The sequence below is a fragment of the Burkholderia sp. 9775_39 genome, assembly GCF_015712225.1.
In the GTDB taxonomy this organism is placed as follows: domain Bacteria; phylum Pseudomonadota; class Gammaproteobacteria; order Burkholderiales; family Burkholderiaceae; genus Burkholderia; species Burkholderia cenocepacia.
The window spans coordinates 1-51,621 of record NZ_JACCQC010000016.1; the positions used below are offsets into that span (position 1 = coordinate 1).

At 63.7% G+C, this 51,621-nt stretch carries 76 protein-coding genes and 2 tRNA genes (1 of these 78 only partly in view); 47 read left to right on the forward strand and 31 right to left on the reverse strand.

Annotation, left to right across the window (positions count from 1 at the left end):
- A partial coding sequence (locus tag H0X90_RS21385) for an NAD(P)/FAD-dependent oxidoreductase (RefSeq protein ID WP_196438163.1) occupies positions 1–242 on the reverse strand: 242 nt, incomplete at its 3' end.
- A gap of 179 nt (positions 243–421) precedes the next feature.
- Here H0X90_RS21385 and H0X90_RS21390 point away from each other — a divergent pair.
- Positions 422–1,204 (forward strand): SDR family oxidoreductase, encoded by a 783-nt coding sequence (locus H0X90_RS21390; RefSeq protein ID WP_011545236.1) that lies wholly within the window; start codon positions 422–424, stop codon positions 1,202–1,204.
- 32 nt (positions 1,205–1,236) lie between these two features.
- Positions 1,237–1,686, forward strand: coding sequence for a thioesterase family protein (locus H0X90_RS21395; RefSeq protein ID WP_006488508.1), 450 nt, complete (start codon positions 1,237–1,239; stop codon positions 1,684–1,686).
- A gap of 128 nt (positions 1,687–1,814) precedes the next feature.
- Here H0X90_RS21395 and H0X90_RS21400 read toward each other — a convergent pair whose 3' ends face one another.
- Complete coding sequence (locus tag H0X90_RS21400) at positions 1,815–2,360, reverse strand: LuxR C-terminal-related transcriptional regulator (protein ID WP_006488515.1); 546 nt, start codon at positions 2,358–2,360, stop codon at positions 1,815–1,817.
- 220 nt (positions 2,361–2,580) lie between these two features.
- Between H0X90_RS21400 and H0X90_RS21405 the strand changes: the two genes are divergently transcribed.
- Together H0X90_RS21405 and H0X90_RS21410 are read left to right on the forward strand one after the other, a co-directional pair.
- Positions 2,581–3,285, forward strand: a complete 705-nt coding sequence (locus H0X90_RS21405) for a CoA transferase subunit A (protein ID WP_006488507.1) — start codon at positions 2,581–2,583, stop codon at positions 3,283–3,285.
- Between the two features lies 1 nt (position 3,286).
- A complete protein-coding gene (locus tag H0X90_RS21410; RefSeq protein WP_006495368.1) occupies positions 3,287–3,928 on the forward strand; it encodes a CoA transferase subunit B in 642 nt (213 codons plus the stop codon).
- A gap of 75 nt (positions 3,929–4,003) precedes the next feature.
- On the opposite strand, the gene H0X90_RS21415 is transcribed toward H0X90_RS21410, so the two are convergent.
- The 3 genes from H0X90_RS21415 to H0X90_RS21425 are packed head-to-tail and all read right to left on the reverse strand — an operon-like array spanning position 4,004 to position 6,334.
- Complete coding sequence (locus tag H0X90_RS21415) at positions 4,004–4,717, reverse strand: SDR family oxidoreductase (RefSeq protein WP_006488511.1); 714 nt, start codon at positions 4,715–4,717, stop codon at positions 4,004–4,006.
- Between the two features lie 37 nt (positions 4,718–4,754).
- Complete coding sequence (locus tag H0X90_RS21420; RefSeq protein WP_006495365.1) at positions 4,755–5,765, reverse strand: polysaccharide deacetylase family protein; 1,011 nt, start codon at positions 5,763–5,765, stop codon at positions 4,755–4,757.
- Positions 5,766–5,776: 11 nt separating this feature from the next.
- Positions 5,777–6,334, reverse strand: coding sequence for an ester cyclase (locus tag H0X90_RS21425; RefSeq protein ID WP_006486092.1), 558 nt, complete (start codon positions 6,332–6,334; stop codon positions 5,777–5,779).
- A 134-nt stretch (positions 6,335–6,468) separates the two neighbouring features.
- Between H0X90_RS21425 and H0X90_RS21430 the strand changes: the two genes are divergently transcribed.
- The 13 genes from H0X90_RS21430 (at position 6,469) to H0X90_RS21490 (ending at position 19,419) form a co-directional block, all read left to right on the forward strand.
- Entirely contained in the window at positions 6,469–7,377 is a 909-nt protein-coding gene (locus H0X90_RS21430) for a LysR family transcriptional regulator (RefSeq protein ID WP_006495363.1), read from the forward strand.
- A gap of 123 nt (positions 7,378–7,500) precedes the next feature.
- Positions 7,501–8,397 carry an alpha/beta fold hydrolase gene (locus H0X90_RS21435; RefSeq protein ID WP_077190144.1) on the forward strand — a complete coding sequence of 299 codons (897 nt, stop codon included), beginning with the start codon at positions 7,501–7,503 and terminating at the stop codon, positions 8,395–8,397.
- Positions 8,398–8,477: 80 nt separating this feature from the next.
- Positions 8,478–8,831, forward strand: coding sequence for a RidA family protein (locus H0X90_RS21440; protein WP_006486103.1), 354 nt, complete (start codon positions 8,478–8,480; stop codon positions 8,829–8,831).
- 39 nt (positions 8,832–8,870) lie between these two features.
- Positions 8,871–11,105 (forward strand): bifunctional (p)ppGpp synthetase/guanosine-3',5'-bis(diphosphate) 3'-pyrophosphohydrolase, encoded by a 2,235-nt coding sequence (locus tag H0X90_RS21445; RefSeq protein ID WP_077190116.1) that lies wholly within the window; start codon positions 8,871–8,873, stop codon positions 11,103–11,105.
- Positions 11,106–11,190: 85 nt separating this feature from the next.
- Positions 11,191–11,267, forward strand: a tRNA-Val gene (locus H0X90_RS21450).
- A 271-nt stretch (positions 11,268–11,538) separates the two neighbouring features.
- Positions 11,539–13,446 carry a threonine--tRNA ligase gene (gene thrS, locus H0X90_RS21455; RefSeq protein ID WP_077190113.1) on the forward strand — a complete coding sequence of 636 codons (1,908 nt, stop codon included), beginning with the start codon at positions 11,539–11,541 and terminating at the stop codon, positions 13,444–13,446.
- Between the two features lie 49 nt (positions 13,447–13,495).
- Positions 13,496–14,020 carry a translation initiation factor IF-3 gene (gene infC / locus H0X90_RS21460; RefSeq protein WP_071734130.1) on the forward strand — a complete coding sequence of 175 codons (525 nt, stop codon included), beginning with the start codon at positions 13,496–13,498 and terminating at the stop codon, positions 14,018–14,020.
- A 190-nt stretch (positions 14,021–14,210) separates the two neighbouring features.
- Positions 14,211–14,408, forward strand: a complete 198-nt coding sequence (gene rpmI, locus H0X90_RS21465) for a 50S ribosomal protein L35 (protein WP_004191477.1) — start codon at positions 14,211–14,213, stop codon at positions 14,406–14,408.
- Between the two features lie 30 nt (positions 14,409–14,438).
- A complete protein-coding gene (gene rplT / locus H0X90_RS21470) occupies positions 14,439–14,798 on the forward strand; it encodes a 50S ribosomal protein L20 (protein WP_004192938.1) in 360 nt (119 codons plus the stop codon).
- A 148-nt stretch (positions 14,799–14,946) separates the two neighbouring features.
- Positions 14,947–15,960 (forward strand): phenylalanine--tRNA ligase subunit alpha, encoded by a 1,014-nt coding sequence (pheS, locus tag H0X90_RS21475; RefSeq protein ID WP_006486107.1) that lies wholly within the window; start codon positions 14,947–14,949, stop codon positions 15,958–15,960.
- Between the two features lie 98 nt (positions 15,961–16,058).
- The gene (gene pheT, locus H0X90_RS21480) at positions 16,059–18,488 is read left to right on the forward strand and encodes a phenylalanine--tRNA ligase subunit beta (protein WP_077190110.1); all 2,430 of its coding nucleotides are present in this window, start codon (positions 16,059–16,061) and stop codon (positions 18,486–18,488) included.
- Between the two features lie 72 nt (positions 18,489–18,560).
- A complete protein-coding gene (locus H0X90_RS21485; RefSeq protein WP_006486093.1) occupies positions 18,561–18,947 on the forward strand; it encodes an integration host factor subunit alpha in 387 nt (128 codons plus the stop codon).
- A gap of 58 nt (positions 18,948–19,005) precedes the next feature.
- On the forward strand, positions 19,006–19,419 hold the full coding sequence (locus H0X90_RS21490) for a MerR family transcriptional regulator (protein WP_006486110.1): 414 nt from the start codon (positions 19,006–19,008) through the stop codon (positions 19,417–19,419).
- Between the two features lie 81 nt (positions 19,420–19,500).
- On the opposite strand, the gene H0X90_RS21495 is transcribed toward H0X90_RS21490, so the two are convergent.
- Complete coding sequence (locus tag H0X90_RS21495) at positions 19,501–21,711, reverse strand: hypothetical protein (RefSeq protein WP_020979829.1); 2,211 nt, start codon at positions 21,709–21,711, stop codon at positions 19,501–19,503.
- A 294-nt stretch (positions 21,712–22,005) separates the two neighbouring features.
- A complete protein-coding gene (locus H0X90_RS21500; RefSeq protein ID WP_006486109.1) occupies positions 22,006–22,884 on the reverse strand; it encodes a tyrosine-protein phosphatase in 879 nt (292 codons plus the stop codon).
- 319 nt (positions 22,885–23,203) lie between these two features.
- Between H0X90_RS21500 and H0X90_RS21505 the strand changes: the two genes are divergently transcribed.
- Positions 23,204–23,917: a bifunctional 2-polyprenyl-6-hydroxyphenol methylase/3-demethylubiquinol 3-O-methyltransferase UbiG gene (locus H0X90_RS21505; RefSeq protein ID WP_006495357.1), complete on the forward strand. Its 714-nt coding sequence runs from the start codon at positions 23,204–23,206 to the stop codon at positions 23,915–23,917.
- 131 nt (positions 23,918–24,048) lie between these two features.
- A tRNA-Pro gene (locus H0X90_RS21510) sits at positions 24,049–24,125 on the forward strand.
- Between the two features lie 105 nt (positions 24,126–24,230).
- Here the strand turns inward: H0X90_RS21510 and H0X90_RS21515 are convergent.
- The 23 genes from H0X90_RS21515 to H0X90_RS21615 all read right to left on the reverse strand — a co-directional run bounded on the left by H0X90_RS21515 (position 24,231) and on the right by H0X90_RS21615 (position 36,734).
- A complete protein-coding gene (locus tag H0X90_RS21515) occupies positions 24,231–25,364 on the reverse strand; it encodes a tyrosine-type recombinase/integrase (RefSeq protein WP_196438164.1) in 1,134 nt (377 codons plus the stop codon).
- An 11-nt stretch (positions 25,365–25,375) separates the two neighbouring features.
- Entirely contained in the window at positions 25,376–25,609 is a 234-nt protein-coding gene (locus H0X90_RS21520) for a DUF4224 domain-containing protein (protein WP_196438165.1), read from the reverse strand.
- Positions 25,606–26,184, reverse strand: coding sequence for a hypothetical protein (locus tag H0X90_RS21525; protein WP_230877560.1), 579 nt, complete (start codon positions 26,182–26,184; stop codon positions 25,606–25,608). The genes H0X90_RS21520 and H0X90_RS21525 overlap by 4 nt, the downstream gene beginning before the upstream one ends.
- Before the next feature lie 112 nt (positions 26,185–26,296).
- Positions 26,297–26,506: a hypothetical protein gene (locus H0X90_RS21530; RefSeq protein ID WP_196438166.1), complete on the reverse strand. Its 210-nt coding sequence runs from the start codon at positions 26,504–26,506 to the stop codon at positions 26,297–26,299.
- Positions 26,503–26,742, reverse strand: a complete 240-nt coding sequence (locus tag H0X90_RS21535; RefSeq protein WP_196438167.1) for a hypothetical protein — start codon at positions 26,740–26,742, stop codon at positions 26,503–26,505. Before H0X90_RS21535 ends, H0X90_RS21530 begins: the two co-directional genes overlap by 4 nt.
- Complete coding sequence (locus H0X90_RS21540) at positions 26,739–27,176, reverse strand: hypothetical protein (RefSeq protein WP_196438168.1); 438 nt, start codon at positions 27,174–27,176, stop codon at positions 26,739–26,741. Before H0X90_RS21540 ends, H0X90_RS21535 begins: the two co-directional genes overlap by 4 nt.
- Complete coding sequence (locus H0X90_RS21545; protein WP_196438169.1) at positions 27,173–27,571, reverse strand: DUF4031 domain-containing protein; 399 nt, start codon at positions 27,569–27,571, stop codon at positions 27,173–27,175. The genes H0X90_RS21540 and H0X90_RS21545 overlap by 4 nt, the downstream gene beginning before the upstream one ends.
- The gene (locus H0X90_RS21550) at positions 27,568–28,356 is read right to left on the reverse strand and encodes a hypothetical protein (protein ID WP_196438170.1); all 789 of its coding nucleotides are present in this window, start codon (positions 28,354–28,356) and stop codon (positions 27,568–27,570) included. The genes H0X90_RS21545 and H0X90_RS21550 overlap by 4 nt, the downstream gene beginning before the upstream one ends.
- The gene (locus tag H0X90_RS35785) at positions 28,343–28,891 is read right to left on the reverse strand and encodes a hypothetical protein (protein WP_230877561.1); all 549 of its coding nucleotides are present in this window, start codon (positions 28,889–28,891) and stop codon (positions 28,343–28,345) included. The genes H0X90_RS21550 and H0X90_RS35785 overlap by 14 nt, the downstream gene beginning before the upstream one ends.
- The gene (locus tag H0X90_RS21560; RefSeq protein WP_196438231.1) at positions 28,888–29,475 is read right to left on the reverse strand and encodes a hypothetical protein; all 588 of its coding nucleotides are present in this window, start codon (positions 29,473–29,475) and stop codon (positions 28,888–28,890) included. Before H0X90_RS21560 ends, H0X90_RS35785 begins: the two co-directional genes overlap by 4 nt.
- Positions 29,465–30,349: a hypothetical protein gene (locus H0X90_RS21565; RefSeq protein WP_196438232.1), complete on the reverse strand. Its 885-nt coding sequence runs from the start codon at positions 30,347–30,349 to the stop codon at positions 29,465–29,467. The genes H0X90_RS21560 and H0X90_RS21565 overlap by 11 nt, the downstream gene beginning before the upstream one ends.
- A 10-nt stretch (positions 30,350–30,359) precedes the next feature.
- Positions 30,360–31,337, reverse strand: coding sequence for an RNA-directed DNA polymerase (locus H0X90_RS21570; RefSeq protein ID WP_230877564.1), 978 nt, complete (start codon positions 31,335–31,337; stop codon positions 30,360–30,362).
- 343 nt (positions 31,338–31,680) lie between these two features.
- On the reverse strand, positions 31,681–32,058 hold the full coding sequence (locus H0X90_RS21575) for a four helix bundle protein (RefSeq protein WP_196438171.1): 378 nt from the start codon (positions 32,056–32,058) through the stop codon (positions 31,681–31,683).
- 14 nt (positions 32,059–32,072) lie between these two features.
- Positions 32,073–32,555, reverse strand: a complete 483-nt coding sequence (locus tag H0X90_RS21580; protein ID WP_196438172.1) for a DUF1566 domain-containing protein — start codon at positions 32,553–32,555, stop codon at positions 32,073–32,075.
- A gap of 30 nt (positions 32,556–32,585) precedes the next feature.
- Entirely contained in the window at positions 32,586–32,948 is a 363-nt protein-coding gene (locus tag H0X90_RS21585; RefSeq protein ID WP_196438173.1) for a DUF1566 domain-containing protein, read from the reverse strand.
- A 95-nt stretch (positions 32,949–33,043) separates the two neighbouring features.
- Positions 33,044–33,802, reverse strand: coding sequence for a 1-pyrroline-5-carboxylate dehydrogenase (locus H0X90_RS21590; protein ID WP_196438174.1), 759 nt, complete (start codon positions 33,800–33,802; stop codon positions 33,044–33,046).
- A gap of 7 nt (positions 33,803–33,809) precedes the next feature.
- Positions 33,810–34,127, reverse strand: coding sequence for a hypothetical protein (locus H0X90_RS21595; RefSeq protein WP_196438233.1), 318 nt, complete (start codon positions 34,125–34,127; stop codon positions 33,810–33,812).
- 13 nt (positions 34,128–34,140) lie between these two features.
- A complete protein-coding gene (locus H0X90_RS21600) occupies positions 34,141–34,593 on the reverse strand; it encodes a hypothetical protein (protein ID WP_196438175.1) in 453 nt (150 codons plus the stop codon).
- Between the two features lie 173 nt (positions 34,594–34,766).
- Positions 34,767–35,030, reverse strand: coding sequence for a hypothetical protein (locus H0X90_RS21605; protein ID WP_196438176.1), 264 nt, complete (start codon positions 35,028–35,030; stop codon positions 34,767–34,769).
- Positions 35,031–35,037: 7 nt separating this feature from the next.
- Positions 35,038–35,262 carry a hypothetical protein gene (locus H0X90_RS21610; RefSeq protein ID WP_196438177.1) on the reverse strand — a complete coding sequence of 75 codons (225 nt, stop codon included), beginning with the start codon at positions 35,260–35,262 and terminating at the stop codon, positions 35,038–35,040.
- 48 nt (positions 35,263–35,310) lie between these two features.
- A complete protein-coding gene (locus tag H0X90_RS36050; RefSeq protein WP_269061658.1) occupies positions 35,311–35,445 on the reverse strand; it encodes a hypothetical protein in 135 nt (44 codons plus the stop codon).
- A 26-nt stretch (positions 35,446–35,471) separates the two neighbouring features.
- Positions 35,472–35,603: a hypothetical protein gene (locus H0X90_RS36055; RefSeq protein WP_269061659.1), complete on the reverse strand. Its 132-nt coding sequence runs from the start codon at positions 35,601–35,603 to the stop codon at positions 35,472–35,474.
- 555 nt (positions 35,604–36,158) lie between these two features.
- Positions 36,159–36,734 carry a helix-turn-helix transcriptional regulator gene (locus tag H0X90_RS21615; protein ID WP_196438178.1) on the reverse strand — a complete coding sequence of 192 codons (576 nt, stop codon included), beginning with the start codon at positions 36,732–36,734 and terminating at the stop codon, positions 36,159–36,161.
- A 75-nt stretch (positions 36,735–36,809) separates the two neighbouring features.
- Between H0X90_RS21615 and H0X90_RS21620 the strand changes: the two genes are divergently transcribed.
- Positions 36,810–37,118 carry a hypothetical protein gene (locus H0X90_RS21620; protein ID WP_196438179.1) on the forward strand — a complete coding sequence of 103 codons (309 nt, stop codon included), beginning with the start codon at positions 36,810–36,812 and terminating at the stop codon, positions 37,116–37,118.
- A gap of 380 nt (positions 37,119–37,498) precedes the next feature.
- Here H0X90_RS21620 and H0X90_RS21625 read toward each other — a convergent pair whose 3' ends face one another.
- Positions 37,499–37,819 (reverse strand): hypothetical protein, encoded by a 321-nt coding sequence (locus H0X90_RS21625; RefSeq protein ID WP_196438180.1) that lies wholly within the window; start codon positions 37,817–37,819, stop codon positions 37,499–37,501.
- Positions 37,820–37,868: 49 nt separating this feature from the next.
- On the opposite strand from H0X90_RS21625, the gene H0X90_RS21630 reads away from it, so the two are divergent.
- From H0X90_RS21630 to H0X90_RS21755, 27 genes are all read left to right on the forward strand, one after another.
- Positions 37,869–38,195, forward strand: a complete 327-nt coding sequence (locus tag H0X90_RS21630) for a hypothetical protein (protein ID WP_196438181.1) — start codon at positions 37,869–37,871, stop codon at positions 38,193–38,195.
- Between the two features lie 46 nt (positions 38,196–38,241).
- Entirely contained in the window at positions 38,242–38,466 is a 225-nt protein-coding gene (locus H0X90_RS21635) for a hypothetical protein (protein ID WP_089491029.1), read from the forward strand.
- Positions 38,467–38,477: 11 nt separating this feature from the next.
- Complete coding sequence (locus tag H0X90_RS21640) at positions 38,478–38,678, forward strand: hypothetical protein (protein ID WP_226147174.1); 201 nt, start codon at positions 38,478–38,480, stop codon at positions 38,676–38,678.
- 20 nt (positions 38,679–38,698) lie between these two features.
- A complete protein-coding gene (locus tag H0X90_RS36060; RefSeq protein WP_269061660.1) occupies positions 38,699–38,833 on the forward strand; it encodes a hypothetical protein in 135 nt (44 codons plus the stop codon).
- Between the two features lie 46 nt (positions 38,834–38,879).
- Positions 38,880–39,194 carry a hypothetical protein gene (locus tag H0X90_RS21645; RefSeq protein WP_330165462.1) on the forward strand — a complete coding sequence of 105 codons (315 nt, stop codon included), beginning with the start codon at positions 38,880–38,882 and terminating at the stop codon, positions 39,192–39,194.
- Between the two features lie 8 nt (positions 39,195–39,202).
- Positions 39,203–40,036, forward strand: coding sequence for a hypothetical protein (locus H0X90_RS21650; protein ID WP_196438184.1), 834 nt, complete (start codon positions 39,203–39,205; stop codon positions 40,034–40,036).
- The gene (locus H0X90_RS21655) at positions 40,036–40,296 is read left to right on the forward strand and encodes a helix-turn-helix domain-containing protein (protein ID WP_196438185.1); all 261 of its coding nucleotides are present in this window, start codon (positions 40,036–40,038) and stop codon (positions 40,294–40,296) included. The genes H0X90_RS21650 and H0X90_RS21655 overlap by 1 nt, the downstream gene beginning before the upstream one ends.
- Before the next feature lie 50 nt (positions 40,297–40,346).
- Entirely contained in the window at positions 40,347–40,730 is a 384-nt protein-coding gene (locus H0X90_RS21660) for a hypothetical protein (protein WP_196438186.1), read from the forward strand.
- Positions 40,727–41,845, forward strand: a complete 1,119-nt coding sequence (locus tag H0X90_RS21665; RefSeq protein WP_196438187.1) for a hypothetical protein — start codon at positions 40,727–40,729, stop codon at positions 41,843–41,845. The genes H0X90_RS21660 and H0X90_RS21665 overlap by 4 nt, the downstream gene beginning before the upstream one ends.
- Positions 41,842–42,096, forward strand: a complete 255-nt coding sequence (locus H0X90_RS21670; RefSeq protein WP_196438188.1) for a hypothetical protein — start codon at positions 41,842–41,844, stop codon at positions 42,094–42,096. The genes H0X90_RS21665 and H0X90_RS21670 overlap by 4 nt, the downstream gene beginning before the upstream one ends.
- On the forward strand, positions 42,093–42,296 hold the full coding sequence (locus H0X90_RS21675; protein ID WP_196438189.1) for a Lar family restriction alleviation protein: 204 nt from the start codon (positions 42,093–42,095) through the stop codon (positions 42,294–42,296). Before H0X90_RS21670 ends, H0X90_RS21675 begins: the two co-directional genes overlap by 4 nt.
- Positions 42,293–42,535, forward strand: a complete 243-nt coding sequence (locus tag H0X90_RS21680; protein WP_174429532.1) for a hypothetical protein — start codon at positions 42,293–42,295, stop codon at positions 42,533–42,535. Before H0X90_RS21675 ends, H0X90_RS21680 begins: the two co-directional genes overlap by 4 nt.
- Positions 42,532–42,753 (forward strand): hypothetical protein, encoded by a 222-nt coding sequence (locus H0X90_RS21685; RefSeq protein WP_196438190.1) that lies wholly within the window; start codon positions 42,532–42,534, stop codon positions 42,751–42,753. The genes H0X90_RS21680 and H0X90_RS21685 overlap by 4 nt, the downstream gene beginning before the upstream one ends.
- Positions 42,750–43,232: a hypothetical protein gene (locus H0X90_RS21690; protein WP_330165463.1), complete on the forward strand. Its 483-nt coding sequence runs from the start codon at positions 42,750–42,752 to the stop codon at positions 43,230–43,232. The genes H0X90_RS21685 and H0X90_RS21690 overlap by 4 nt, the downstream gene beginning before the upstream one ends.
- Positions 43,233–43,254: 22 nt before the next feature.
- Positions 43,255–43,518, forward strand: a complete 264-nt coding sequence (locus tag H0X90_RS21695) for a hypothetical protein (protein WP_196438191.1) — start codon at positions 43,255–43,257, stop codon at positions 43,516–43,518.
- A gap of 15 nt (positions 43,519–43,533) precedes the next feature.
- Positions 43,534–43,860 (forward strand): DUF4406 domain-containing protein, encoded by a 327-nt coding sequence (locus tag H0X90_RS21700; RefSeq protein WP_196438192.1) that lies wholly within the window; start codon positions 43,534–43,536, stop codon positions 43,858–43,860.
- 62 nt (positions 43,861–43,922) lie between these two features.
- On the forward strand, positions 43,923–44,192 hold the full coding sequence (locus tag H0X90_RS21705; protein ID WP_196438193.1) for a hypothetical protein: 270 nt from the start codon (positions 43,923–43,925) through the stop codon (positions 44,190–44,192).
- Positions 44,189–44,656 (forward strand): hypothetical protein, encoded by a 468-nt coding sequence (locus H0X90_RS21710; RefSeq protein WP_196438230.1) that lies wholly within the window; start codon positions 44,189–44,191, stop codon positions 44,654–44,656. Before H0X90_RS21705 ends, H0X90_RS21710 begins: the two co-directional genes overlap by 4 nt.
- 40 nt (positions 44,657–44,696) lie before the next feature.
- Entirely contained in the window at positions 44,697–45,269 is a 573-nt protein-coding gene (locus H0X90_RS21715; RefSeq protein ID WP_196438194.1) for a hypothetical protein, read from the forward strand.
- Positions 45,270–45,450: 181 nt separating this feature from the next.
- Positions 45,451–46,107 carry a DNA-binding protein gene (locus tag H0X90_RS21720; RefSeq protein ID WP_196438195.1) on the forward strand — a complete coding sequence of 219 codons (657 nt, stop codon included), beginning with the start codon at positions 45,451–45,453 and terminating at the stop codon, positions 46,105–46,107.
- 209 nt (positions 46,108–46,316) lie between these two features.
- A complete protein-coding gene (locus tag H0X90_RS21725; RefSeq protein WP_196438196.1) occupies positions 46,317–46,568 on the forward strand; it encodes a hypothetical protein in 252 nt (83 codons plus the stop codon).
- Complete coding sequence (locus tag H0X90_RS21730) at positions 46,553–47,257, forward strand: hypothetical protein (protein ID WP_196438197.1); 705 nt, start codon at positions 46,553–46,555, stop codon at positions 47,255–47,257. The genes H0X90_RS21725 and H0X90_RS21730 overlap by 16 nt, the downstream gene beginning before the upstream one ends.
- 318 nt (positions 47,258–47,575) lie before the next feature.
- Positions 47,576–48,025, forward strand: coding sequence for a hypothetical protein (locus H0X90_RS21735; protein WP_196438198.1), 450 nt, complete (start codon positions 47,576–47,578; stop codon positions 48,023–48,025).
- A 235-nt stretch (positions 48,026–48,260) separates the two neighbouring features.
- Complete coding sequence (locus tag H0X90_RS21740) at positions 48,261–48,854, forward strand: hypothetical protein (RefSeq protein ID WP_196438199.1); 594 nt, start codon at positions 48,261–48,263, stop codon at positions 48,852–48,854.
- Positions 48,847–50,931: a terminase gpA endonuclease subunit gene (locus H0X90_RS21745; protein ID WP_196438200.1), complete on the forward strand. Its 2,085-nt coding sequence runs from the start codon at positions 48,847–48,849 to the stop codon at positions 50,929–50,931. The genes H0X90_RS21740 and H0X90_RS21745 overlap by 8 nt, the downstream gene beginning before the upstream one ends.
- Positions 50,932–50,934: 3 nt before the next feature.
- Positions 50,935–51,204: a gpW family head-tail joining protein gene (gene gpW / locus H0X90_RS21750; RefSeq protein ID WP_196438201.1), complete on the forward strand. Its 270-nt coding sequence runs from the start codon at positions 50,935–50,937 to the stop codon at positions 51,202–51,204.
- Positions 51,204–51,621: the beginning of a phage portal protein gene (locus H0X90_RS21755; protein WP_196438202.1), read on the forward strand. 1,235 nt of this gene lie beyond the right edge of the window; only the first 418 of its 1,653 coding nucleotides appear in the window; its start codon is at positions 51,204–51,206; its stop codon lies off the right edge, out of view. Before gpW ends, H0X90_RS21755 begins: the two co-directional genes overlap by 1 nt.

The following is a 51,621-nucleotide window of genomic DNA, read 5'->3' on the forward strand; positions in this document are numbered from 1 at the left end:
TTCCAGTCGGGAAACAGCTCGGTGATCGCGCGCGGGTCCATCACCGCGCCCGACAGGATGTGCGCGCCGATCTCGGAACCCTTCTCGAGCACGCACACGCCGATCTCGGCGCCTTTCTCGGCGGCCAACTGCTTGAGCCGGATCGCCGCCGACAGCCCGGCGGGGCCGCCGCCGACGATCACGACGTCGTATTCCATCGATTCGCGCGGGCCGTATTGCTCGATGAGGCTTGCGGGGGTCATTGGCGTTCCTCTAACCGTTAGAATGCTTTTATTCGGGAGCGTATTGTCTGCGAAACGAAACGCTTGCCGCAACAACATGCAGGTAGATTAGCACGATCGTTCTATTTTTTGTGCTAGGGTAATGCCGCTCGGGCTGTGCCGCCCGGGCCGGCGAAACGACATCGAAAGGGGATGTGCAAATGGGTCGATCGATCAATCTGGAAGGCAAGGTTGCGCTGGTCACGGGCGCGTCGAGCGGCCTCGGGCAGCGTTTTGCGCAGGTGCTGTCGCAGGCCGGCGCGAAGGTCGTGCTCGCGAGCCGCCGCGTCGAGCGCCTGAAGGAGTTGCGCGCGGAGATCGAGGCGGCGGGCGGCGCGGCGCACGTCGTGTCGCTCGACGTGACCGACGTCCAGAGCATCAAGGCGGCCGTCGCGCATGCGGAGACGGAAGCCGGCACGATCGACATCCTCGTGAACAATTCGGGCGTGTCGACGATGCAGAAGCTCGTCGACGTGACGCCCGCGGATTTCGAGTTCGTGTTCGATACGAATACGCGCGGCGCATTTTTCGTCGCGCAGGAAGTCGCGAAGCGGATGATCATGCGCGCAAACGGCGGCGGCAACGGCAAGCCGCCGTGCCGGATCATCAACATCGCGTCGGTGGCCGGGCTGCGCGTATTCCCGCAGATCGGGCTGTACGCGATGAGCAAGGCCGCGGTCGTGCAGATGACGCGCGCGATGGCGCTGGAGTGGGGCCGCCACGGGATCAACGTGAACGCGATCTGTCCGGGCTATATCGATACCGAAATCAATCATTACCTGTGGGAAACCGAGCAGGGCCAGAAGCTGCAGTCGATGCTGCCGCGCCGGCGTGTCGGCAAGCCGCAGGATCTCGACGGGCTGTTGTTGCTGCTCGCGGCCGACGAGTCGCAGTTCATCAATGGTTCGATCATCTCCGCGGACGACGGCTTCGGCCTCGCGTGAGCGGATGACATTCAGCAACAAAGAAGACTGCAATGAGCGCAACAAACGCAACAAACGATTACTCCCCCGTTTTTGAGATGTCGATGCCGATCCGCTGGGGCGACATGGACGCGTTCGGCCATGTGAACAACACGGTTTATTTCCGCTACATGGAGCAGGCGCGGATTTCGTGGTTCGAGCAGCTCGGCATTGCCGGCGGCAACGGCGAGGGGCAGGGGCCCGTCATCGTCACCGCGTCGATGGAGTTCCTCAAGCAACTGCACTATCCGGGCGACGTGATCGCGAAGATGTCGGCCGCGAAGCCCGGCCGAAGCAGTTTCGACACCGGGTTCGAGCTCACGCGCGCGGACGATCCGCAGCATGTCTATGCCCGCGGCAACGCGCGTTGCGTGTGGGTCGATTACGCGCTCGGCAAGTCGGTGCCACTGCCGCAACTGTTGCGCGACACGATCGAGCACGCGCTCGCGACGAAAGTCGGCTGAGCGCGGCTATCGGCAGGCCGGCACCGGGTTGCCGGTGGCGCGCCGTGTTCGTTGTTGCCCCGATGTTTCCCCGGATCGGCCGCCGTGTGCGGCCGATCGTCATTCGAGCGCCGCGATGCGACGCACGTTCACTGTCCGAGCAGGCGCTGCAGCAGCTCCGGCGTATTGTTCGTTCCGTATTTGCGCATCAGCCGGGCGCGGTAGATGTCGACCGTGCGCGAGCTGATGTCGAGCACACGCCCGATCTGCTTGCTGGTCTTGCCGGTCGCGAGCTGCGCGGCGATCTCGCGCTCGCGCGGGGTCAGCTCGACCGCGACGCGGCGCGTCGCGCTCAAATCCTCGAAGGTCCAGACGCCGGCCGCAAGCGGTGCGGTGCGGTCGAGCGCGCGGCCCGTCACGTGGCACCAGAACAGCTCGCCGTCCGCGCGTTTCATGATTCTGTCATCCGAGTAGATGCCGTTCGCGACCATCACGCGTGCGATGCGCTCGCCGATCCGCTGGAATTCGTCCGTCGACGGGTAGAGCACCGCGTACGATTTTCCGATCAGGTCGGCCCGCGCACAGCGGAAGATCGACGCGAGCGCGTCGTTGCAGTCCTCGATCACGCGGTCGCGCGACAGCACGAGGCCGAGCGGCGCGAGATGGAAGGCGGTCTGGTAATCGAGATCGGGCATGGCGCAGGCAAGCGGAGGCAAATGCTTATGTATTTTTGCGTATTGTGCCGCATCGGCGTCACATCGTACCCTTTCAGGCATCTCGCGGCGGTGTGTCGCGACATAAAAACAGCGTGCCTCGACGCAGGCTTTGCCGCGCATGCATAGAATGATGCGGCGGGCTTGCGCCACGTGGCGCGTGAACCGGTTTTGCTGGTTTCCATAGAGGAAGGGACAACTGATGAACAAAGTCTATCCAAGCGCGGCTGCCGCGCTGGAGGGGATCGTCCGCGACGGACAGACCTTCGCGGTGGGCGGCTTCGGCCTGTGCGGGATTCCCGAGGCGCTGATCGCGGCGTTGCGCGATTCGGCCGTCAAGGGCATCACCTGCATCAGCAACAACGCGGGCGTCGACGGTTTCGGCCTCGGCCTGCTGCTGGAAACGCGCCAGATCAAGAAGATGATCTCGTCGTACGTCGGCGAGAACAAGGAGTTCGAGCGCCAGTACCTTGCCGGCGAACTCGAGCTTGAATTCACGCCGCAGGGCACGCTCGCCGAAAAGCTGCGCGCGGGCGGCGCGGGCATCCCCGCGTTCTTCACGAATACCGGCTACGGCACCGTGATCGCGGAAGGCAAGGAAACGCGCCAGTTCGGCGATCGCCACTATGTGCTCGAGCCGTCGCTGACGGCCGACGTCGCGCTCGTCAAGGCATGGAAGGCCGACAAGTCCGGCAACCTCATTTACCGCCGCACCGCGCGCAACTTCAACCCGATGTGCGCGATGGCCGGCAAGATCACCGTGGCGGAGGTCGAGGAGATCGTCGAGAACGGTGCGCTCGATCCGGACCAGGTCCATACGCCGGGGATCTTCGTGCAGCGCATCGTGCTGAACGCGACGCCCGAAAAACGCATCGAACAACGCGTCGTACGCGCGAAAGGAGACTGACATGGCCTGGAATCGTGACCAGATGGCCGCGCGCGCGGCGAAGGAACTGCAGGACGGCTTCTACGTGAACCTCGGCATCGGCCTGCCGACGCTCGTCGCCAACCACGTGCCGGAAGGCGTCGAGGTGTGGCTGCAGTCGGAGAACGGCCTGCTCGGCATCGGCCCGTCGCCGACCGAAGACGAAGTCGACGCCGATCTCATCAACGCCGGCAAGCAGACCGTCACGACGCTGCCGGGCTCGTCGATCTTCTCGTCGGCCGATTCGTTCGCGATGATCCGCGGCGGCCACATCAACCTCGCGATCCTCGGTGCGATGCAGGTCAGCAAGCAGGGCGACCTCGCGAACTGGATGATCCCGGGCAAGATGATCAAGGGGATGGGCGGCGCGATGGACCTCGTCGCGGGCGTGGGGCGTGTCGTCGTGCTGATGGAGCATGTCGCGAAAGGCGATCAGCACAAGATCCTCGACGAATGCAATCTGCCGCTGACGGGCGTCGGCGTGGTCGACCTGATCATCACCGATCTCGGCGTGATCGAAGTGACGCCGGCCGGCCTGAAGGTGCTCGAACTCGCCGACGGCGTGAGCGCCGAAGAGATCCAGTCGAAGACGGGCGCACCGCTCGACGTCAGCGCCGTGGCCTAGCATCACGTCGTTGCGTCATGCTCGACGCCCCGCGTTCCTCACGGAACGCGGGGCGTTTTGTCATGACCGCATGCGTCACGCAATCGCGCCGCCGCCGTCGATCAGTACCGTCGAACCGGTTGCATAAGGCGTGGCCGCCAGATACAGGACCGCATTCGCGACATCCTCCGGCTGGCCGACCCTGCGGGCCGGAAGCCGCCGGGCCGCGCCGGCGTACATCGCGTCGCGTGCATCGGGCGCGAGCTTGTCCCACAGCGGCGTCGCGATCAGGCCCGGCGACACGGTATTCACGCGAACCGGCGCGAGCTCGAGCGCCAGGCCGCGGGCGAGCGCCTCGAGCGCCGCATTGATCGCGCCTTGCAGCACCGACGACGCGCTCGGTCGCACGCTGAGGTAGCCCGACACGAACGTCAGCGAGCCGCCGGGCGCGATATCGATCGCGCGGGCGATGCGGTACGCGCCCCAGAACTTGCTGTCCATCGCAGCCTGCGCGTCGGCAAGCGGCAGCGCACGGACTGCGCCCGTGGCCGTCTTCGCGGCTGAAATCACGACGTGGTCGAACTGGCCGGCGCGCGCGCAGAACGCATCGACGTCCGCCGTATCGGTGATGTCGAGCGTTTCGGTCCGCACGTGCGCGCCCGGCATGGCATCGACGTCGAACCTGCCCGGATCGCGCGACGCGATCGTCACGCGCGCGCCGTGTCGCGCGAAAGCCGCCGCGGTGGCGGCGCCGATGCCGGAGCTGCCTCCGACGACGAGGACGTTCTTGCCGTGGAGCGGATCATTCATGAAGGTCATTCCTGGTGATGAGTTGAACGGCATCCGGTCAGATCGTTTCGGTCTCGCGCAGCGTCGACGGGCTGCGCAGCGCGAAGCGCGCAATATCGTCCTTGCGCATGAAAGCGACCCCCGGATGTGATCGCGCGTAGTGCAGGAAGTCGTCCCACGCGCGGACCATCTGCGGCGTGCCGCTGATCCGGTCGTGCGCACTGATCGACATCAGTCTGCGCCGCTGCCCGGCTTCCGCGTACAACTGGTCGAAATCGAGCTTGATCTGCTCGAGGAACATCGCCGGCGTGTAGTGGCGGCCTTCGATCAGCAGGATGTCGTTGTTGCGCAGCGTGTACGGGACCACGGCGAAATCGCGACCGCCGACGGTCTCGACGAACGGTTCGTCGCGACTGACGTCGTCGATGTGATACGTGTAGCCGAGTTCCTGCAGCAGCGACAACGTATGCGGTCCGCGCCGCAGCCAGTTGCAGTTGTAGCCGGTCGGACGCTGGCCGGTCACCGCTTCGACCATGTCGCGTGCTTCGGTCAGGAAGCGGCGCTCGTCGTCGCGGCTCATCGCGAATTGCGCGCGCCACGTCGGGCCGTGCGCGGCGGCTTCGTGGCCGCGCGACACGATCTCGCGCGCCAGATCGGGGTGCCGGCGCGCGGCTTCCCCGATCATGTGTGACGTCACTTTCACGCCGTGCCGGTCCCACAGATCGAGCAGGCGCGGAATCCCTTCCCGGTAGCCGTACGCGAACCAGGTGGCCGAGGCGAGATCGACCGGTACCGACGGCGGGAACGCGACGGTCGGAAACGGGCTGTCCGCGCCCGTGGGCGGCTGTCCGCCTGCTTCGAACTGCATCGAGATCGAGATCACGATGCGCGCGCCGTCGGGCCAGAACGGCGTGGCGCCCGGTGCGGCGAGCGCCGCCGTTGGCGCGGCGGTTGCCGGCAGGGAGGCGCCTGCGGCCGCCGCGACGCCGGCCGCGAGCCCGGCGCCGGCCTGGGCCAGGAACGTGCGGCGCGGCAGCGGCGTCGCGGGAGGGTGGTTGCCGTGAGTCATCGTTCCCTCCGTCAGCCGACGAGCCCGAGCTGACGCATCAGCGTCAGGTTGTCCTCGATGTGCCAGTTTTCCGCGATCCGGCCCTGGTCGATCCGGTAGATATCGGTCGCGATGAAGTCGATCGCCTGTCCGCGCCCCGCCGTTCCGTTGAAAGCGCCGGTGAAATGCCCGCGGAAATGCAGGTGCACGACGACCCGGTCGCCCGCGACGATCATCTGTTCGATGTCACAGCGCAGGTCCGGGATCGCGTCGCGCATCGTGCCCGAGGCCGCGAGCGGCCCCGGTACGCCTTGTTCGCGGCCGGGCGGCAGCGTTCGGTCGGTGAAGTCGGCGGCGAGCGCCGCGCGAGCCAGCGCAGGGTCGCCGGTATTCCAGAAGGTGCCGTAGCGGCGCGCGGCCAGGATTTGCGCGCGGGCCTGCGCGGCCGGCAAGCCTGCCGCGACGGTCAGGCTGTGCGGTGCGACGAGGTCGGCGGCACGGGAAGCGGCGGGCCAGAGCGCCACGACGCAGGCGGCTGCCGCGAATGCGTGCGCGAGGGGGCGGGCGGCCGAACGAAGGCGGATCGACATGGTTTCGAGGGTCCTGTGAAGGCGTCGTGCGACGACGCGGAACAGGTATGGTAGGTTTCCGTTCTGCATGCAAATACTGGCAAAATGCGAATGGATTATTCGAAAAAAGGAAAGGTTGGGGCGAGGTGCGCGCCATGACGCTGATCGACGATTTCCCGGCGCTCGATACCTTCGCGCGGATCGTGTCGGCCGGCAGCCTGTCGGCGGCGGCGCGCGAACTCGACCTGTCGTTGTCGGTCGTCAGCAAGCGGCTCGCGCATCTCGAGTCGCGACTCGGCGTGCGCCTGCTGCACCGGACGACGCGGCAGCAGACGCTCACCGACGACGGTGCGCAGTTTCATGCGCAGGTGCTGCGCATCCTGGCCGAGGTCGAGCATGCCGAAACGCTGATGCGCGATCGCCGTGGCACGGTCAGCGGCGTGCTGCGCGTGACGGCGCCCGGCGAACTTGGCCGCCTGCGGATCGCGCCGCTCATTGCGGCATTTCAGCAGCGACATCCGCAATTGACCGTGCAGCTGATGCTGACCGATACGGTCGTCGATCTGCTGGCAGCCGATATCGACGTCGCCGTGCGGATCGGCAATCTGGCCGATTCGACGATGATCGCGCGCGAGCTGGCGCCGAATCATCGCGTGCTGTGCGCGTCGCCGGGCTATCTCGCGGCGCACGGTTGGCCGGCCCATCCGGCCGAGCTCCGTGCACACCGATGCATTGTGATGGGCGATCAGCCGCGTGCCGAATGGCGGTTCGACGGCGCGCAAGGTGACGTGGCGGTCGAGGTGACGGCCACGCTGCTGACGAACGACGGTGGCGCGGCGCGCACGCTGGCGCTCGAAGGCGCGGGCATTGCGTTGAAGTCGATCTGGGACGTCGGCGCCGATCTCGACGCCGGTCGGCTCGTGCGCGTGCTGCCGGCCTTCGAGGCGCCCGCCGCGCCGTTGCATGCCGTCTATCCCGGCGGCCGTCACGTGTCGTTGCGCGTGCGGACGTTCGTCGATTTCCTGCGCGAGCAGTTGCGTCACGCGTGGCGCCGCCACGATTGAACCCGTTCCGGATGGTGGGCCGGGCGCGTCGCGGCCCGTCATTCCGAAGCGGTTTACAATCGTTTGCATCGGGCGCCGCAGGCGTTGTCCCGCGCGTCGCCCCCGTTCGACAGGATGCCAACGATGCCAACGACCCCAGCGAATCCCCCGGTTCCCCGCCAGCGGCGCGTGCAGTGTGCGAGCGCGGCCGGCCTTCACCACGTCGCCTATACCGAGTGGGGCGATCCCGCGAATCCGCGCGTGCTCGTGTGCGTGCATGGCCTGACCCGCTCCGGACGCGATTTCGACCGGCTTGCCGCCGCGCTGTCCGATACGTATCGCGTCGTCTGCCCCGATGTCGTCGGGCGCGGCCAATCGGACCGGCTGGCCGATCCGCGGCACTATGCGATTCCGCAGTACGTGGCCGACATGGTGACGCTGATTGCGCGGCTCGACGTCGAATCGGTCGACTGGTTCGGCACGTCGATGGGCGGCCTGATCGGCATGGCGCTGGCCGGGCTGCCCGGTTCGCCGGTGCGCCGGATGATCGTCAACGACGTCGGCCCGCGCATCGAGCCCGATTCGCTGACGCGTATCGGCGAATACCTCGGCGTGCAGCCGCGCTTTGCGACCGAGCAGGAGGGGATCGACTACCTGACGTCGCTGTCGCTGCCGTTCGGCGCGCTGAGCGCCGACGAGTGGCGCGAGATCAACGGGCCGCTGCTGCACGAGCTGCCCGAAGGCGGCTGGACGATGCGCTACGACCCGCGCATCGCCGAGCCGTTCAAGGCCACGACGCCCGAACTGGCCGCACTCGGCGAAGCCGCGCTGTGGCACGCGATCGAGGCGACCGATGCGACGCTGCTCGTCGTGCGTGGCGAGACGTCCGACTTGCTGTCGCGCGAGACGGTGGCCGAAATGGTTCGCCGCGGCCGCCATGTGACGCAGGTCGAGATTCCGGGCGCGGGCCACGCGCCCGCCTTCGTCAGCGCCGACCAGATTGCGCTCGCGCGGCGGTTTTTCGTCGAAGGCGACGCATAAACGCGTCATAATATGCGGTTCGGCGGCACGCGGGCCGTGCCGCCGTCCGATTCCTCACTCATCACGACCGGAACATTTTCATGGCAGTCATTCGTCACCACGTCGGGGCCCGGCTCTCCGAAACCGCGATCCACAACGGCACCGTGTATCTGGCCGGCCAGATCGCCGAAGACACCACGCAGGACATCCGCGGCCAGACGCGCGAAGTGCTCGGCCACATCGATCGCCTGCTCGCCGAAGCGAACAGCGACAAGGCGCATCTGCTGTCGGTGCAGATCTACATCTCGGATCTCGCGAACTTCGAAGGCATGAATGCGGAGTGGGATGCATGGGTCGCGCCGGGCAACACGCCGCCGCGCGCCACCGTCGAGGCGAAGCTTGCCGATCCGGCGCTGCTCGTCGAGATCGTGGTCGTCGCCGCGCAGCGGAGCTGAGCGTTATCCGACGATGACCGTATTCCGGCAGGCCGTGCAATGACCGAATCCGTTTCCGCCTTTCCCGTCGCGGCGCCGTCGTTCGACGACGTGCTCGCGTTCGTGCGCGAGCGGGCCGGCGACGCGCGCCTGTCGTCGGGCGAGCTGCTCGCCGACCACTCGGCGGGCACGGCGGCGATCATGCGCACGCTGAACGTCGATCCGTCCGCGATGCAGGCCGCCGCGCTGTTCGTGCTGACGCCGCACCTGAGCGACCCCGAGCGCGAGCTGACCGAGCGTTTCGGCGACGAGGTCGCGCGGCTCGTGTCCGACGTGCGCAAGCTGTTGCGGCTCGGTACCGTGAGCCTGCGCGCCGCGCAGAACGCAAAGCCCGACTCCGGGCGCGACGCGGCGGAAGAGCGGCGCACGCAGATCGAGGCGCTGCGCAAGATGCTGCTCGCCTTCGCGCAGGACATCCGCGTGGTGCTGATCCGGCTCGCGTCGCGGTTGCAGTCGCTGCGCTATTACGCGGCCGCGAAGCTCGATCCGCCGCCCGACGTCGCGCGCGAGACGCTCGAGATCTATGCGCCGCTCGCGAACCGTCTCGGTATCTGGCAACTGAAGTGGGAGCTCGAGGATCTCGCGTTCCGCTTCGAGGATCCCGTCACCTACAAGCGGATCGCGAAGCTGCTCGACGAAAAGCGCATCGAGCGCGAGGCGTACGTCACGCAGGCGATCGCGCGGCTGCAGCACGAGCTCGCGGAAGCGCACATCCAGGCCGACGTGAGCGGCCGGCCGAAGCATATCTACAGCATCTGGCGCAAGATGCGCGGCAAGGAGCTCGATTTCTCCGAGCTGTACGACGTGCGCGCGTTTCGCGTGATCGTGCCCGACATCAAGGATTGCTACGCGGTGCTCGGCATCGTGCATCACCTGTGGCAGCCGGTGCCGAAGGAATTCGACGACTACATCTCGCGGCCGAAGCCGAACGGCTACAAGTCGCTGCATACGGTCGTGATCGGCGACGACGGCCGTGCGTTCGAAGTGCAGATCCGCACGCAGGAGATGCATCGCTTCGCCGAGTACGGCGTTGCCGCGCACTGGCGCTACAAGGAGGCCGGCGCGCGTGGCTATGGCGGCCAGTTCTCGGCGAGCGACAAGTACGACGAGAAGATTGCGTGGCTGCGCCAGTTGCTCGCGTGGAAGGACGACGTCGAGGACGGCACCGAAGTGTCGGGCGACCAGGCGTGGGCGCAATTGCGCGAGACGTCGCTCGACGACGATCACATTTACGTGCTGACGCCGCAGGCGCGCGTGATCGCGCTGCCGCAGGGCGCGACGCCGGTCGATTTCGCGTACCACCTGCACAGCGAGCTCGGCCATCGCTGCCGTGGCGCGCGCGTCGACGGCGTGATGGTGCCGCTGAACACGTCGCTCGCGAACGGCCAGACGGTCGAGATCGTCGCGGTGAAGGAAGGCGGCCCGTCGCGCGACTGGCTGAACCTGCAGCTCGGTTACCTGAAGAGCCCGCGTGCACGGCAGAAGGTGCGCGCGTGGTTCAACTCGATCGAGCAGGAAGAAAACGTCGCGCATGGTCGCGCGCTGGTCGAAAAGACGCTGCAGCGCGAGGGCAAGACGTCGGTCAACCTGGACAACCTCGCCGCGAAGCTCGGCTTCAAGTCGCCCGAGGAGCTGTTCTCGGTCGTCGGCAAGGAAGAATTCAGCCTGCGTAACGTCGAGCACGCGTTGTCCGACGCACCGCCGCCGGAACCGGCGCCCGAGGCGCCGGCCGATTTCGAGAAGCGCAGCAGCGGCGCGAGCGTCGCGCACGGCGCGTCGACTGGCGTGCTGGTGGTCGGCGTCGACGCGTTGCTGACGCAACTGGCGCGCTGCTGCCGTCCGGCGCCGCCCGATCCGATCAGCGGTTTCGTCACGCGCGGCAAGGGGATGTCGATCCACCGCACCGACTGCCCGACGTTTCGCCGGATGGTCGAGCGTGCGCCGGAACGCGTGCTGCAGACGACCTGGTCGGCCGACGTGCTGGGCGGGCGCGGCGCGTCCGTCTATCCGGTCGACCTGATGATCGAGGCGAGCGACCGGCAAGGGTTGCTGCGCGATATCTCCGAAGTGTTCGCCCGCGAAAAGATCAACGTCGTGGGCGTGAAGACGCAGAGCCGCCGCAATGCGGCATTCATGCAGTTCACGGTCGAGGTATCGAATTCGGCGCAGGTGCAGCGCGCATGTACGCTGCTCGGCGAGGTGCAGGGCGTCGTGCGGGCGGGGCGGAAGGTGTGATGGGGTCGGAACCGCGTTATTTTGCTGCGACCGCATAAAAACACTTGCCAAGCCCGTAACGGCTCCATATAATCTTAGCTTCTCTAGGCTCGTAGCTCAGCTGGTTAGAGCACCACCTTGACATGGTGGGGGTCGTTGGTTCGAGTCCAATCGAGCCTACCAACGAATTGAGAATGCCCGGCCTCCGGGTGTTCGATGCAGTACACAACTCAACGCGAACAAGGCGAATACGGTTATGACACCGCGAACGTTGACCGAAACCACTTCGGAGCGACGCTAGTCGAGGAACGTTTTCGCCCTTTCAGTTTGAGTGAAGTATCGAATGCGGCCCCTCGAAAGCGGGGCCGCATTTTTTTTGTCGCGAATTTTTCACGCGTGAGTTCGATCTCGCGTACCTGGTCTGCCGCCCACTGTCGGCATCACGGAGATTGCTATGGTTTCGATACGCTTGCCTGACGGCTCAGTTCGACAATACGAGCATCCGGTGACAGTTGCCGAGGTTGCGGCCTCGATCGGTCCCGGCCTTGCGAAGGCTGCGCTTGGTGGCAAGCTCGATGGCGAGCTCGTCGATACGTCGACGGTGATCGACCGCGACGCGTCGCTCGCGATCGTCACGGACAAGGATGCCGACGGCCTCGACATCATCCGCCACTCGACCGCCCACTTGCTCGCGTATGCGGTGAAGGAGCTGTATCCGGACGCGCAGGTGACGATCGGTCCGGTGATCGACAACGGTTTCTATTACGACTTCTCGTACAGCCGCCCGTTTACGCCGGAAGATCTCGAAAAGATCGAAAAGCGCATGCAGGAACTCGCGAAGAAGGACGAGCCGGTCACGCGCCGTGTCGTGTCGCGCGACGAGGCGGCCGGTTATTTCCGCAGCATCGGCGAGAAGTACAAGGCCGAGATCATCGAATCGATTCCGCAAAGCGACGAAATCAAGCTGTACTCGCACGGCGGCTTCACCGATCTGTGCCGCGGCCCGCACGTGCCCTCCACCGGCAAGCTGAAGGTCTTCAAGCTGATGAAGGTCGCGGGCGCGTACTGGCGCGGCGATTCGAAGAACGAGCAGCTGCAGCGCATCTACGGCACGGCCTGGACGAAGAAGGAAGACCAGGACCAGTACCTGCACATGCTCGAGGAAGCGGAAAAGCGCGACCACCGCAAGCTGGGCAAGCAGCTCGACCTGTTCCACATGCAGGAAGAGTCGCCGGGCATGGTGTTCTGGCATCCGAAGGGCTGGGCGCTGTGGCAGCAGGTCGAGCAGTACATGCGCCGCCGCGTCAATGAGGCCGGCTATCTCGAGATCAAGACGCCGATGATCATGGACCGCTCGCTGTGGGAAGCGTCGGGCCACTGGCAGAACTATCGCGAGAACATGTTCACGACGGAGTCGGAGAAGCGCGACTATGCGATCAAGCCGATGAACTGTCCGGGGCACGTCCAGGTGTTCAAGCACGGCTTGCGTTCGTACCGCGATCTGCCGCTGCGTTACGCGGAATTCGGCTCGTGCCACCGCAACGAGGCGTCGGGCGCGCTGCACGGCCTGATGCGCGTGCGCGGCTTCGTGCAGGACGATGCGCACATCTTCTGTACGGAAGATCAATTCATCTCGGAATCGATCGCGTTCAACACGCTGGCCATGAGCGTGTACAAGGATTTCGGTTTCGATCACATCGACATCAAGCTGTCGCTGCGCCCCGACCAGCGTGCCGGTACGGACGAGACGTGGGATCGTGCCGAGCAAGGTTTGCGCGATGCGCTGACGGCTTGTGGTCTCACGTGGGAAGAGTTGCCAGGTGAGGGCGCGTTCTACGGCCCGAAGATCGAGTACCACATCAAGGACGCGCTCGGCCGCTCGTGGCAGTGCGGCACGCTTCAGCTCGACATGGTGCTGCCGGAGCGCCTGGGTGCCGAATACGTCGCGGAAGACAACAGCCGCCGCCGGCCGGTGATGCTGCACCGCGCGATCGTCGGTTCGATGGAGCGTTTCCTCGGCATTTTGATCGAGCACCATGCTGGTGCAATGCCGGTCTGGCTCGCGCCGTATCAGGCAATTGTGCTCAATATCGCCGAAAGTCAGGCCGAATATGCGCAGTCTCTGGCCCAATCGTTGCAAAAACAAGGGGTTAGAGTGGCGGCCGATTTGCGCAACGAGAAGATTAGCTATAAAATACGCGAGCACACGCTGGAAAAGGTGCCTTATCTCCTCGTCGTGGGCGATAAGGAGCGTGATGCGCAAACGGTAGCCGTGCGTGCCCGTGGCGGCGTCGATCTTGGCGTAATGCCGGTCGAAGCCTTCGTTGAGCGTCTGCAGGAAGACCTGCGCTCGTTCAAGTAACCGCCCTGGCAGCGCGGCTCGTTTTTTTAATTTTTAGAGGAAACGTAACATCGCTACTGATAAGTCGTCGCACCGCATCAACGGTGAAATCACTGCGCCGGAAGTGCGCCTGGTCGGGATCGAGAACGAACCGCTCGGTATCGTAAAACTCGCTGACGCTTTCCGTAAATCGGAAGAACTGGATGTTGACCTGGTGGAAATCGCGCCGCAAGCGGTGCCGCCGGTTTGCCGTCTGATGGATTACGGCAAGTTCAAGTACCAGGAATCGAAGAAGCAGCACGAAGCGAAGCTGAAGCAGAAGGTCATCCAGGTCAAGGAAGTCAAGTTCCGCCCGGGTACCGATGACGGGGATTACAACGTCAAGCTCCGCAATCTCGTGCGCTTCCTCGAAGAGGGCGACAAGACGAAGATCACGTTGCGTTTCCGCGGCCGTGAAATGGCTCACCAGGAAATCGGTATGCGGATGCTCGAACGTCTGCGCACGGATCTCGAGGAAGTCGGCCAGGTCGAGCAGATGCCGAAGATGGAAGGGCGCCAGATGATCATGGTGCTCTCGCCGAAGAAAAAGAAGTAACGGGCCCGCGCGCGTCGCGCGCAGGTTCGACAGTGGTTCGGCGCGTTGCCCGGTCAGGGCGGCGCGCCAACAATGACGGCGGCTGCGCAAGCGGGTCGCCGTACACAAGTGGACTGGGTTTCGAAGGGCGGGTCAAGGGCGCAAGCCAACCGCACACCCATCGCCATCTAATAAACTGGAGTTGTTCGTCATGCCTAAGATGAAGACCAAGAAGAGCGCTGCAAAGCGCTTCGTGGTGCGTCCGGGCGGTACCGTCAAGCGCGGTCAAGCCTTCAAGCGCCACATCCTGACCAAGAAAACCACGAAGAACAAGCGCCATCTGCGCGGCGCAACGGCAGTTCATGATTCCGATCTGAACTCCGTCCGCGCGATGCTCCCGTTCGCGTAACCCCTCAACTGATACTCCAAGGAGAGAAACATGCCTCGAGTCAAACGTGGGGTAACCGCACGGGCCCGCCACAAGAAGATCATCAACCTGGCCAAGGGTTATCGCGGCCGCCGCAATAACGTCTACCGCATCGCCAAGCAGGCGGTGATGCGCGCTGGTCAGTACGCGTACCGCGATCGCCGCAACAAGAAGCGTGTGTTCCGCGCACTGTGGATCACGCGTATCAACGCGGCAGTTCGCCAGCACGACATGACCTACAGCGTGTTCATCAACGGCCTGAAGAAGGCGTCGATCGAACTCGACCGTAAGGTGCTGGCCGACATGGCGGTGTTCGACAAGGCTGCTTTTGCTGCGATCGTCAAGCAGGTGAAAGCCGCCGTTGCAGCCTAATTGCGAAATTAGCACTGCGTGGTTAGTTGCAGCGAGGTTCCGGTAGTCTCGGCCGCTGCAGCGAAAACGGGGCTCTTCCGAGCCCCTTTTTTGTTTGGTGGGCGGTTTCGCTCGCCAAGACCGAATGACGTTGGAAATGATGGGATCTATGGATCTGGACCAGATTGTCGCCGACGCGCAGCAGTCCTTCGAACAGGCTGCCGACATCACCACGCTCGAAAACGAGAAAGCACGATTTCTCGGCAAATCGGGTGCGCTGACCGAGTTGCTGAAGGGCCTCGGCAAGCTCGATCCCGAAGCACGCAAGACCGAAGGCGCCCGCATCAACGTCGCGAAGCAGCAGGTTGAAGCCGCGCTCACCGCCCGTCGCCAGGCGCTGGCCGACGCGCTGCTGAATCAGCGCCTCACTGCCGAAGCGATCGACGTGACGTTGCCCGGCCGCGGCGCCGGCGCCGGCAGCCTGCACCCCGTGATGCGCACGTGGGAGCGGGTCGAACAGATTTTCGGCTCGATCGGTTTCGACGTGGCCGACGGCCCCGAAATCGAGACCGACTGGTACAACTTCACGTCGCTGAACAGCCCGGAGAACCATCCGGCGCGTTCGATGCAGGACACCTTCTACGTCGAAGGCAAGGATGCCGACGGCCGCCAGCTGCTGCTGCGCACGCACACGAGCCCGATGCAGGTGCGTTATGCGCGCATGAACCGTCCGCCGATCAAGGTGATCGCGCCGGGCCGCACGTATCGCGTCGACAGCGATGCGACCCACTCGCCGATGTTCAATCAGGTCGAGGGGCTGTGGATCGACGAAAACATCAGCTTCGCCGACCTCAAGGGCGTCTATACCGACTTCCTGAAAAAATTCTTCGAGCGCGACGACATCCTCGTGCGCTTCCGTCCGTCGTATTTCCCGTTCACGGAACCGTCGGCCGAGATCGACATGATGTTCGAGCAAGGCAAGAACGCCGGCAAGTGGCTCGAAATTTCCGGCTCGGGGCAGGTGCATCCGACCGTGATCCGCAACATGGGCCTCGACCCCGAGCGCTACATCGGTTTTGCGTTTGGCAGCGGCCTCGAGCGCCTGACGATGCTGCGCTACGGCGTCCAGGATCTGCGGCTGTTCTTCGAGAACGACCTGCGTTTCCTGCGCCAGTTCGCATAACGCCGCTCGTTGCGCCGACCTGTGCCCGCGCACGCCCCCGATGGACGTTTCCGACGGGGCCCGGGCGTCGATCTAACCTGTTTCGAACGTAGACATCCATGCAATTCCCTGAATCCTGGTTGAGAACCTTTGTCGACCCGCAGCTGACGACCGACGAGCTGTCGCACGCGCTGACGATGGCGGGGCTCGAAGTCGAATCGCTGAGCAAGGCTGCGCCGCCGACGTCGAAGATCGTCGTGGGCCGCGTGCTCGAAGTCGTCAAGCATCCGGATGCGGACAAGCTCAATGTCTGCCAGGTCGACGCCGGCACCGGCGCGACGCTGAACATCGTGTGCGGCGCGCCGAACGTGGCGCCCGGCATCAAGGTGCCGGTCGCGCTGGTCGGTGCGGAACTGCCGTCGGCGGAAGAGGGCGGCAAGCCGTTCGCGATCAAGCTGTCGAAGCTGCGCGGCGTGGAGAGCCAGGGGATGCTGTGCTCGGCGCGCGAGCTGAAGTTGTCCGAGGATCACAGCGGGCTGCTGATCCTGCCGGAAGACACGCCGGTCGGTCAGGACATCCGCGAGACCCTCAATCTCGACGACACGATCTTCGAAATCAAGCTGACGCCGAACAAGGCCGACTGCCTGTCGGTGTTCGGTATCGCCCGCGAGACGGCCGCGATCACCGGCGCACCGCTGACGCCGGTCGACATCCGCCCGGTGAACGTCGAGCTCGACGAAACGCTGCCCGTGCGCATCGCCGCGCCCGATCTGTGCGGCCGCTTCTCGGGCCGCGTGATCCGCGGCGTGAACGCGCATGCGAAGACGCCGCAGTGGATGGTCGAGCGCCTCGAGCGTTCGGGCCAGCGCAGCGTGTCCGCGCTCGTCGACATCTCGAACTACGTGATGTTCGAACTCGGCCGCCCGTCGCACGTGTTCGATCTCGACAAGATCCACGGCGGCATCGAAGTCCGCTGGGGCAAGCGCGGCGAATCGCTGAAGCTGCTCAACGGCAATACGGTCGAACTCGACGAAACGGTCGGCGTGATCGCGGACGACCGTCAGGTCGAAAGCCTGGCCGGCATCATGGGCGGCGACAGCACGGCCGTCACGCTCGATACGACCAATATCTATCTGGAAGCCGCGTTCTGGTGGCCGGACAGCATCCGCGGCCGCGCGCGCAAGTACAATTTCTCGACCGATGCGGCGCATCGCTTCGAGCGCGGCGTCGATTACGCGACGACCGTCGAGCACGTCGAGCGCATCACGCAGCTGATTCTCGAGATCTGCGGCGGCAAGGCCGGCCCGGTCGACGATCAGGCGGTGAACCTGCCGCAGCGCGCGCCGGTGAAGATGCGTGTGTCGCGCGCGAACCGCATCATCGGCGTGAAGATCGACGCCGACGAGATCGCGGATATCTTCACGCGCCTCGGCCTGCCGTTCGAGCGTGAAGACGACGCGTTCCTCGTCACGCCGCCGTCGCATCGCTTTGACATCGAGATCGAGGAAGACCTGATCGAGGAAGTGGCGCGCATCTACGGCTTCGAGAAGATCCCGGCCCGGCCGCCGGTCGCGACGAGCGAAATGCGCGCGACCCACGAGACGCGGCGGTCGATCCACGACATCCGTCACGCGCTGGCCGCGCGCGACTACGCGGAAACCGTCAACTTCAGCTTCGTCGATGCGGAGTGGGAGCACGATTTCGCGGGCAACGACAACCCGATCCGCCTGCTGAACCCGATCGCGAGCCAGCTCTCGGTGATGCGTACGACGCTGTTCGGCAGCCTGATCGCCGTGCTGCGCCACAACCTGAACCGCCGTGCCGATCGCGTGCGCGTGTTCGAATCGGGGCGCGTGTTCGTCGCCGATCCGTCGGTGAAGGCCGGCGAGCTGGCGGTCGAAGGCCATGCGCAGCCCAAGCGCGTCGGCGCGCTGGCGTACGGTCCGGCACTCGACGAGCAGTGGGGCGTGACGACCCGCGCGGTCGATTTCTTCGACGTGAAGGGCGATCTCGAAGCGCTGCTCGCGCCGGCGGTTGCGCGTTTCGTGAAGGCCGAGCATCCGGCCCTTCATCCGGGCCGCAGCGCACGCATCGAAATCGATGGCCGCGCGGTCGGCTGGATCGGCGAGTTGCATCCGCGCCTGATGCAGAAATATGAGCTGCCGCACCCGCCGGTGATGTTCGAGATCGACGCGGACGCGCTGATCGCCCGTGCGCTGCCCGCGCCGACCGACGTGTCGAAATTCCCGCCGGTCCGTCGCGATATCGCCGTTGTCGTCGATCAGGCGGTCGAGGTTCAGGCACTTTTCGACGAAATGAAGAAGGCGCTTGCCGAAGAGGCCTGCCGATTCGTTCAGAAGGTTGTACTCTTCGACGAATTTCGTGCAAAATCAAATACTTCCGGTGGTCTTGCCGCGAACGAGAAGAGCCTTGCCTTCCGCGTGACGCTGCAGGATGCGGCTGGCACGCTGCAGGACGAGGTCGTCGACCAGGCGATTCAGACGCTGGTCGAGCGGATGGCTCGCGCCGGGGCGCGCCTGCGCGGCTAAGGAGAGGGCCCGCCCGTTCGCGGGCGGCTTTTTTCCATCGTAAGTTTTGATTCAACGCGCTGTATGGCAGATATGAACGACATGACCTCGAGTGAATTCGAAGCCCTCCTGACGGCGCAACGCAGCGCGATGAACCGCGACGCTTCGGCGCCGGCGTCCACCGAGACGCCGACGCTGACGAAGGCGGAACTGGCGGAGCTGCTGTTCGACAGCGTCGGGCTGAACAAGCGTGAAGCGAAGGACATGGTCGAGGCGTTTTTCGAAGTGATCCGCGACGCGCTCGAAAACGGTGAAAGCGTCAAGCTGTCGGGGTTCGGCAATTTCCAGTTGCGCGACAAGCCGCAGCGTCCGGGCCGCAATCCGAAGACGGGCGAGGCGATTCCGATCGCGGCCCGCCGGGTGGTAACCTTCCACGCGAGCCAGAAGCTGAAGGCGCTGGTCGAAAACGGCGCGGAGTAAGACGCGCGCCCACGCCCCGCGCGGCCGCCGCGCACCCTTTACCGACGGTTAACCGACGATGACCACCACGGTTGAGAAAGTCGTCTTGCCTCCGATTCCCGCGAAGCGCTACTTCACGATCGGCGAAGTCAGCGAACTGTGCGGGGTCAAACCACATGTGCTGCGTTACTGGGAACAGGAATTCACTCAACTGCGGCCGGTGAAGCGGCGCGGCAACCGGCGGTATTACCAGCATCACGAAGTGCTGCTGATCCGGCGGATTCGCGAATTGCTGTACGAGCAGGGCTTCACGATCAACGGCGCGCGCAACCGGCTCGATTCGCCGGGCAGCGAGCGGGCCGCGGCGGAGCCAGCCGAATCCGACGCGCAGGCCGTCGATGCGCGTGGGGCGGCCAAGCCGGGCGCAACCGTCGACGTCATCGCGTTGCGGCAGGCGTTGCTGGACGTGATCGACGGACTGAAACACGACTGAGCGCACGGCGCGCAGGCAGCATTGAAAAAGCCCGGTTGGCGACCTGCCACCGGGCTTTTTCATGCGGGTCGCGCATGCGGATCAGCGCGATGCGAGCGGATTCTTCTGCCCGATGTCGACGACCAGCGTGCCGTCCGGCAGCATCCGCACCGAGCCCTGCGCGACCTGGCTGCGGTATCCGTACAGGTCGAACCGCATCGGGCCCGCCTCGGCCGAATTCCGGATCAACGCGCGCACGTTCAGTTCGAGCACGTTGAACATCTTCATGTCGCCGCCTTCCATCCACATGTAGCTCGGTGCATCGATCTGCGGCCGCTTCGGCGCGGCTGCACCCGCTGCGCGCCGGAACGTGAGACGCAAGCCGTCGCGTTCGACCGTTGCCTGGCCGAGCTTGCCGTTCAGCACGGGCGGCGGGAACACGGTGTACTGGTCGAGCACGAGCGTGTCGCCGCGCAGTTCCGCGCCGCGTCGGCGCAACGGCGTCAGCGACGCGAGCTCGATGCCGAGCGAGCGCAGCAGCGTCGCCTGCGGGATGCCGAGCACCGACACCTGCGACGGCTTGAAGGCGAGGTGCCGGTCGTCGAGCACCGTCAGCGAGCCCTTCATGTCGGTCGGCAGCCAGACCCCCGGCACGTGATTCCACAGCTTGATGCCGCCCTGGACGCGCAGGTTCTGCCCGTCCGCGCTCAGTTGCAGGTCGTTCAGCGAACGCGGCGAATAGTCGAGCAGGTAGTTGTTGAAGAGCGCCGACATCGCCTTCCACGATTCGACGACCGTGCCGCCGAGAATGCGGATGTCGTACTGGTTCGGATCGTCGAGATCGACCGGTTCGCCGGGCCGCCTCGACACGAGTTCCACGTCGAGATCCTCGACATGAAAGCCGATATCGCCGGACAGGTTGAAGTCGACGTTGCGCAGATGGATCGTCGGGTTGCGGTTCGACACGTGCCGTTCGTTGAACGGCGTCGTCGACGTGCGCCGCATCGCGACCTTCTGCATGCCGGGCCGCATCGCATCCGCCGCGAGCGCGTACGCTTCCCAGTGCTGGCGCACGTCGCGCAGCGCAGTCTGCTGCGCGGCGAGGAAGCTGTCGTTCAGGCGCGCCGCCGCGTTGCCGAGCAGCGCGCCGCTCGCCGGGCCCGTATACGAAGGCATCCGGATCGCCATCGCGCCGCTTTCGTCGAAGTTGAAGTAACCGGCCGACACCTGGTCGCGATAGTGATACAGGTCGAACACGAACGTCTGCTCGCGCTTCGACGAATCGACCGGACCGATCAGGATGTCGGCGTTCATCGGCATCGAGCGCATGAACTTCACGTCGCCGCCGCGGATGTACATCGCCTGCTGCGGGGCATTCGCCGGCATCGCGAAGCCGGCATGCGTGCCGTCGTCGAGCTTCAGGTCGAGGCCTGCCGGCGTCACGCGCACGGCGGTGATCGTGAGCTTCAGGCGCGGTGGCGGCATCAGCTTGTCGACCGCCATCACGAGATCGTCGCCGGCAAGTTGCGCGATCGGGGTCTGCACCTTCAGCAGGTCGGCCATCTTCACGTTGGCCGCGCGCATCACCGGCTGCGCGTTGATACCCGACACGCGTACGCCGGTCGGGTGGAACACGAGCTGGCTGCCGTCGCGGATCGCGAGCGTGCCGGTCAGCGAGAACGGTACCCAGCCGTCGCGCTGCATCTCGCCTTGCAGATGGATCACGCCGTCGCCGGCCGACACCGCGAGCTTGCGCAGCGGCGCGTTGCGATAGCCGAAGATGTAGGTGTTGAAGAGGGCGGTCAGCTTCGCATTGTCGAGCGTCACCGTGCCTTCATGTACGTCGATCTCGAAGCTCGTCGGATCGTCGAAGACGATCGGCGCGCCGGCCTGCGTCGGCACGAGCGTGGCCGACAACTGGTGGATGAAGAAGCCGAGGTTGTTGACGATGCGGAAATCGACGTCGCGCAGGAACGTCATCGCGCCGTTCTGGCCCGAGTCGCGCAGCGTGAACGGGCGCGGCTGCGTGAGGCTGATCGATGCGAGCGACGGCACGGTGCGCGCGATCTGCTGTTCGCGCGCGAGCCGCTCGGCCTTGGTGCGTTCGATCTTCGTCGATGCGATGGACGTGTTGCTGTCGCGCTGCGCGGCCGATTCCGCACAGCCGGTGCAGAGGACTGCAAGCGCCAGCGCGCCGCAGCCGAACACGCGGGACGTCGTGGGCGATCCCGGGGCGACCGTGCGTCGCAGGCCGGAAAACCAGTCGAAAATTGCCAAAGGCGAGCGATGGCCGCGCCGGACCGCATTCCGCATCGTCTGTCTCCATGTCTTGTCTTGATCGACGGCGGCGCGCGCGACTGCACGGCGCGAGCGTCGATGCCGTGCAGTGTGTCATAGCGCGCTAGAGCGGCGTTACCAAACAACGGACGCCCGGGCGCGGGGCGCCGGCGGGCGGCCAGACAACGGATTCGCGGTGGATGGACGGCCGTATCAAACGGCTGTTTGGTTTGTGCGGGCCGGCGGTCGGCGTCTTTCGAGGCAGCCCTGAAAAACCGCGGCCGGCCTTGGCCGGCGCGGGTTTCACCGGATGCGCACAGCAACGGCCGGTCAGACCAGCAGGCGCTCCCGGATCGCGTTTTGCGTGGCCGGATCGAGTTGCAGGCCGTTCTCGAGGTACGACGCCATCGAGCCGTACGACGTCGCGACCTGATCGAAGGCCGCCTGCAGATAGTCGGCGTGTGCGCCTTGCAGTGCGGTCATCATGTCCGCCGCGTTTTGTCCGCCGGCTTGTCGGGCATGGGCGACCGAAGCGGCGATATCGGCTGCGCTATAGACGTTGGTCAGCAGGTAGTCGGCCAGAATCGTTTGCCCGGAGATGCCGAGGATCGAGTGCAGAATGGCGGTCGCCCAGCCGGTGCGATCCTTGCCGGCCGTGCAGTGGAACACCCGGTTGTCGCCGCTGCCCGCGAAGCCGGTGAACAGCGCGTGGTAGCTGGCGTGCGCGCTGTCCGACGTGACGAATGCGCGATACATGCTCAGCATGAATGCCGTCGCGGTCGCGCCGGTCGTCGGAATCGGGTCGATACTGGCGGCCCCGAGCACGTTGAGGTTTTGCCAGGCGGCGCCGGCGAGCGGTACATCGGGTTGCGTCTTGATCTCGGCGGGCGTGCGCAGGTCATCGACCTGCGTGATGCCGAGCGTGCCGACGGTCGCGACGTCGGCGGCGGACAGCGCGAGCGCGGACGAGCGATAGATCGCGCCTTTCTTCATCTTCGCGCCGCTGGTCGTCACGTAGCCGGTTCCGTCCGGCCCGGCCGTGTCGCGAAAGTTCGACGCGGACGCCAGCCGCGGCGTCGTGACCGGCGCGACCGCTATCGCGTCGCCGCCGCATGCCGACAGCAGCGACGCGCTTCCCAGCGCGATGCCGATCGTGCCGGCGCCCAGCCGGAGAAAATGTCGACGGGAAATTTCGTTTTTCTGATGCATTCGATGCCCTGTGTCGGAGACGGTTACCAGGCGTCGCGACCGCGGTGCCGCTGCCCGCGCGCGACATGGCAAGGCCGGGGCGAGCCGGGTCGATCGGCATGCAGTCGGACGGCTTGCCGGGCACGTCGATCTCGCGCCGGCTTACCGCACGGTAGCGATTTGCCGTCAAGCGGCCATCGTCCTTTTCGATTAGGGGCGAATGCCGGGTAGCGGCGCGGCCCCGGGCATCGACCGATACGCGCGGCGATGGCGGCGAGGTAAGATCGGCATCAGTGGCGGGTTCGATATCACGACACGGCAGCCATCACGGGGAAGCGCCATGGACCTGAAGGAAGTCGACGTACTCGGTGCGGGGGTGGGCGATCACTGGTACTACGCGTCGAAGGCGAGCGCGATTCGCCGGTTCCTGGGCGCGTCGGGCGCGAACCGGATACTCGACGTCGGTGCGGGCTCCGGTTTTTTCTCGAAGCATCTGCTCGAACGCACGCAAGCGACGGAAGCGTGGTGTGTCGATACGAGCTATGCTGACGACAGCGACGGCGAGGCGGCCGGCAAGCCCATCCACTTTCGGCGTGCCGTCGATCGATTCGATGCCGATCTCGTGTTGCTGATGGACGTGCTCGAGCATGTCGACGACGACGTCGGGCTGCTGACGCAGTACGTGCAGGGTGCGCCGTCGGGCAGCCGGTTCCTGATCACGGTGCCCGCGTTCCAGTTCCTGTGGAGCGGCCACGACGATTTCCTCGAACACAAGCGCAGGTATACGCTCGGCGGCCTCGAGGGCGTGGTGCGGCGTGCCGGGCTCGACGTCGAGCACGGCGCCTATTATTTCGGCCTCACGTTTCCGCTCGCGGCCGCGTTGCGGCTGGGCGAGCGGGCGCGTTCGCAGCCGCGCGAGCCTGCGTCGCAACTGCGTCGTCATCATCCGTTCGTCAACGGCTTGCTGAAGACGATCTGCCGCATCGAGCTGCCGATGTTCCGCTTCAATCGCGTCGCCGGCCTGACGGTCATCTGCGTCGCACGCAAGCGGTGACGACGATGCGCGGTGAGTGCCGCGGATTGCCTGCATCGCCGCCATCACGCCAAAAAATTGCACGAGAACATTCACAAAATGCATGCGACCCGTTCTAAATCGGGAAACTGTCTGTTATAATTTTTTTCTTTCGGGGCGTAGCGCAGCCTGGTAGCGTACCTGCATGGGGTGCAGGTGGTCGGAGGTTCAAATCCTCTCGCCCCGACCAGACAAGAACCCGCACGGCGTAAGGCTGTGCGGGTTTCTTACTTGGTGCTCAATTTTTGCGCAAATTGGAGGCCGTATTAGAGAATCTCTAATATCGGGGCGCGATCTATGCAGATTTGAGCGTCGGCAAGTGAAGGACGACGTTCGATCGCGGTACCTCCCGCGACTTGATGTAGGTCTCGGTCGTCGCCGTATCGGTGTGGGCGCCGGCGACTCGCAGCTCCTCGATCGCGTAGCCGGCGCGCTTGGCATCGGTCATCGCCTTCGCGCGAATATCCTTGATGGTGTAGGGTTTACCCTTGATCGACGCATCGAACTTCTCGACGCGCTCGATCGCACCATCCCACGCGTCGCGGCACGCCTGGTCGGTCTTCGGATTGCCTTTTTTGTCGCGGATCACGTACTTCTGGCCGAACGCAGGGTCGAGCAGCTCCGCGCGCGCGAGCACCGCGTCGATGTCGGGTGTGATCGGCCAGTCGACCGCCTCGCCGCTCGAGTCTTCGGTCTTCGTCGGAACGAAGTGGATCACGCCGGCCTCGCGGTCGATCTGGTCCCAGCGCAGCAGCCGGATTTCTGTTGACCGCTGGCAGGTCAGGTAGCACAGGTCGACAAAGCACTGCATCATGGCGCCGGTCGGGACCGTGCCGATGATCGTCCGCTCGTTCTGCTTCCCCTCGTTCTTCTTGTACCGATAGGTCATCAGGGCGGCGCGGACGGCGAGGAAATGCCGGTCCGGGATGTAGACGTCCCGGTCCTTCGGCTTCTTCACCTTGACCTCGCGGCAGGGGTTCACCTGCATCAGCTTCTTCTTCCGGATCACCCAACTAAAAAACCGCGTCAGCCACGCCTTCATGGCGCGCTGCATGGGGAGCTTCTCGCCCCATTTCATCGTCAAAAAGTCCTCCACCGCGCCGGCGTCGATCCGCTCGACGTTCCAATCGCGCAGCGCCGAGATCACCGCATCACCGCGCCGAACCCACTCGTCGCGATAGGTCTCCGCATACTGCTTCTTGTGGGTGTCGACATACTCGCCGACGAGCCGCGGGATATTGCCGATGCCGGTGGTCGGCTCGAACTTCCGCTTCTCCTCGGCGAGCCGCTCGTGCATGCGGATGTCGCCGTCGTCGACGCGGCACAGTCGCTTCCACTTCCCGTCGGGACGCACCCAGTAGAACGAGCCGTCGCGCATATAAACGCGACTCGGCAGCCCGTCTGGCCGTTTTCGGCGGCGTGCATTCATGGGTTGTTGTCCTAGTAGATCCGTGGCCGCTCGAACACGGCTTCGGAGCGTGCTTCCGCCGTCCGGAGGCCGAGCTTCGCCTCGGTGAGGAGCCGGAACGTTTCCCACGTCAGCGCGATGCTGCCGTCGTCACGCCGCGGCACGTCGACGCTGAATTGAGCCTTGAACCAGGCCGCCTGCGCGCTGTAACGCTTTTTTCCGGTTGCCTGCTCCAGATCGGCCGCTGTCATCAGACCGGTGCTCATCGTTCGATCCTCCGAAATTCAACAACCCATACCCAGGGATTGGCTTCCCAGCCGTGGCCGCGGGCAGCGTTGATGCCGTCCCATAGCGTCAAGAACGAGCCGATCGGGTTTCCCGAGGCCATTCCTTCCTCGGAATAGTCCCGCCACATACCCTTCAGATCAGGGTCGTCGGTTTTGAACGGTTCGATGCCTTCAGCGATCGCATCCGATTCGCTGATGCTCTGGAGGCGCTCGGCGCGCACGCCGGTGATCTCGAGCGTGATGCGCGACGCCCAGCGCGGCATGTGGATGGACGGCGTCCAGCCGCGCGATTCCTTGGCGTCGAGCGCCTGGAACGTGTCGAGGTCGATGTCGACTTCGGCGCGGCCGTCGTCGGCCTGGTACGCGATACCGGCATAGCGGCGTGTCGGTCGGCCGCCTTCGAACGTCTCGGTGCCGATGCGGCGCACCTCATGCGTTTCGCGCACCCACAGACGGTCGCCGACGTCGCCATGCGGGCAGACGCAGCAATCTCGGGCGCCGGTATGTCGCCGACATATTTCGCCGTGCAGCCGCCGGCCGTCGTCGGCTCCCATGCGCCGAGTGGGTTGTTGTGCGGCAACCGGATAACGCGACGCGTCTGCGTTTTCCGGCCTTCGAGGATCGCGCGCACCATCGGGCTACTGAAGAGGATTGGTCGTTCCTTCATCACATGTCTCCGCTTTCCAACGCGCCGGTATCGCGCCATTCATAGGGTTGCGGCGCGGCTCGAGGCGGTTCGGTAGCGATGCCGATACCCGTCATGTCTATGGTTCCATCCAGCATGAAAAGGTGGCTGTAGCCGGCGGCGCGCAGTTTGCCCGCAATTTCCTGGAACGCGGATGCCGACAAGGCAAGCGTTGCGACGGTATAGGTCATCGGGTGCTCCGCAGATAGTCCTGCAGCTGCACGACATACTCGTCGTGCGTCGGATGGTCGGAGACGACCAGCGTGCAGTGGTGGCTGGAGAAGACGCCACCGCCGATGGAGCGCTCGGGCATTTCGCCGGCGGCGATGAGCGCGGCCATGTCGGTGAGGGCGTTCGCCAAGTGCTGGGGCGTGTCGGCCTGGATGACAGCCTCGAACCGGACGGCGCGTTTCGGTGCTTCGTTCAAGACATCACCTCGGCAGGTTCGATGAGGTTGGCTGCAACCCATTGGCGCATGCGCGTCCAGCGCTCTTCGGGCGTCTCGAAAACGGTTTTCCCGAGGACGTGATCCCAGCGATAGCCGTTCTCGTCGTTTTCGAAAACGACCTCTGCGGCGAGAGCGGGGGCGATATTGAAGGCCGCGGCGACTGCTTCTCTGTCCTCCGGATCGATGCTCTTGAGATCGAGTCCGCGAACTTGCCCGAGGACCCCCAGCGTGCAGAAATCACCGTCTGCAGCCTGCAGCTCATTGGTGATCAAGCGTTTTTCCGGCATTGCGTCGAGCGCTGCGGCGAGATCCCGGAGCAGCGCCTGTCCGCGCTTACCGCGAATCGCGCGCATGACAGCCCCGCGCCACAGTTCAACGTTCTCGCAATCGTCGCTATATCCACTTCTGCTCATGACTGGGACTCCGGGAGGTTGTCGGTCGGTGCAGCAGCTGCACGAGCTGCGTGACGGTCGGCGATGAACTGCTTCAGCCACTCGACCGCGTCATCGGGCGAGCCGAGCGAGCCGGTGACCTTGCGACGTTTGTTCATCGCGCTGCACTGATCGAGGGTGATCGGGACGGCGCCGGCGGCGATCGCGGCGGCGCGCTTGCTGATCGCGATGTCGAAGTGCTCGTCGCGCGTACCGCGGTGCTGGATCCACTTCGGATTGACGTCGATCGTGCGGACCATGGCGAGTAGCTCGCCGGTCGTGTCCGCAATGAGGTGCGACATCTTGTAGATGCGGCCACTTGCCGTTTTGAATTCGCCGATCGGGTGGCGATACATGTCATCGACGTAGACGGTCATTGCGTTGCTCCTACCGGATCGCTGTCGATTTCGTCGTCAGCATCGGCACCGGGGAATAGGGCGAGCGCCTCGTCGCAGTGTGCAAGGATCGATTCAGCGTTCTTCCGGAGCGCTGCGATGCCACCGTACGAGCGCATCGCGCCGCAGGCGAGCACCGCCTTCACTGCGCGGCCGATTTCCTCGCTGTTCGACCAACGACGAATTTCCACGCCGCTGATGCGCTCGATGTCGGCGATCTGCTTCCGCAGGTCTTCGAGTTCTCCAGTTCGGTGCTCGACTTCGCGCTTGATGCGCTTCTCGTCGCCTTCGCGCAGCCGCGCGATCTCGGCGCCGACGGCGGCCGCCACGATTCCCTCGTCGGCCGCGCTCGCGCGGCGCATCAGTGCGGCGACGAACTGCCGCGTTACCGCCTCCGATTCAAGCTTCGGCGCGGCGACCAGTTCGCGCAGCGTGCCGCCCGGCTTCACCTCGTAGTGGCCCCACGTCGGCGGCAGCTCACCGTCCTTCAGCACGCCGGCCGGCGCGACGATCCACCAGTGGTCGCAGTAGCGCTGGACCGGCGCCGACTTCGACGGGTCCTTCAGCTCGCGCAGCCAGTCCGAGCGGCTGACCTTCACCTCCATCCCGTGGATCGCGAGGCCGCGCGACGGCCACAGGTTCATCGCGACCGCGTCGGCCCAGCGGTTGTGGCGCGCGCCGGTCGCATCGGCCACTTCGAAGAAAAGCGCCCACTCGGGCGAGCAGAACCGCGCACGCAGCGCAGCTTTCACTTCAGCCGTTTGCATGGTCGTCCCCTTCGATGGATTCGGCGCGGTCGATACGCTCGATCGCGGCGAGGATTAGCGCGCCGGCTTTAACGAGATTTCGGCGAAGAGTCGTCGGCTTCCACCAGGCGGCCGCCCATGGCCATGCCGGCGGCGGATCTCCGGCAGGGAATGCGAGCGTGTACATCGCATAGCAGCCTGCCGCGCATGACAATTCGTGGTCCCGATATTTGTCGTCATGATCGGGCGTCCAGCCTTCCTTGTCGACTTGTCGGCGACGCTCCGCAATGACGTCCCGCACCGCCTGCGTGTCATGCGCCACCCACGCCGGCGGTTTCCCGAGCGGAGGCTTCCATTGCTCAGCGCCATCCACGTATGTGTAACCCACAGCTTCAAGGGTTCGCACGGCTGCGTTACGTGCGCGGAGCGCAGCCTCGCGCGCTTCGTCGCGCGCTTTACGCATCTTGAAGAAGCCGCACGGTTCGGCAGCACCGTTCTCGACGTTTCGATCGTCTCCGCAATCGTTAAGGCAATCGCAATTCGGTTTCTGGCTCATGATTGGTTTCCGGTGCGAGCGGCGTCGATGGCGAACTGAAGCGCCGGCCGCATGTTGTGGATGCCTAGGCTTTCGAAGTACGTGCCGACCTCGCGCACGATTTCAGGCGTCACGGGCGCGCGGCCGAACTCCATCGCGGACAGCTTTGCGGGAGACAGCAGCAAGGCTTGTCCCATGTCGTACAGCGACGTCTGTGCGACGATCCGCAGCGCACGAACGAGCATGCCGTAGGGTGTGAGCGAATTCGTGAGGCTCGGCTGCTCATACGTCACCTCGGCGCGGGACGGCGGCGCGATCGTGACGCGCTCGAGCATGTCGATATGGCCAATGGCTTCGCCACCGCAGACCGGACACGGCACCTGAACGGATGCGGATAGTTGCTGGCGGCCAGAACGGTCGAGCAGCCCGGTAAGACGTTCAAGCAGTCGCAGTTCGGCTTCATAGAATGCCTTCGCGTCCAGATCGTCGCCCCAGTCACCGTCGACGGTGTGGCAACTCTTCAGCGCATCGGCGCTGCGCGAAATGCTCTGACAGGCATCCATGATCGTAGAGCGAGCGCTGGAGGTGACATTGCTATTCGACATGCCTGTCTCCTGCGCGTGCAGCATCGATGGCGGCGCGGCCTTTCTTCGTAATGGTGAAGTGGTCGCATTCAAGTAACCCCTCTCCGGCCCACTTCATCAACAGGCCATAGTCGACGCAGGTTTCGCCGTCATCGTCGAAGTCTTGGCAAGCACGCAGGAACTCGTCGCGTTCGTCACCACTCGCGAACAGAGTCACCTCGGCGCTCGGCTCCGGCTGCGGCACGCCGCACGTGGTCGACGGGCAGGTCGGGTTGATGGGACAACCGTGGCACTTCGGATGAGGCTCCGGCTGGCCCGGATGGGCGGCGAGAACGCTTTCGAGCCCGGCAATCGCATCGGCGCACTGGCCGACGAATGTGCCGTCACCGGCCTCGACTTGCTGAAGCACTTGGATCGCGTAGTCGATGGCGTCACGGCGGTCGTCAGTCAGCCCCTCCCGAGCGTCTGCCTGCGCGGGAGGCGGCGGGGCAGCGTAGACAACGCGCGCGAGCGCTGGATCGCTCTTGACTCGCTTGTAGTACTCCGGCGTCGTGTCGAGCCACGCGCCATCCTCAGTGAGGATCTGATAGATCGGCGCCGGCGCGGCTGCGGGCTGATCGGTGGAGGTGTCGCTCGCGCCTACAACCACTACACCGTGAGTTCTTCGGATGAAGTTCGCGTGGTCACTGCCTTCTGCGACATCAAGTTTCGGGGCAGCGTATAGCCTCAGAACCTTGGCAAGACGCCAGTAGACGCCTCCAATTTGAATATCGAAACCGCGTGCGTTCTGGCTGGGCTGTTCCAGCCTATGCAATGCTTCCCGAACATACTTCTCAGCTTCCTCAATATTCATTTCGCCTATAGGCGCTTCGGCGTTGCAATTTCCGATGGTCATGGCATCGTCCTCAGAAAGTCTTCGTAAGATCCCGATCGATGGCTTTGCCGAGTGACCGGAGAAGATTGGCCAGCCGAGCGCGATCGTGGTGACTGGCGGTTGCCTGACGCAGCAGGCCGAAATATGAGTTGGCGACCGGCATCAGGTCGCGCGTGGGCGCTCCTGCCACACGACGCAGTGCTTCATTGCGCGTTCGCTTCCGCGTCTCTCGACGCCAAGGCTTGATGACCTGGCCAACGAAGTCGACGCCGCGGTCAATCGGCTGCAGGATGGTCTTGCGTGGGTTGATCCGCGCGCCGAGCCGGGCCGGCAGGAATGCCGTCACATCAGCGAGGATCTCGTTCAGTCGCGCCGGAGATTCGTCCAGGAACACGAAGTCGTCGACGTAGCGAACGTAGTGCCGCGCGCGCAGCTGGTGCTTCGCATGCTGGTCGAGCACGTCGAGATAGACGTTCGCGAAGAACTGGCTCGACAGATTGCCGATCGGCAACCCGAGGTGAGCCGGCTGCTCGACCAAGCGCTTGTGGGGTGGCACGCGATCGAGCAGATCCGGATCGCCGCGATAGACGAAGTCGCCCCGCGGATCGTGCATGAGCACCGTTTCCGTCAGCGCGCGCCAGAAGGGTTCGCGGATCTTCGCGAGGAGCAGCTCGAGCAGGGTCGGCTTGTCGATGCTGACGAAGAAGTTCGCGAGGTCGCACTTTAGGTAATACGTCGGCCGCGACCAGTTCTGCGTAATCGAACGGATCTTCGATTCGAGCCTTTCGGCGGCGCGCAGCGTTCCCCGTTCCTTGATGCACGCGAACGTGTCGACGATGAACGAGCGCTCGAAGCGCGGGCCGATGCGGTTGTACAGCAGGTGGTGCACGACACGGTCGCGGAACTCGGCTGCCCATACCTCGCGCGGCTTCGGTCGCGTGATGACGAAGCAGATCGAGCGGCCAGGACGGTAGGTGCCCTCGGTCAACTCGTCGTGCAGCTCGCGCAGGTTGTGTTCGAGATCCGCTTCGAACGCAAGGGCTGCGGGGCTATTGCGTTTAGTTCGCCGGCAGTCGAGGTATGCCTCGACGAGCTCGGCGAAGGTGAAACTCTCATTCCAATCTGCGGACGGCCCGAGCGCGCAGCTTGTTGTTCTGTTGGTTGTTGTTCTGGTTGCCGTTGTTGAAGTTCTGATACCAGGCCCAGCCGGAAAAATCGTGCTATCTACGTCGCTCTGCCGATTGCTCAGCCGAGAAACTGCGCTGGACGTCGCCGCACGCTGGCGGCGCGTTTCCTCATTGCGCATGGCGGTGCCCTTGTGGGGCAGCGGCACGACCAGATTGAAAGATCGCTCAGCCATGGAAGCCGTGACCTCCCTGGAGCGGGCGATTACCTGCGGACTTCTTCCATGCGTTTGCCTGCTTCCCGATACTCGTCGTCAGCTCGACCGCGCGCGCGTATGCGCCCTTGTCGACCTTGCGCTTGTTGAAGCCGAGGCGCAGCAGCAGATTGATCACCTGCAGGCGCTCGATGAGATCGCCGAGGTGAGGCGACTTGTCGGCCGCCACATTCGCGCGATATACCAGCACGATGATCTCGATGCACTCGGCGCTGATCTTCTCGCCGACCGACCGTTTGAAGTCCCGCTGCATGTTCGTGACGACGTCCGTCACGACATCCAGCAGACCTTCAGCGGTGCGGTAAATTGGCAGTTGGGTGTGCAGGGCCACGATGGTCTAAATGGTCAAATTACTGAAGGAATGAATCTGCGGACGGCCCGAGCGCGCAGCTTGCTGGTCTGTCGGTAGTAGCTCTGGGTGCCGCCGTCGAAGGTCTGATACCAGGCCCAGCCGGACTCTTCAGCCTCTTCTCCGGACCAGTACCAGGCCGATTCGAACTCACCCTTCAGGTTCGTGAAGAGCAGCGACTGTTCGCGACGCGTGGGGAGTTCGCCGTCCTGCTGTTCAGCCCACTCGCGCGCCTTGTCCCATGTCACACTTTCGGCTTCGCCGGGCAGCAGGATCAGGTAGTGGCTCAGTGCGCCGTCCTCGTTGAGGATTGCACCGGCGCAGCGTTCACCGGCCGCGAGCGGGATCGTGACTGCGTCGACTCGATACTCGGTCGCGCGAGGCTGCTTTTTCAGCTCGTCGATCATCGCGTTGATGCGGGCGTGATCGTCAGCGAGCTTCGACTGTGCGGCCTCGATAGCCGCGAGCGTGGTCGTCATGCGATGCTCCGATTGAAATGGATGAATGAATCAATTTTTGAATCTGCGGACGGCCCGAGCGCGCAGCTTGGTGCCCTGACGGCTGCCGTGCTGGTAGCCGTCGTCGAAGTGCTGATACCAGGCCCAGCCGGCGTATTCGGGGTCGTCGTCGGGCGTGTTCGACCAGTACGCAGCCTTCTCGAACTGATCGCGGTGCTTCTCATACAGGATCACGAGCTCCACCCGGTTCGGCAGATCGCCACCGCGCGATTTCGCCCATTCCAACTGGTCTTTCCACGGTGCGTGTCCGTTTTCGCCAGGAAGAAGAACGGTATGTTCGATATCGCCGTTGGCATCGACGATGCCGCACAGGTAGATCTCGCCATCAGCGAGGGGAGGACGTTGGATCTGCATGACTTCTCCTGAGAAAGAAGGGTGCCGTCCTGGCCACCCCCTGAAAAACGCCGCCCTCCGAGGTAAAAGGCGGCGCGGCTACTACCGGCAATCGGTTATTGCCCGCGCGGGCGCCACTCGGCGCCGCGAACGATCCGACCGATCGGTTCAAGAACGAGTATTTCGGTTTCGCGATTGCCGCTCACCAGGGAGCGACCGCGCTTCTGGGCTTTCTCGATGGTTGCGTGGCGCATGGGTTTCGCGTCGCGGCCGATGGTGACGAATAGCGACCCGACGGGCCGAACGTCACCGCTCAGCGAGTCGATGCGCTGCTCCAGCTGTGCGTTGTTCGCCTTGAGGCGCTCGTTCAGGTCCTTCAGTGCCGCGATCTCGTTACGGAGCGCTGCCAGTTCGTCTTTCCTGTTGGCTGCCGCCGCGGCGCGCTCGCGTGCGACTTCGATCGCGATCGTCATCGTCGGGGGCAGGTCAAGGATTTCGAGCAGGGAGCGGACGCGCTCGGAAAGAGCGGCCATCGCGCTGTCGGGCGCCACTTCACGTACCTTTTCGCCAGGCGCTAGAGTAGGAATGCTGGCCGGCCGCGATTCGCTGACAGCTGGTGCGGCTGCGCCTGCGGCGGCGTCATCGACGGCCGGATCGGACTTGCCTTGGACGGCCGGTTCAGATTTGGCGGTCGATAGCCAGTAGGTGTATTCGTTCCCACCACCAGGCCGCTTCTCGCGCTCGACGAGCCCGTCGGCATGCATCTTGTTCAACGCGTGCGCGACATCGAGCTGCGGCATGCCGATATTCAGCGAGATCTTCTTGGCAGTCGAGTTGACGACGGTCGACAGGTACTTTTCGATCAGGTCACGCATGATTCGCTCAGCCTTGGTTGTCTGCGGCGACAGGTTCGGCACCATCGGTGCCGGCCGCAGCACCGGTCTGTCCGAGGCGATGTTGTGAAAGCACGCGTGCGGCTTCGAGCATGATTTCGCTGTCGTGCGCGTCGATCTGGAGCGCGGCACGGTTTCGCAGACGCTCGACGAGCTCGGCCGTGTTGCTCGGAGCGACCACGTAAGCGAGCGCGAAGCGTTTCAGCGCCTCGAGCGAGCCGGTGGCGCTCCGGTATTCCTCGCGCCCGATACGTGCGTCGAGGGTCACGGCGAGGCCGGCCCGGCGAGCGATGTCTGCGATTTCCATGGCTGGCCCCCGATCAGTGCAGCGCGCGCGTCGGGGACGATTCCGGCGCGACGATCGTTTCGATTTCTTCGGCCGTCGGAAGCCAATTGATGACCGTGTCCGTGATCACGTCCATCACACGGCGTTGCTGCGCGATCTGACGTTCCTGCTCGGCGCGCAGCAGGCTCAGCGCCTTCAGCCAGCCCGGGTCGCTCGCCGGGTTGTCGAGCCATACAGCCGACCACTGGCCGGCACCGAACCGCTCGTCCATCTGTTGCTGCGTATCGGCACGCGTCTGCGCGATCAGGAAGACATCGCTGCCCGGCGCATCGCACTCGCTGTCGACCTGCATAGCGAAGCGGGCGAAGGGAAGGGTCCAGTCGTCGAAGTGGGTGACGCCGATTACGATCCCGTCTTCCGACGGCGCGACGATGGGATGGCTCGGGTCGGTCGGGCGGCGGTCATTGAATACGTAGACGATCTTCATTTCGGTTACCTCATCTGCTGCGGTTGGTGCGCCTTGCAGCGCGCTGGAGTGCCCTAGCGGTCCGATACGCTTCGCGGAGGGAGACGTTCCCCTCCTGAAGGTCCGCCATGACTTGCCAAAGATTCGGGTGCGACGGCACCGAGCCGCGTCGCCCACGTGCCTGCCGCTTCATGTCAGTCCTCGTCGCGATCGTTCGCGGCGCGCCGCTTGATGTCGAAATCGCGATCGGCATCAGTTGCGGGTCGAACGGGTCGTGCGGCGGGCTTGAACGTCACGTCGCGGACCTTCGGGTTCGGGTGCAGTTGTGCACGCACAGCTGCTTGAATCGCGGCTCGCAGTGCGGGGTTCGAAAGCGCCTTTTCCGGCGACCCGGCACCGAGCGTTGAGCACGCGGGGGCGAGCACGTCGTCAGGCAGGCGGGTCGGGGTCGGGCGCATGTCGGACTCACATGCAGCGCGAAACCGCGCACTGGACCTCGTATTGCGCCGCCTGGTCCTGATACTGGAAGTAGCCGAGCACGACCAGGTACACGAAGCACACGCCGAGGATGGCGAGCACGTTGCGGGCGATCCGAAACGCTGTGCGCGCCAGGCGATGGGCACGCGAATCGCGCTTCGCACGCTTCCAGGTGATCAGGGATTCAGCCGTCGGTTGGTTCGTCGTGTTCATGGTCGATCCTCGGTGTGGTGTGATTGCCCGCAGTAGCGGGAGCGGTTGTTAGGCGACGACCGGAACGACAAACAGCACCGGATTGACGGCATCGATGTCGCGCGCCGCGATGGCCTGCGCCATTGGCAGATACATCACGTGCTTCCAGACGCTGAAGTCGGCGCGCAGGATTTTGTAGGTCATCGTCGTTCCCCTTCGTGTTGCGTTGGTCAGTCGTGAAACCAGTGTTCGTCGCGCTCGAGCTGCTCGACGGCGGCGCGGAACCGGGCGATCCCAATCGCCACGAGCGTTGCTGCTGCGACGCCGAGCAGGAAACCGATGAGGAGGGAAAGCGGATCCATAGCGCCCTTCAAAGTTGGTTGCAGTGCCGTGCGACTGACTGCTCAGAACCAAGAATAGAACTATCGGTTACCTTGTGTCAAGAACCGAGAGTTACCTTTTTTGGCGAACCTATCCGGAAGGGCGGCGTGCAGGCGAAAAAAAACCCCGCGGCGCGGGGTTGTTGGATCGGTCTTGGGCGGCTAGGGGGAGCTACCCTTCAGAGGCCTTTCTTCATTTTGGCAGCGGCGCGCCGGAGTGGACGCATGCGGCGGCTTGATCGCTAATTGTTGATCTACATTTCCTTGCAAACCGTCATTGCCATACCAATCCCCGGATTAAGCGTTCTCGTATTTTATCGGCCTAAATATATTCTAAGAAGCTCGCTTCCAAGATGAAGCAAGGGACGAAGCAGAGTGAGCGCATTCGAAACATTTGCACGTTTTACGCCATAGGAGACACGCCCGTCGAATTCGAGCGTTATATAAACGTATGCCCGTGGGTCACCGGCAGCCGGATAAACGCCTCCTCTCGGAGGACCCGTAATAGGCCGTCGACCCCGTCGATACTTCGAGAGATCAATTACCTGCGCGCCGTCGTGTCCCGCGTCTCGTGGCCTGCTGCTCATCGCCCCGGTCAGCCGATTCAAAGTGAAGGTCTACATCTTTCCCGGCGCGACTTCTCGTCTCAATATCAATCATGAGCCGGACGGCGTGCAGCAATTCATGAGAAAGATTCCTATTTTCAATTTCGGAAATGATCGAATGCTTCATTTCGCTGACATTGAAATCGTCCTCACGTTTTAGCGCGACCGCCTTTCCCCCGGAATTAGGGAAATTCACATCTTCAGAAATCGGGGCTCCTGCCGATGGGGACACGGTTGTGATGGGATGGGCCGCCGGCTGAAGTGTCGCTGGATCGCGCCCGGTAGCGAGCCATTCGAAGCTCACCGCATATTTGGTAGCCATTGAAATGAGGCGCGTCAACTCGGGGATGGCTTCGCCCTCGAGCCACTTCCTTGCGCCTTTCTGGCTGACGCCCCATTCGTTCGCGAGAGCGATCTGACGCCCGGCGCCCTTAGGCGGCGTCTTGCGCTCATCGAGCACCTTGTTCAGGCGCTCGGAGAAAGCCTGGCGTTCATCGTCGGTAACCATAGGTTCTATTGTCTTTCGCGGCCAGAGAACAATCAGTTCTTGCCAGAGGTAACTTTCGGTTCTAAAATCACCGCCATGAACCTCATCGAATCTGCTATCGCGAAGCTTGGCGGCCTGACAGCGTTCACGACGGCCCTCAATGCCGAGCTGAAGAAGCCCGTCACCTACCAGGCCGTCAAGAAGTGGGTCGCGAAGGGACGTTTACCCCGGACCGAATGGACTGGTGAAACGGACTATTCCTCGGCGATCGAAAAGATCACCGGGAAGTTCGTGTCGAAGGCCGCTTTGCTTCAGCCCATGAGTACTGATTCGGACCCAACACCTGATGGTGATACAGCTGATCGGGATGGCGAAACGAACACGTCCCGCGTGACCGCCCCGTAACGCGAGGCTTCTCCCGGCCTGATGGTCGGGATTTTTTATTCGAAGGATGGACGTTGAGATGGCGCACGGTGCACTCGATCCGGAACAGCAACGGCTGATGGTTGCGTGGAAGGCATTCGTCGCTCCGCCTGACGAGGAAACGTTGCGCTTCAGCGCGGCGACGGCCGAGAGACTGCGCACCGCGCTCCGAGCCGAGATCGAGAGCGTGCTGGCTGAACGCGGCGAGACTATCCGAATCGCGAACGCTGAAGGCACCAGAGCGACGCCGGCCGAGGATTCGGGGTTGGCAACGCTACGCGCCGAGAGTGCTGCGGGTTTGGATTGGCGAGAAGCGGTGATCCAGCGCGGTCGTGAAATCGAAGAATTCCGAGGGCGCGGGATCACTCTCCCGCCGTGGGCGGCTTCCGAAGAACGAGCTGCTTTGCAGTTTCGATCGCGAGAAGAAACGCATCGGAGTTCGCGCTGTGCAGCGTGGTTACGGAAAGCCGTTCGATTTCTGCGCCGACGCATCGAACCGCGTTCTCCGGATCGGGAGAGGCATGTATGAGCGCGCGTGTCGCCGCTTGCAATGCGAGCAATTGTCCTTCGATTGAATCGAGCCGAGCGACCAGCCACGTTCTGTCCGAATTGAAGCGTTCGATCAGCTCCGTCAGCGTTTGCTCGATTGCGCCGAAGCGCCGTTCGTTGTCGTGTTCGTCCATGAGTGCCTCGGTTGTCGATGGGTCGTGCGTATGGAAACCCGATTCTGACATGACCGAAGGCGCTCACCAGATTGAGGGAAGCGGGATGGAACTGCGGAAGCTTCAGCACGTGATCGACGATCTGACCGACGCGATTGGCCGTTGGCCGGAGCTCGTGGACGACGTGTTTGCTTTCGTGTTCGACGGCGGGTGCGTTCGCGATGGCCTGTATTCGATTCGCACGGCTAGCGGCAAAGAAGTGAAGGTCGGCGAACCGATCCGCTTTGACGTCCGCGTCGACATTTTCGCTGCGCCCGAGCTGGCGCAGTTCGCAGTTGCTGTTGCTCAGGGAGTCGTTCCGGCCATGCCGCTCGTCGGCGGCGCGGGACGTCAATAAAAGCAGGGCAGTTTTTCGCATTTTTCTAGCAATCAAGGTGATCGTCATGTCCAAACGTGCCGAGTACAAGAACGAAGTGAAAACCAGGCTGACCGACGAGGAGTACGACGCGATGCAGACGTTCAAGGCTCTGCATGGCATCGACTCCGACGCGGCTGCACTCGCACGCATCACGCGCCTGTTGCTGCTTGGCGTTGTTGGCACTTTGCCCGCGCGGCTCGTCGGCGTCAGTGCCGACGTGGGACAGATCGGCCCGCGGGTGCGTGCATGACGAGCGACTCGGTGGAACAGCCGATCCTCCTGCCGCTGGCCGAAGCCGCGGACCTCGCGACGAAGGCAGCAGAGCAGGGCGTGTCCACCCCCGAATTTCTCGGGATTCACGTGCTCCGCAGCGCCTACGGGGCTTTGCACCCGATCGTGATCGAGTTCGAGCGGCGGCCGAAGCAGGGACAGATTGGGACACTTGGCGAGGAGGAGTCCTAATGTTTCACGTGAAATCGTTCATGGACATCGTGCTGCAGGCGAGTGCGTGCGCGTTGATGCTGTGCGCGTTCTTTCCGGCTCGTCGGCATATCAGGCTCCAGCTCGTCGCAGCCTTCGTCGGCTTCCTGTCCGTTTTCCTCATTCTGTACGCGTGACATGGCCCGGTTCCATTGCCGCTGCCGCCACTGTGATCGACGCAAAGTGCTGCTCGACAAGCCCGACGTGCTCGAGCAAGCGGCTTATCCGCAATGCGACTGCGGCGAGCGGAATTGGCGGATCGACCAATGGATGATGCGGCGCAATGCCGGCGCGACACGCTGCGACTGCGGCGGCTACCCGTTCCCGCATCGCATGAGCAGCTTCTACTGTCAGCACCGCAAGGATGGCAGCGACCGTCTGCCAGGCCATCCGGATTTCTGGACACGCGACATGACGCAAGAGCAGCACGACGCGCTCGTCGCCCGATACCAATCCGAATCGACTGAAACCCTTTCGCCGCTGCAAGCGGCCGCGTAGGAGACGCAATGGCAAAGAATTCCATCGACGCATACGGCGCGCGCGGCAAGAGCAACGTGCTGTATTTCGATCCCGAAGACCTGGTGTTGATCCTAGATCCGGCTCACCCGCTGTACGACCGCCGCGTGCACCTGCCGCCCGACGAGCCGACCGTGCGCAACATCATGGCGCTCGGCGTGCTGGAAACGATCCTGATCCACAAGGATCCCGAGACGGGCGACGTGAACGTGGTCGACGGCCGGCGGCGCGTGATCAACGCCCGCGAGGCGAACCGGCGCCTGCACGAGCTCGGGAAGGAGCCGATCCTCGTGCCGGCGCTCCCGAAGCGCGCTGACAAGACCGGCCTCGCCGGGATGATGGCGTCCGCGAACGAGATTCGGCGCCAGGATTCGCCGATCAACCGCGCCGAGAAGATGCAGCGCATGCAGGACCTTGGTAGCGACGAGGAAACGATCGCGATCCACTTCGGTGTCGATCCGCAAACCGTGAAGCAGCAACTGCGGCTGCTCGAGTGCTGTGCCGACGTGCGCAACGCGCTCGAAGCGGACCAGATCACCGTCACGGCAGCGATTCGGCTGTCGAAGATGAAGCCCGATGAGCAGCGCGCGAAGGTTCGCCAGCTGATCGCCGCGGCGGAAGGGAAGGCCGGCCACGCGCGCGCCCGCGCGCAGCGCGCGGTGCTTTCAGCTGGGCCGCGGATGAAGTCGAAGGCCGAGATCATCAGGGAACTGGAGCAGAGCCGCGGCGAGCGCGCCGAAGCGTTGCGCTGGGTGCTCGGCGGCGTCTCCGAGCCGGTCCAGACGGTCGACCACCGGCAGATGACGATCGAGGAGGCTGCCTGATGTCGTTCCACCTTTCGAATCAAGCCTGGGACGTCGAGCTGCGCTCGAACCAGAAGATCGTATTGCTGGCGCTCGCGCACCTCGCAAAGCAATCGACCGGCGAATGCGCACCTACGGTGCGCAAACTTGCGTACATGTGCGGCCTGTCCGACAGCGGCGTGCGCGACCAACTGACGCTGCTCATTGAAGCCGGCCGCCTCGAGCTGATCGACGGCGACAACGGTCCGCGCTACCGCATTACCGTGGGGCCGCTCAAGTGATCGAGTCAGTCATCAAGCCCCGGCGCCCGAAGGCGGATGGGTGGAAGTTTATGGGACCGGCATCGCCGGAAACGACGCTCGGCTTTGAGGGCGAGTGCTGGTTCCATCGCGCATCGCACCTTTTCGTGATCAGCGCAGTCGAGGTCGCGGCGCCGGAAGGCGGCGTGAGCAAGGGTCCGGAGTACCACATCAGCATCAGCCTTCAGACGCTGGAAGGCACTGCGCGGTGCACGAGCGCGAACGCAATGTTCGTCCTGTCTGCGTTCGATCTGCTCGAGGCGGAGGAGGACAACCACGTGCCGAACGGCCTAGTGCGCAATTTCTGGCGTCCCATAGCCGACAACCTGGTCGGTCTCGAGTGCGCGTGCAAGGCAGATGAGCCGGCCATCGTCGAGGACAAGGGCGATTTCGTGTGGCGAGGCGTCACGCGATGAAGCTCTCGGAATTCCTCGAAAACGTCGGCCACCCGGTAGCCTACTACCCGGCGCTCGCTGGTCCTCTGGGCGGCGTGAACGCGGCGGTGTTGTTCTGCCAACTGTACTACTGGTCGAAGCGTACGCCGGACGATCGCGGCGTGCATAAGACCGTCGAAGAGCTGCGCGGCGAGACGGGCATGTCGCGCGCCGAGCAGGAGACCGCGCGCAAGGCTCTGAAGGCCCGAGGCGTGCTGTCTGAGCAGCACATCCGCCTCGAGCACAAGATGTTCTACAAGCTCGATCTGGACGTCCTCGAACGCCTGATGGAGGAGCGCGCACGCAACCCGGAAGGGGCAGACGATTCCGAACGCGAGAAAGTCGCTTTCCCGAACGCGAGAAAGTCGCGTTCGGGAAAGCAGGAATCTAGCGTTCGGGAAAGCGAGAAAGTCGCGTTGGCGGAAGCGGGAAACAATGATTCGGGAACGCGGAAACCTAGCGTTCCCGAAGCGGCGATTCCCGCTTTCGTTAACGAAGGAAAGACTACTACAGAGACTACAGCAGAGAAGAACCCCCTTACCCCCTTGTCGCCGGCTGCGCCGCCGACGAGCGTTTCTGTGAAAGGCGAAGGAAAGCTCAACCCCTTCGAGCGCTGGTGGGACGCATGGCCCCACACGCCACGCCGCGTTGCAAAGGCTGAATGCGAGAAGCGCTGGCGGCGCGCTGGCCTCGACGAGCATGTCGAGCTGATCGTGGCGCACACGCTGGCCATGAAGCTGACGCAGCCGTGGCGCGACGGATACGAGCCGGCGCCGCTCACGTACCTGAACCAACGCCGGTGGCAAGACCCGCTGCCGCCGACCGAATCCGAGGCCGCTGCGCAAGCCGCTGACGCCGAGTGGTGGTCGTCGGCAGACGCCGTCGAGGCCCACGCCGCGATGATCGGTTTCCGCGGGCGCCACGCCGACGAGCCGACCCCCAGCTACCGCGTTCTGGTCGCGAAAGCGAGCGGCCGCGGGCCGTGGATCGATTTCGTTCTCAAGCACGCCGAGAAATCCGGATCCCAGCGGTTCTACGAATGGGTTCGCGCGCAGCTCGGCGAAGAGCTCCTCCCCACGGACGACTACGCATCATGATCAATCCCGCACACGTGTTCGGCGGCCTCCGAATCATCGAAGACCCGAATCTCGACGACATGCCGAAGATGACGGTGTCCCCGCGCTTCGCCGAGCTGATGCCGGCCGAGTTCGTCGCCGACCTAAACGCCTGGATGTTCGAATTCTTCGGCACCGAGAGCCGGGTCTACCAGGTCGGCGGCGACACGGTCTACATGGGGCCGAAATCGATTGCCGCACTACATACGCAGCTCGAGCGAGGTGCGGCGTGAATCTCGGGCCCTGCAAATTCTGCGGCGGTACGCCGGCCGAGCCTCGCGTCGATCAGGTCGAGTTCGATTCGTGGAGCGCGAGCATTGACTGCACGGACTGCGAAGTGACGCTGACGATGCAGTACGGCTGCGACTCGATCCAAGAAGCATCGGACGCGATCGCCGCTTTGTGGAATAGCGAACCCGAAGGTGCCGCATGAACGTCAAACCCGGTGATCTCGCAGTCGTGCACAGCAATCCCGTTCCGACCGTGAACGGCCAAATCGTCGAAGTTGTTGATGCCGGGACCGGGCACCCCGATTGGGGGCCTGGCTGGCTCGTGAAGAATGCGGCGATTATGTCGCAGCTTGGACACCCCGTGTTCATGCCTGATTCGATGCTGCGCCGGATCGGCGGGGTGCCAGTGACCGACGACATCAGCGACGAGGTGATCGCATGAAGGCGACGATCCTCGCTGGCGGCGCGCTTCAAGTCACGCCCGAAACAGAGCTCGAGGCATATGCGCTCGGGCACTGGTGCCGCGTGAATTTTGGCGACTGGTTCAACGCAGCTCAAATATCAATGAACGTCATCGTTGATCTTTCCGGATATCCGGCAGCGAATCAGGCGATCGGCGCCGTTCATCACCTGCAACCTGGCCTCAGGACGCAATCGTGAGCAAGGGAACCATTCGCCTGCCCGAGAGCGCGATCTCCGACGGCCGAATCGGCACCGCTCGCGTTCTTGGCGCATCGGTCGGCGGCGCGCGCACGGCGCCGGTCGCGATTGCATCGGCCGTGCCGTCGCCGGTCGAGCGCATGCAGCAGCTCGGCCGCCTGCCGACTGGGCGCATGAACAAGACGGAAGCCGCCTATGCCGCCGTGCTGGCGGCGCGCTTGCATGCCGGCGAGATCCTTTGGTTCCGATTCGAGGCGCACAAGCTGCGTCTCGCCGATAACACGTTCTACACCCCCGATTTCACGGTGATCAGCGCCGCCGGCCAGACCGAATACCACGAGGTCAAGGGCCGATGGACGGACAAGGCGCGCGCGAAGACGAAGATCGCTGCCGACCAATACCCGTATCGATTCATCGCGATTCAACGTGACGGCCGCCATGGCTGGCGCGTCGAAGATCTCACCGGCCGCAGCTGGTGACAACCTCAACCAGGAGCAGGACATGACGAAGGTACGAGCGAAGTTCAAGGTGACGCGGCTGAGCCAGCGTGAACATTGGGACAAACAGAAGGGCTCGATTCACGATATCGAATTGGAGCCGGTGATTTCGGGCTCGGCAGAGAACGAACGGTTCTATGCAGCCACTCCGACCGGCCGAATCGCGCTGAGCACCGTGAACGACGATGCGGCAAGCCAGTTCCGCCTCGGCGCCGAGGTGTATGTCGACTTCTCGCCGGCCGACGCCGACGAAGTCACGGGCAACTGACCGGGGGCTGCGCGCATGCGACTCTACCTCGCCGGCCCGATGACGGGTTATCCGGAACTGAACTTCCCGGTCTTCCGCGCAGAGGCGAAGCGCCTGCGCGCGCTCGGCTTCGAAGTGGTCAATCCAGCCGAGATCAACGCCGACATGTCGATGCCCTGGCGCGAATGCATGAAGAAAGACATCCGCGAGCTGGTGACCTGCGACGGTATTGCGATGCTGGCAGGCTGGGAGCAATCGAAGGGCGCGCGTCTCGAGCATCACATCGCGCTCACGCTGTCATTGCCGATCTTCATGGCGGCCGAGCTCGTCGAATTCATGGAGCGCCGGCAGCAATGCGCCTGACGTTCATCATCCCGCCGGAATTCACGGTCTACGGCATGCCGCAACGCAGCCGGACGCCGTGCGTGGTCGATCTGGACGTTACGGAGCTGATCCGGATGCGCTCGAGCGGCCCATGGATGCGCCATCGCGCCCGGCGGCGCGCTCGCGCGACCGCGTATCTCGCATATGCGCGGCTGCCGGGCTGGATCGAAGCACCGGAAGGCTGGCCGCGTCGGGATGGCGGCGCGGTTCAACTCAGCGTGCCGTCTCATTTCAACCGCAAGGTTCCATTTCCGGTATTCCCGGATGGCGTCGACCACATGCGACTCACGAGCGAGGGCTGGGCATGCTGAAGCGCTCGAAGCCGCTCGAACGCAAAACGCCGATGGCCCGCACGGGCTTCGCGAAGAAACCGAAATCGCCATTCAGCTCGCTCGCGCCGGCGTCGACGCTGAAGCACCGCGCTGCGATCAAGCGCCGGATCCGCAAGCCGACGGTGGCGGAGGGCGGGAAATATCTCGCCGCATGCGCTGGCCAGCCCTGCTACCTCAACGTGATGTGCCCGTGGACGGACTGGCCTGATCCGACCGTTGTTCCCGCGCATTCGAACCAGGGCAAGCACGGGAAGGGCATGGGGCTGAAGGCGAAAAACGAATTCACGCTTCCGGCATGCCTCGCATGCCACACATGGCTCGATCAGGGCGGCGCGCCACAGGAGCGGAAGGTAGCCGCGTTCGACGCCGGCTATGCGCGCTGGAAGCCCGTTCGAGATCGCTGTATGGGAATTTCTGAACGACAGGAGAATCACGATGAGTAGGCGGCCGCCACGCGATTGCGACTGGTCCCACACGGAGAAGATGCGCCTGCGTTACTGGTGGAAGAAGCCCGAGCCGATCAAGACGTGGGTGAATCGGTTTCCCGGCCGCACGCAGGGCGCCATAGAGAAGAAGGCGCACGACATGGGCCTTGCCAACCGGCACGAAACGGCACGGCCCCAGTTCGCGGAGAACACGACCGGCGCGCGAATTCGTGACGCCATCATCACATCACCGTCGACCCGCGCGCAGCTCGAGGCGCTGAAAATCGCATCGCCGTCGACCATCGCGCGCTTCATCCGTACACATCGGGCCTCCATGCATATCCATGACTATGCCGAGCGGTCCGGAACTGACGGTTATGCGGCCGAGATATGGGCATGGGGTGGCGGCGAGGATGCGCCGAGGCCGAAGACCGTCTCGAGCACCGAAGCCTCACGCCGCTACTACCGGAAGAAATCGAAGAGCGTCCGATATCGCCGCGAACAGGCTGCGCGGCAGCGCGAGCGCTACCACCAGAAAAAGGGAAACCTCTTGCGTGGCGCGAAGCCGATGCGCGACGAAGCCGCTGTCGCGTTGTTCGGCGAAACCGGTACCGCGGCGGCGCGCGAATGAGCGAACTGCGGAGGTGGGAGTACGGCGACCCGCTGAAGGTGCTCGAACGACGTGAAAGCTCTCGGTGCACCGGCTGCGCTCACGCAGTTGAACGGATCGACCCATTCGGTGGTGTGCGAATGGTGTGTAGGAAGGGCAGGAAATACGGGAAACGCTGTTTGAAATATGAGGAAAACGCGAAATGACTGAAGTGATCGAGAAACTGTTCCGCACGCCCGAAGCCGCGCTGATCTTCGCGTTCAACTACAGCATGCAGCAGCAGGACCGCCCCGCGATGAACCGGATGGCGATGCCCGCCGGGCGGCGCGGTATCGGTTTGGCCGGTCTGGACGGTGCTGGCCAAGGGGGAATGATCCTGCGCGAGCTCGAACCGCTTAGCACATCGGAAATGGCTGCATTGCTCGGTCGATATGCTCCGCGCTCGCGTCCGTGTGCATGTGGCAGCCCGTGCTGCTCGAAATTCAAACCGAACCCGGAATGGGAGGCTGCGATGCGCCACCTCGAGCAGGAGGCGCTATCTCTGTTCTCCGGTCACCTCGTTCACTACCGACTGCGGCGCAAGCTGGTTGAGAAGTCGCTCGGAATAAAGATCGAGCTGAATGCCTTGGCGCGTGAGTGTGGCGTCAATGAGAACACTGCAGCCGCTCACTGGAAGATCATCCGCGAATGGATGGAGGGCGTCTCCGGGAGGCGCAATGGTAAGTCGAAGCGCGTACGCGCCGAGCATGCCGATGTCGACACAAGCGATCCTCACGTCGAGACGCACGATGGGCTGTTGTCGCAGGCCCGCAAGCACTCCGACAGCATTCTTTCTCAGCTTCCGTTCATTGGCGCTTGACGCTTGGGGTTTTCGACCTTAATATAGGATCCAATCTGACACTGTGAATCAGTGCGCCCAAAGCCCCGCAGACATGCCTAGCGGGGCTTTTTCGTTTTCGACGTGTCTCCTCCACGCGGAGTTGTTGGCCGCTTGCCCGCCGTGAGCGGGCTTCTTTATTTACGCGGCAAGGCAGATCGATTCGCCGGCTGCGACGATCCCGGTGCGCGATGAACAAACCGAAATCCAAGAGCAATGCTGGCCAGAGCGGCCCGCGTCTCGGCGGGAACGTCATCGTGCGTACGCCTTATTTCGTGCGGCCTATCGCGGGGATCTGCATCTGCATTTACGAGGACGAGCCGGTGGAGATCGCCGTTCAGGTCTTTCCCGTCGGTCGTGATCCGCTCCAGATTCCATCGGTTCCATACTTCGATTCGGAGCCGGAAAACGGGATTCGCTCGGCAGCATGGCCGGCGCTCTGACAATCAGCGTCGCTTCGAACGCACGCAAAGTGTCCCGGGGCCTCAACGACCTCGTAAAGAAGCAATTGCCGTTTGCGGTTGCGCAGGGTATCAATCGAACTGCACAACGTGTCGCCGATGCAGAGACCAAGAATATTGTCGATACGCTGACGAACCCGTCTCCATTCACGCGCAGTTCCGTTGGTGTGAAGCGTGCTAGAAAGAACGATCCGACGGCGGTCGTTTTCATGAAGGACATTGCTGCCAGTTATCTTGAGCCGTATGAGGTCGGCGGCGTCCACAAGTTGAACAGTCGGGCGCTGCTCAACCCGAAGAACATCCGGCTGAATCAATACGGACAATTACCGCGCGGAACGCTGGCGATGCTCCGGGGTAGGCCCGACGTTTTCATCGGCGCGGTCAAGACGGCGTCCGGCGAGACGATCAATGGTGTGTGGCAGCGCCCGACCAACACATCACGCGTAACGCTGTTGAATGCTCGCGGCAAGCGCCTTGGCAAGCTGAACAAGATGGATTCGAGCCAGAACAACGGCCGCGGTCGTCTGAAGCTGCTTATTCGATTCGGCGACGCACTACCTGTAAAGAAGCGACTGAACTGGGGTGCGCGAGCGCGTCAAATTGTCGATCGTTGGATCGACCGCGACATACAGGACGCACTCGCAGCGGCGATAAGAACTTCAAGAAAATAGACATTGATGGCGAATACCCCGTATCAATCGCAGTGTTGCGGTCGATGCGGGCAGGAAAAATGCGCTTCCGCATTCTATTTCGATCGACGTAGAAACAGGGCGCGCAGCACCTGCATAGCATGCATTCTGGCTGCGCCAACCGGAGGTAAGCGAACTCCTCAGCAGCGCGCCGAGTACCGTCGTTCGAGAGGTGAGACTGATAAGCCGTATGTACCAATGGCGGAGATTCGCCAGCGCGCCGAAGAGCGGCGGGCATCCAAACATGATGCTCATGTAAGGGTGTACTCACGGATTCAGCGCGCAGCAGTGCGCGTGTCGATGAAGGGCAACCTTCATGATGCACACGTGCAACGGTATCGATCTCGCGTAACGGCTTCTAGGTGGGCGTCTCGTTATCGCCTTGATCCGGAATTCGCGCTTCGCGAGCGGCTGCGTACATGGGGGCGGAAGAAGCGAAAGCTGTTTCCAAAACTCGATGACCTCATTCGAGAAGCAATCAACCGCGGTGGTTCGAGTCGGACTGTTGCCGATGTCTGCGGCTATAGCATTCCAGAGCTCATGCGCCATATCGAGCAGCAGTTCCGCGATGGGATGAGCTGGGAAGCTTTCCAGCGCGGCGAGATCCATATAGATCATATTCACCCGCAACGTCTGTTCGATTTAAGCGATGCCGATCAGGTCAGGGAATGTTGGTCGCTCTCGAATCTTCAGCCTTTGTGGGCTGCAGAGAACCTGAGAAAGGGCGGGAAGGTTTCCCATCCTAGATAGGTTTTCAAAAGGTACTTCCTGGGACTTCCATGTACGCGGGCATTGCGCGCGCGCGTTTTTCCCGTTCCTTTGACCAAAAAAAACACGTTACACGTTACACGCTATGGCGGCACCGAATGCGGCTCAAAGGCGCGCTGCGCCTAGCGATGCGGGTGTAACGCAGCGTGGTGCGAAGGTGCGAGGGAAGGGCAAAAACGTTACACCAGAGAGCGTTACACCGGTCGGCACGGACGGCGTGATCGGAAAGGCTGCGCTCGCCGACGCGCTCGGCTGGACCCGGCCGAAGCTTGACCGTCGGCTCGATAGCGACGGCTCGTTCCCGATTCTGAAACGCGGCACACGTGCCGGTGGATGGGAGTTCGATCTCGGCGCGGTCAGGGCGTACCTGGCGGGAGAATCGGCCGGTTCGAGTCGCCCCGCGGCGAAAGCGGCGGCTCGCGCGGCAAACGCGGATCCCGCAGCTAGTCCGTACCCCGACGCGCGGTACGTTGTGTTGCCACCGGGAAGCGCGGTGCCACCACCCGGCGTCGAACCGGTCGCTCACAGTGGCGAGCAGAGCGCGCGCCAGCGGCGCGATCTGGTGCAGGCCGAGATTCTCGAGGACAAGCTCCGGCGTGATCGCGGCGAGCTGGTTCAGGCGGAAGTGATGCGCCAGGTGATCACGAAGATGCTGGTCCACCTCGGCAAGGGCATGGACCGGCTTGCCGACCAAGTGGTCGAAAAGCTGGGTCTGCCGGAAGAAAGCGCCGAGGCCATCCGTGATCTGACGGACGATCTGCGGACGACGATGGTCGATGAGCTGAAAGTGTTGCTGGGTCCCGATGCTTGAGAACGCATACGCTGATGCGTACCAGATCGCGCGCGAATCGCTGGCTGCCTTCGTTCCGCCGGCGCGCGAGACGGTCGCTCAATACGCGGCGCTGAACCGACGTCTGACGAACCAAGGCGGCGGCTATGTGGGCCGCTGGCATCATGAGAAGGCGCCGTACCTTGTCGCGCCGATGGAAACGCTGACGCGCCTGGATTACCTGACGACGGTGGTTGTGGGACCGGGTCAGTCGGGCAAGACTGAGATCGCGCAGAACTGGATGTTGAAGTCGGTCGCGAACGATCCAGGTGACATGCTGTGGTACATGCAGACTGACCCGGGCCTCGAAGCGTTCGTCAAGAGCCGGATCAACACGCAGATCGACGGCCACGCCGAGATGAAGATGAAGCTCGGCACGCGTCCGGTAGACGATTCGCTGCACTTCAAGCTGTTCGACGGGATGCGCGTGGAATTCCTTTCCGCTGCGCACAACAACCTCATCAACAAGTCGGCGCCGCGGATTGTGGCCGACGAGGTCGACGCATATCCGGAATCGCTCGGCGACATCAAGGCGATGTTGGACGTTCGTCGGCAAACCTTCGGGCGCCAGTCGATGTTGCTCGCGATGAGCCACCCTGACCGCGCGCGCGGCCTGATCCCGGAGCGCGACTGGAGCGCCGGCATCATGGCGATCTACGGTGACAGCGACCGACGGGTTTGGTACTGGCCTTGTCCCGAGTGCGGCGCCTGGTCGAGCCCGGTGCCGATCGCCGCGAGGCATATGACGCTTCAATATCCCGAAGACGGGACGCTCGACGAGATCGAACGTGAGGCGCGGCTGTTGTGTCCAGTGAATGGATGCCTGATCGAGGACCGACATCGGCGCGCGATGAACCTTGCCGCCTATCGGTCACCGTTCGGCGGCTGGGTCGGGGACGGGCAGGAGATCTCGCAGGACGGGATCGTGACTGGAGAGCTCGCAGCTCGCAAGACTGCGGGGTTCTGGATCGTCGGCACCATGTCGCCGTTCATCCTCGGTGGAATCGGCGGCCTGGCCCGCGCCAAGGTCAAGGCCGAGCGCGAGTATGAAGTAAGCGGTGACGACCTGACCCTGCGCCAGGTGACGGTGAAGCAGTTCGGCTTTCCGTACGCGCCGAAGCGCGGCATCGGATCGATCGACGCGAACGTGCTTGCCGAGCGTGCCGAAAGCGAGCTGAAGCTCGGCATCGTGCCGCAAGGCGTCCGTTTCATGACCGCATTCATCGACATCCAGATCGCGCACTTCGACTGGCTCGTACGCGGCTGGGGCGTCGGTGGGGAAAGCTGGATCATTGATCGTGGCCGCATTGGGGGTGATCCGGCGACGTCGGCCGAGGACTGGGATCAGTTGCTCGAGTTGGTCGCGCGCACCTATCCGCTTGCCGATGGCAGCGGCCGGCATATGCCGATCAGAGCGATCGGCTTCGACAGTGGCGGATCGCCGGGTGTCACGCAGCAGGCATATGCGGCGTGGACGCGCTGGCGGAAGTCAGAAAAGCGCGTTCGGCTGATCGGGAAAATCTCGGGCCGGGATGCATGGACGGTGCTACCGACGAAGGGCGCGAAGACGCTGGAGGCGCCGAAGCTCATCGTCAACTATCCGGATACCGGGCGCCAGGCGAACAAGGCGGCCGCGCGCGGTGCGGTTCCGGTGGCCCAGTTCAACCCGAACAGCTTCAAAGACGATCTGATGGGGCAGTTGCAGGGCGCGGAACCGGGCAACTGGTACGTGCACTTCCCATACGAGCTCCGATCGCGCGAGGAACCTCATGTCTGGTTCGAGCAGTTGACGGCTGAAACCCGGCAGAAAAATGGTCGATGGGAAAAGTTGGTCTCCGGCCGCCGGAACGAAGCGCTGGATCAGTTGGTGGGGACGCACGTGATCGCGCATCTCCATGGTCTATCGAAGATTGATTGGGAGAAGCCGCCGGCATGGGCTGCCCCATGGGAAACGAACACATCACTTCTGAACGGCCAGGTTCCGGCGGCGCCAGCGGCACAGGCGACGGCTAACGCGCCATCGAAGTTGAAAACATCCGCAGTCCTCAAGTACCGATAATCCATGGCCACTACCGATCCTTGCTCGCCGCTGTATGGGCTGGCTGACGCGCAGCTGCAGTCAATGCTGGCTGAAGCGCAAAAGGCTTATGCGGAATTGCGCAGCGGTAAGAAGGTCGTCTCGGTCTCGTATGCACAAGGCGGTGGTTCGCGAAGCGCCTCGTTTCAGCAAACCGACATGGCAAGCCTGCGTATGTGGATCCTCGATCTGCAAAAGGCACTGAATCCCGCGTTGCAAATCTGCCGCCGGCGCTACATCCGGCCGATCTTCTGATGACAAAATCGCCCGTACTCGTCGACCCGCAAGGTCAGCCGTTGAGACGCGCGCGCGCCGAGTACCCGAACGGCATGCCCATGCAAAGCGGCGTTGGCCGGTGGTATTTCCCGTATGAAGCCGCCGACTGGCAGACGCAGGAGATGGGTGCCTGGCTGCCGTTGATCCGGTCACCCGACGCCGAGATCACGCAGTTCCGCGACCGAATGGTCGCGCGTGCACGGGATCAGATCCGGAATGACGGTAGGTCATCCGGTGGCGTCACTCGCATCCTCGACAATACGGTCGGCGCGGCCCTTCGCCTGATGGCGAAGCCGGACTATCGCGCGCTGCGCTATCTCAGCGGCGCGGCCTTCGATGTGAAGTGGGCAGCCGAATTCCGGAGCGAGGTGGAAGCGCGCTGGCGCATTTACGCGA

Coding starts and splice junctions, on each gene's coding strand:
- H0X90_RS21600 (WP_196438175.1), bottom strand. CDS start 34,593: ATGAAGATCGTCTACGTATTCAATGACCGCCGCCCGACCGACCCGAGC.
- H0X90_RS21545 (WP_196438169.1), bottom strand. CDS start 27,571: ATGACCGTCTACGTCGATGACATGTATCGCCACCCGATCGGCGAATTC.
- H0X90_RS21715 (WP_196438194.1), top strand. CDS start 44,697: ATGCGCCTGCGTTACTGGTGGAAGAAGCCCGAGCCGATCAAGACGTGG.
- H0X90_RS36060 (WP_269061660.1), top strand. CDS start 38,699: ATGGACATCGTGCTGCAGGCGAGTGCGTGCGCGTTGATGCTGTGCGCG.
- H0X90_RS21695 (WP_196438191.1), top strand. CDS start 43,255: ATGACGAAGGTACGAGCGAAGTTCAAGGTGACGCGGCTGAGCCAGCGT.
- H0X90_RS21630 (WP_196438181.1), top strand. CDS start 37,869: ATGACCGAAGGCGCTCACCAGATTGAGGGAAGCGGGATGGAACTGCGG.
- H0X90_RS21620 (WP_196438179.1), top strand. CDS start 36,810: ATGAACCTCATCGAATCTGCTATCGCGAAGCTTGGCGGCCTGACAGCG.
- H0X90_RS21540 (WP_196438168.1), bottom strand. CDS start 27,176: ATGAGCAGAAGTGGATATAGCGACGATTGCGAGAACGTTGAACTGTGG.
- H0X90_RS21665 (WP_196438187.1), top strand. CDS start 40,727: ATGAAGCTCTCGGAATTCCTCGAAAACGTCGGCCACCCGGTAGCCTAC.
- H0X90_RS21660 (WP_196438186.1), top strand. CDS start 40,347: ATGGGACCGGCATCGCCGGAAACGACGCTCGGCTTTGAGGGCGAGTGC.
- H0X90_RS21595 (WP_196438233.1), bottom strand. CDS start 34,127: ATGGAAATCGCAGACATCGCTCGCCGGGCCGGCCTCGCCGTGACCCTC.
- H0X90_RS21605 (WP_196438176.1), bottom strand. CDS start 35,030: ATGCGCCCGACCCCGACCCGCCTGCCTGACGACGTGCTCGCCCCCGCG.
- H0X90_RS21420 (WP_006495365.1), bottom strand. CDS start 5,765: ATGACTCACGGCAACCACCCTCCCGCGACGCCGCTGCCGCGCCGCACG.
- H0X90_RS21435 (WP_077190144.1), top strand. CDS start 7,501: ATGCCAACGACCCCAGCGAATCCCCCGGTTCCCCGCCAGCGGCGCGTG.
- H0X90_RS21485 (WP_006486093.1), top strand. CDS start 18,561: ATGAACGACATGACCTCGAGTGAATTCGAAGCCCTCCTGACGGCGCAA.
- H0X90_RS21490 (WP_006486110.1), top strand. CDS start 19,006: ATGACCACCACGGTTGAGAAAGTCGTCTTGCCTCCGATTCCCGCGAAG.
- H0X90_RS21635 (WP_089491029.1), top strand. CDS start 38,242: ATGTCCAAACGTGCCGAGTACAAGAACGAAGTGAAAACCAGGCTGACC.
- H0X90_RS21390 (WP_011545236.1), top strand. CDS start 422: ATGGGTCGATCGATCAATCTGGAAGGCAAGGTTGCGCTGGTCACGGGC.
- H0X90_RS21625 (WP_196438180.1), bottom strand. CDS start 37,819: ATGGACGAACACGACAACGAACGGCGCTTCGGCGCAATCGAGCAAACG.
- H0X90_RS21615 (WP_196438178.1), bottom strand. CDS start 36,734: ATGGTTACCGACGATGAACGCCAGGCTTTCTCCGAGCGCCTGAACAAG.
- rpmI (WP_004191477.1), top strand. CDS start 14,211: ATGCCTAAGATGAAGACCAAGAAGAGCGCTGCAAAGCGCTTCGTGGTG.
- H0X90_RS21730 (WP_196438197.1), top strand. CDS start 46,553: ATGGCCGGCGCTCTGACAATCAGCGTCGCTTCGAACGCACGCAAAGTG.
- H0X90_RS21670 (WP_196438188.1), top strand. CDS start 41,842: ATGATCAATCCCGCACACGTGTTCGGCGGCCTCCGAATCATCGAAGAC.
- H0X90_RS21680 (WP_174429532.1), top strand. CDS start 42,293: ATGAACGTCAAACCCGGTGATCTCGCAGTCGTGCACAGCAATCCCGTT.
- H0X90_RS21585 (WP_196438173.1), bottom strand. CDS start 32,948: ATGCAGATCCAACGTCCTCCCCTCGCTGATGGCGAGATCTACCTGTGC.
- H0X90_RS21720 (WP_196438195.1), top strand. CDS start 45,451: ATGACTGAAGTGATCGAGAAACTGTTCCGCACGCCCGAAGCCGCGCTG.
- H0X90_RS21410 (WP_006495368.1), top strand. CDS start 3,287: ATGGCCTGGAATCGTGACCAGATGGCCGCGCGCGCGGCGAAGGAACTG.
- rplT (WP_004192938.1), top strand. CDS start 14,439: ATGCCTCGAGTCAAACGTGGGGTAACCGCACGGGCCCGCCACAAGAAG.
- H0X90_RS21590 (WP_196438174.1), bottom strand. CDS start 33,802: ATGCGTGACCTGATCGAAAAGTACCTGTCGACCGTCGTCAACTCGACT.
- H0X90_RS21725 (WP_196438196.1), top strand. CDS start 46,317: ATGAACAAACCGAAATCCAAGAGCAATGCTGGCCAGAGCGGCCCGCGT.
- H0X90_RS21500 (WP_006486109.1), bottom strand. CDS start 22,884: ATGCATCAGAAAAACGAAATTTCCCGTCGACATTTTCTCCGGCTGGGC.
- H0X90_RS35785 (WP_230877561.1), bottom strand. CDS start 28,891: ATGAGCCAGAAACCGAATTGCGATTGCCTTAACGATTGCGGAGACGAT.
- H0X90_RS21745 (WP_196438200.1), top strand. CDS start 48,847: ATGCTTGAGAACGCATACGCTGATGCGTACCAGATCGCGCGCGAATCG.
- H0X90_RS21505 (WP_006495357.1), top strand. CDS start 23,204: ATGGACCTGAAGGAAGTCGACGTACTCGGTGCGGGGGTGGGCGATCAC.
- H0X90_RS21440 (WP_006486103.1), top strand. CDS start 8,478: ATGGCAGTCATTCGTCACCACGTCGGGGCCCGGCTCTCCGAAACCGCG.
- H0X90_RS21430 (WP_006495363.1), top strand. CDS start 6,469: ATGACGCTGATCGACGATTTCCCGGCGCTCGATACCTTCGCGCGGATC.
- H0X90_RS21405 (WP_006488507.1), top strand. CDS start 2,581: ATGAACAAAGTCTATCCAAGCGCGGCTGCCGCGCTGGAGGGGATCGTC.
- H0X90_RS21395 (WP_006488508.1), top strand. CDS start 1,237: ATGAGCGCAACAAACGCAACAAACGATTACTCCCCCGTTTTTGAGATG.
- H0X90_RS21580 (WP_196438172.1), bottom strand. CDS start 32,555: ATGACGACCACGCTCGCGGCTATCGAGGCCGCACAGTCGAAGCTCGCT.
- H0X90_RS21525 (WP_230877560.1), bottom strand. CDS start 26,184: ATGGGAGCCGACGACGGCCGGCGGCTGCACGGCGAAATATGTCGGCGA.
- H0X90_RS21425 (WP_006486092.1), bottom strand. CDS start 6,334: ATGTCGATCCGCCTTCGTTCGGCCGCCCGCCCCCTCGCGCACGCATTC.
- H0X90_RS21650 (WP_196438184.1), top strand. CDS start 39,203: ATGGCAAAGAATTCCATCGACGCATACGGCGCGCGCGGCAAGAGCAAC.
- H0X90_RS21520 (WP_196438165.1), bottom strand. CDS start 25,609: ATGAGCACCGGTCTGATGACAGCGGCCGATCTGGAGCAGGCAACCGGA.
- H0X90_RS36050 (WP_269061658.1), bottom strand. CDS start 35,445: ATGACCTACAAAATCCTGCGCGCCGACTTCAGCGTCTGGAAGCACGTG.
- H0X90_RS21560 (WP_196438231.1), bottom strand. CDS start 29,475: ATGTCGAATAGCAATGTCACCTCCAGCGCTCGCTCTACGATCATGGAT.
- H0X90_RS21700 (WP_196438192.1), top strand. CDS start 43,534: ATGCGACTCTACCTCGCCGGCCCGATGACGGGTTATCCGGAACTGAAC.
- pheT (WP_077190110.1), top strand. CDS start 16,059: ATGCAATTCCCTGAATCCTGGTTGAGAACCTTTGTCGACCCGCAGCTG.
- H0X90_RS21655 (WP_196438185.1), top strand. CDS start 40,036: ATGTCGTTCCACCTTTCGAATCAAGCCTGGGACGTCGAGCTGCGCTCG.
- H0X90_RS21495 (WP_020979829.1), bottom strand. CDS start 21,711: ATGCGGAATGCGGTCCGGCGCGGCCATCGCTCGCCTTTGGCAATTTTC.
- H0X90_RS21565 (WP_196438232.1), bottom strand. CDS start 30,349: ATGACCATCGGAAATTGCAACGCCGAAGCGCCTATAGGCGAAATGAAT.
- H0X90_RS21445 (WP_077190116.1), top strand. CDS start 8,871: ATGACCGAATCCGTTTCCGCCTTTCCCGTCGCGGCGCCGTCGTTCGAC.
- H0X90_RS21550 (WP_196438170.1), bottom strand. CDS start 28,356: ATGCAAACGGCTGAAGTGAAAGCTGCGCTGCGTGCGCGGTTCTGCTCG.
- H0X90_RS21735 (WP_196438198.1), top strand. CDS start 47,576: ATGAAGGGCAACCTTCATGATGCACACGTGCAACGGTATCGATCTCGC.
- H0X90_RS21400 (WP_006488515.1), bottom strand. CDS start 2,360: ATGCCCGATCTCGATTACCAGACCGCCTTCCATCTCGCGCCGCTCGGC.
- pheS (WP_006486107.1), top strand. CDS start 14,947: ATGGATCTGGACCAGATTGTCGCCGACGCGCAGCAGTCCTTCGAACAG.
- H0X90_RS21610 (WP_196438177.1), bottom strand. CDS start 35,262: ATGAACACGACGAACCAACCGACGGCTGAATCCCTGATCACCTGGAAG.
- thrS (WP_077190113.1), top strand. CDS start 11,539: ATGGTTTCGATACGCTTGCCTGACGGCTCAGTTCGACAATACGAGCAT.
- H0X90_RS21515 (WP_196438164.1), bottom strand. CDS start 25,364: ATGAATGCACGCCGCCGAAAACGGCCAGACGGGCTGCCGAGTCGCGTT.
- H0X90_RS21685 (WP_196438190.1), top strand. CDS start 42,532: ATGAAGGCGACGATCCTCGCTGGCGGCGCGCTTCAAGTCACGCCCGAA.
- gpW (WP_196438201.1), top strand. CDS start 50,935: ATGGCCACTACCGATCCTTGCTCGCCGCTGTATGGGCTGGCTGACGCG.
- H0X90_RS21415 (WP_006488511.1), bottom strand. CDS start 4,717: ATGAATGATCCGCTCCACGGCAAGAACGTCCTCGTCGTCGGAGGCAGC.
- H0X90_RS21530 (WP_196438166.1), bottom strand. CDS start 26,506: ATGACCTATACCGTCGCAACGCTTGCCTTGTCGGCATCCGCGTTCCAG.
- H0X90_RS36055 (WP_269061659.1), bottom strand. CDS start 35,603: ATGGATCCGCTTTCCCTCCTCATCGGTTTCCTGCTCGGCGTCGCAGCA.